At 45.7% G+C, this 56,433-nt stretch carries 55 protein-coding genes, 2 tRNA genes, 1 other RNA gene, 4 pseudogenes and 1 other annotated feature (1 of these 63 only partly in view); of the genes and pseudogenes, 9 read left to right on the top strand and 53 right to left on the bottom strand.

What is annotated here, in order from left to right:
* From purR to rsgA, 6 genes are all read right to left on the bottom strand, one after another.
* Positions 1 to 463: the 5' portion of a pur operon repressor gene (gene purR / locus A3GW_RS0103035; protein WP_018367849.1), read on the bottom strand. 356 nt of this gene lie to the left of the window's left edge; 463 of the gene's 819 nt are visible here — the first part of the coding sequence; the start codon lies at positions 461 to 463; the stop codon falls past the left edge of the window.
* Between the two features lie 98 nt (positions 464 to 561).
* Complete coding sequence (locus tag A3GW_RS0103030; RefSeq protein ID WP_018367848.1) at positions 562 to 1,500, bottom strand: 3'-5' exoribonuclease YhaM family protein; 939 nt, start codon at positions 1,498 to 1,500, stop codon at positions 562 to 564.
* Positions 1,490 to 2,764 carry a DNA recombination protein RmuC gene (locus A3GW_RS0103025; protein WP_018367847.1) on the bottom strand — a complete coding sequence of 425 codons (1,275 nt, stop codon included), beginning with the start codon at positions 2,762 to 2,764 and terminating at the stop codon, positions 1,490 to 1,492. The genes A3GW_RS0103030 and A3GW_RS0103025 overlap by 11 nt, the downstream gene beginning before the upstream one ends.
* Positions 2,764 to 3,399 (bottom strand): thiamine diphosphokinase, encoded by a 636-nt coding sequence (locus tag A3GW_RS0103020; protein ID WP_018367846.1) that lies wholly within the window; start codon positions 3,397 to 3,399, stop codon positions 2,764 to 2,766. The genes A3GW_RS0103025 and A3GW_RS0103020 overlap by 1 nt, the downstream gene beginning before the upstream one ends.
* Positions 3,392 to 4,051 carry a ribulose-phosphate 3-epimerase gene (gene rpe / locus A3GW_RS0103015; RefSeq protein WP_018367845.1) on the bottom strand — a complete coding sequence of 220 codons (660 nt, stop codon included), beginning with the start codon at positions 4,049 to 4,051 and terminating at the stop codon, positions 3,392 to 3,394. The genes A3GW_RS0103020 and rpe overlap by 8 nt, the downstream gene beginning before the upstream one ends.
* Before the next feature lie 64 nt (positions 4,052 to 4,115).
* Complete coding sequence (gene rsgA / locus A3GW_RS0103010; protein WP_018367844.1) at positions 4,116 to 4,988, bottom strand: ribosome small subunit-dependent GTPase A; 873 nt, start codon at positions 4,986 to 4,988, stop codon at positions 4,116 to 4,118.
* A 485-nt stretch (positions 4,989 to 5,473) separates the two neighbouring features.
* On the opposite strand from rsgA, the gene A3GW_RS0103005 reads away from it, so the two are divergent.
* Positions 5,474 to 5,555 (top strand) — tRNA-Leu (locus tag A3GW_RS0103005).
* Between the two features lie 243 nt (positions 5,556 to 5,798).
* On the top strand, positions 5,799 to 8,462 hold the full coding sequence (locus A3GW_RS0103000) for a glycoside hydrolase family 3 N-terminal domain-containing protein (RefSeq protein WP_018367843.1): 2,664 nt from the start codon (positions 5,799 to 5,801) through the stop codon (positions 8,460 to 8,462).
* Between the two features lie 496 nt (positions 8,463 to 8,958).
* Here the strand turns inward: A3GW_RS0103000 and A3GW_RS0102995 are convergent.
* The 13 genes and pseudogenes from A3GW_RS0102995 to rimP all read right to left on the bottom strand — a co-directional run.
* Positions 8,959 to 9,532 (bottom strand): annotated as a pseudogene (locus A3GW_RS0102995) (TaqI-like C-terminal specificity domain-containing protein); the annotation flags it as partial.
* A 198-nt stretch (positions 9,533 to 9,730) separates the two neighbouring features.
* Positions 9,731 to 10,252 (bottom strand): P-loop nucleotide/nucleoside kinase family protein, encoded by a 522-nt coding sequence (locus A3GW_RS0102990; RefSeq protein ID WP_018367842.1) that lies wholly within the window; start codon positions 10,250 to 10,252, stop codon positions 9,731 to 9,733.
* 124 nt (positions 10,253 to 10,376) lie between these two features.
* A pseudogene (locus tag A3GW_RS12190) lies at positions 10,377 to 10,569 on the bottom strand (DapH/DapD/GlmU-related protein); the annotation flags it as partial.
* Between the two features lie 14 nt (positions 10,570 to 10,583).
* A pseudogene (locus A3GW_RS11385) lies at positions 10,584 to 11,058 on the bottom strand (DUF7149 domain-containing protein); the annotation flags it as partial.
* 309 nt (positions 11,059 to 11,367) lie between these two features.
* Positions 11,368 to 11,733: a 50S ribosomal protein L7/L12 gene (gene rplL, locus A3GW_RS0102975; RefSeq protein WP_018367840.1), complete on the bottom strand. Its 366-nt coding sequence runs from the start codon at positions 11,731 to 11,733 to the stop codon at positions 11,368 to 11,370.
* Positions 11,734 to 11,797: 64 nt separating this feature from the next.
* Complete coding sequence (gene rplJ / locus A3GW_RS0102970) at positions 11,798 to 12,295, bottom strand: 50S ribosomal protein L10 (protein WP_018367839.1); 498 nt, start codon at positions 12,293 to 12,295, stop codon at positions 11,798 to 11,800.
* Positions 12,296 to 12,323: 28 nt separating this feature from the next.
* Positions 12,324 to 12,461: a sequence feature (ribosomal protein L10 leader region), on the bottom strand.
* Between the two features lie 395 nt (positions 12,462 to 12,856).
* Positions 12,857 to 13,195: a DUF6568 family protein gene (locus tag A3GW_RS0102965; RefSeq protein WP_018367838.1), complete on the bottom strand. Its 339-nt coding sequence runs from the start codon at positions 13,193 to 13,195 to the stop codon at positions 12,857 to 12,859.
* A 209-nt stretch (positions 13,196 to 13,404) separates the two neighbouring features.
* Positions 13,405 to 13,755 (bottom strand): 30S ribosome-binding factor RbfA, encoded by a 351-nt coding sequence (gene rbfA / locus A3GW_RS0102960; RefSeq protein WP_018367837.1) that lies wholly within the window; start codon positions 13,753 to 13,755, stop codon positions 13,405 to 13,407.
* A gap of 179 nt (positions 13,756 to 13,934) precedes the next feature.
* A complete protein-coding gene (gene infB / locus A3GW_RS0102955) occupies positions 13,935 to 16,817 on the bottom strand; it encodes a translation initiation factor IF-2 (RefSeq protein ID WP_018367836.1) in 2,883 nt (960 codons plus the stop codon).
* 19 nt (positions 16,818 to 16,836) lie between these two features.
* The gene (locus tag A3GW_RS0102950; protein ID WP_373659486.1) at positions 16,837 to 17,109 is read right to left on the bottom strand and encodes a YlxQ-related RNA-binding protein; all 273 of its coding nucleotides are present in this window, start codon (positions 17,107 to 17,109) and stop codon (positions 16,837 to 16,839) included.
* A 22-nt stretch (positions 17,110 to 17,131) separates the two neighbouring features.
* Complete coding sequence (gene rnpM, locus A3GW_RS0102945; protein WP_018367834.1) at positions 17,132 to 17,428, bottom strand: RNase P modulator RnpM; 297 nt, start codon at positions 17,426 to 17,428, stop codon at positions 17,132 to 17,134.
* 15 nt (positions 17,429 to 17,443) lie between these two features.
* Positions 17,444 to 18,607: a transcription termination factor NusA gene (gene nusA / locus A3GW_RS0102940; protein ID WP_018367833.1), complete on the bottom strand. Its 1,164-nt coding sequence runs from the start codon at positions 18,605 to 18,607 to the stop codon at positions 17,444 to 17,446.
* A gap of 49 nt (positions 18,608 to 18,656) precedes the next feature.
* Positions 18,657 to 19,133 (bottom strand): ribosome maturation factor RimP, encoded by a 477-nt coding sequence (gene rimP / locus A3GW_RS0102935; protein ID WP_026216558.1) that lies wholly within the window; start codon positions 19,131 to 19,133, stop codon positions 18,657 to 18,659.
* A 448-nt stretch (positions 19,134 to 19,581) separates the two neighbouring features.
* Between rimP and tyrS the strand changes: the two genes are divergently transcribed.
* On the top strand, positions 19,582 to 20,838 hold the full coding sequence (gene tyrS / locus A3GW_RS0102925) for a tyrosine--tRNA ligase (protein ID WP_018367830.1): 1,257 nt from the start codon (positions 19,582 to 19,584) through the stop codon (positions 20,836 to 20,838).
* 83 nt (positions 20,839 to 20,921) lie between these two features.
* On the opposite strand, the gene A3GW_RS0102920 is transcribed toward tyrS, so the two are convergent.
* The 26 genes and pseudogenes from A3GW_RS0102920 to A3GW_RS0102795 all read right to left on the bottom strand — a co-directional run bounded on the left by A3GW_RS0102920 (position 20,922) and on the right by A3GW_RS0102795 (position 43,884).
* Positions 20,922 to 21,254, bottom strand: coding sequence for a putative quinol monooxygenase (locus tag A3GW_RS0102920; protein ID WP_018367829.1), 333 nt, complete (start codon positions 21,252 to 21,254; stop codon positions 20,922 to 20,924).
* A complete protein-coding gene (locus A3GW_RS0102915) occupies positions 21,251 to 22,171 on the bottom strand; it encodes a 2-dehydropantoate 2-reductase (RefSeq protein WP_018367828.1) in 921 nt (306 codons plus the stop codon). The genes A3GW_RS0102920 and A3GW_RS0102915 overlap by 4 nt, the downstream gene beginning before the upstream one ends.
* Before the next feature lie 97 nt (positions 22,172 to 22,268).
* Complete coding sequence (locus A3GW_RS0102910; protein WP_018367827.1) at positions 22,269 to 22,769, bottom strand: beta-class carbonic anhydrase; 501 nt, start codon at positions 22,767 to 22,769, stop codon at positions 22,269 to 22,271.
* A 114-nt stretch (positions 22,770 to 22,883) separates the two neighbouring features.
* A complete protein-coding gene (locus A3GW_RS0102905) occupies positions 22,884 to 23,972 on the bottom strand; it encodes a PTS sugar transporter subunit IIC (RefSeq protein WP_018367826.1) in 1,089 nt (362 codons plus the stop codon).
* Between the two features lie 104 nt (positions 23,973 to 24,076).
* Positions 24,077 to 25,102 carry a branched-chain amino acid aminotransferase gene (locus A3GW_RS0102900; protein ID WP_018367825.1) on the bottom strand — a complete coding sequence of 342 codons (1,026 nt, stop codon included), beginning with the start codon at positions 25,100 to 25,102 and terminating at the stop codon, positions 24,077 to 24,079.
* 128 nt (positions 25,103 to 25,230) lie between these two features.
* Positions 25,231 to 26,046 (bottom strand): metal ABC transporter permease, encoded by an 816-nt coding sequence (locus tag A3GW_RS0102895; RefSeq protein ID WP_018367824.1) that lies wholly within the window; start codon positions 26,044 to 26,046, stop codon positions 25,231 to 25,233.
* Positions 26,036 to 26,740 (bottom strand): metal ABC transporter ATP-binding protein, encoded by a 705-nt coding sequence (locus tag A3GW_RS0102890; RefSeq protein WP_018367823.1) that lies wholly within the window; start codon positions 26,738 to 26,740, stop codon positions 26,036 to 26,038. Before A3GW_RS0102890 ends, A3GW_RS0102895 begins: the two co-directional genes overlap by 11 nt.
* The gene (locus tag A3GW_RS0102885) at positions 26,737 to 27,186 is read right to left on the bottom strand and encodes a zinc-dependent MarR family transcriptional regulator (RefSeq protein ID WP_018367822.1); all 450 of its coding nucleotides are present in this window, start codon (positions 27,184 to 27,186) and stop codon (positions 26,737 to 26,739) included. Before A3GW_RS0102885 ends, A3GW_RS0102890 begins: the two co-directional genes overlap by 4 nt.
* A gap of 657 nt (positions 27,187 to 27,843) precedes the next feature.
* Positions 27,844 to 28,617: a hypothetical protein gene (locus A3GW_RS0102880; RefSeq protein ID WP_018367821.1), complete on the bottom strand. Its 774-nt coding sequence runs from the start codon at positions 28,615 to 28,617 to the stop codon at positions 27,844 to 27,846.
* Position 28,618: 1 nt separating this feature from the next.
* Positions 28,619 to 29,494, bottom strand: coding sequence for an ABC transporter ATP-binding protein (locus A3GW_RS0102875; RefSeq protein ID WP_018367820.1), 876 nt, complete (start codon positions 29,492 to 29,494; stop codon positions 28,619 to 28,621).
* A 19-nt stretch (positions 29,495 to 29,513) separates the two neighbouring features.
* Positions 29,514 to 30,254, bottom strand: coding sequence for an ABC transporter permease (locus A3GW_RS0102870; RefSeq protein WP_018367819.1), 741 nt, complete (start codon positions 30,252 to 30,254; stop codon positions 29,514 to 29,516).
* A gap of 134 nt (positions 30,255 to 30,388) precedes the next feature.
* The gene (locus A3GW_RS0102865) at positions 30,389 to 31,732 is read right to left on the bottom strand and encodes a sensor histidine kinase (RefSeq protein WP_018367818.1); all 1,344 of its coding nucleotides are present in this window, start codon (positions 31,730 to 31,732) and stop codon (positions 30,389 to 30,391) included.
* Positions 31,725 to 32,465, bottom strand: a complete 741-nt coding sequence (locus A3GW_RS0102860; protein ID WP_018367817.1) for a response regulator transcription factor — start codon at positions 32,463 to 32,465, stop codon at positions 31,725 to 31,727. The genes A3GW_RS0102865 and A3GW_RS0102860 overlap by 8 nt, the downstream gene beginning before the upstream one ends.
* A gap of 155 nt (positions 32,466 to 32,620) precedes the next feature.
* Positions 32,621 to 33,472, bottom strand: a complete 852-nt coding sequence (gene ispE, locus A3GW_RS0102855; RefSeq protein ID WP_018367816.1) for a 4-(cytidine 5'-diphospho)-2-C-methyl-D-erythritol kinase — start codon at positions 33,470 to 33,472, stop codon at positions 32,621 to 32,623.
* A 75-nt stretch (positions 33,473 to 33,547) separates the two neighbouring features.
* Positions 33,548 to 33,865: a hypothetical protein gene (locus A3GW_RS10720; protein ID WP_149036255.1), complete on the bottom strand. Its 318-nt coding sequence runs from the start codon at positions 33,863 to 33,865 to the stop codon at positions 33,548 to 33,550.
* Positions 33,866 to 33,878: 13 nt separating this feature from the next.
* Positions 33,879 to 35,165 carry a DUF1576 domain-containing protein gene (locus A3GW_RS0102845; RefSeq protein ID WP_018367814.1) on the bottom strand — a complete coding sequence of 429 codons (1,287 nt, stop codon included), beginning with the start codon at positions 35,163 to 35,165 and terminating at the stop codon, positions 33,879 to 33,881.
* Between the two features lie 207 nt (positions 35,166 to 35,372).
* Positions 35,373 to 37,034, bottom strand: coding sequence for a signal recognition particle-docking protein FtsY (ftsY, locus tag A3GW_RS0102840; RefSeq protein WP_018367813.1), 1,662 nt, complete (start codon positions 37,032 to 37,034; stop codon positions 35,373 to 35,375).
* Entirely contained in the window at positions 37,021 to 37,875 is an 855-nt protein-coding gene (locus tag A3GW_RS11800; RefSeq protein WP_040798390.1) for a Cof-type HAD-IIB family hydrolase, read from the bottom strand. The genes ftsY and A3GW_RS11800 overlap by 14 nt, the downstream gene beginning before the upstream one ends.
* Positions 37,876 to 37,884: 9 nt before the next feature.
* Positions 37,885 to 38,658, bottom strand: a pseudogene (locus A3GW_RS12010) (HAD-IIB family hydrolase); the annotation flags it as partial.
* An 81-nt stretch (positions 38,659 to 38,739) separates the two neighbouring features.
* Complete coding sequence (locus A3GW_RS10715; RefSeq protein WP_018367811.1) at positions 38,740 to 39,927, bottom strand: Mbeg1-like protein; 1,188 nt, start codon at positions 39,925 to 39,927, stop codon at positions 38,740 to 38,742.
* Complete coding sequence (locus A3GW_RS0102825) at positions 39,920 to 40,678, bottom strand: alpha/beta fold hydrolase (RefSeq protein ID WP_018367810.1); 759 nt, start codon at positions 40,676 to 40,678, stop codon at positions 39,920 to 39,922. Before A3GW_RS0102825 ends, A3GW_RS10715 begins: the two co-directional genes overlap by 8 nt.
* Complete coding sequence (msrB, locus tag A3GW_RS0102820; RefSeq protein WP_018367809.1) at positions 40,675 to 41,118, bottom strand: peptide-methionine (R)-S-oxide reductase MsrB; 444 nt, start codon at positions 41,116 to 41,118, stop codon at positions 40,675 to 40,677. The genes A3GW_RS0102825 and msrB overlap by 4 nt, the downstream gene beginning before the upstream one ends.
* 185 nt (positions 41,119 to 41,303) lie before the next feature.
* A complete protein-coding gene (locus tag A3GW_RS0102815) occupies positions 41,304 to 42,563 on the bottom strand; it encodes a UDP-N-acetylglucosamine 1-carboxyvinyltransferase (RefSeq protein ID WP_018367808.1) in 1,260 nt (419 codons plus the stop codon).
* 325 nt (positions 42,564 to 42,888) lie between these two features.
* Positions 42,889 to 42,961 (bottom strand) — tRNA-Thr (locus A3GW_RS0102805).
* A gap of 63 nt (positions 42,962 to 43,024) precedes the next feature.
* Complete coding sequence (locus A3GW_RS0102800) at positions 43,025 to 43,423, bottom strand: DUF3021 domain-containing protein (RefSeq protein ID WP_018367806.1); 399 nt, start codon at positions 43,421 to 43,423, stop codon at positions 43,025 to 43,027.
* Positions 43,424 to 43,434: 11 nt separating this feature from the next.
* A complete protein-coding gene (locus A3GW_RS0102795) occupies positions 43,435 to 43,884 on the bottom strand; it encodes a LytTR family DNA-binding domain-containing protein (RefSeq protein ID WP_018367805.1) in 450 nt (149 codons plus the stop codon).
* 231 nt (positions 43,885 to 44,115) lie between these two features.
* Between A3GW_RS0102795 and gshAB the strand changes: the two genes are divergently transcribed.
* Positions 44,116 to 46,368 (top strand): bifunctional glutamate--cysteine ligase GshA/glutathione synthetase GshB, encoded by a 2,253-nt coding sequence (gshAB, locus tag A3GW_RS0102790; protein WP_018367804.1) that lies wholly within the window; start codon positions 44,116 to 44,118, stop codon positions 46,366 to 46,368.
* 121 nt (positions 46,369 to 46,489) lie between these two features.
* On the opposite strand, the gene A3GW_RS11640 is transcribed toward gshAB, so the two are convergent.
* Both A3GW_RS11640 and rpsO read right to left on the bottom strand, forming a co-directional pair.
* Positions 46,490 to 46,606, bottom strand: coding sequence for a putative metal homeostasis protein (locus A3GW_RS11640; RefSeq protein ID WP_018367803.1), 117 nt, complete (start codon positions 46,604 to 46,606; stop codon positions 46,490 to 46,492).
* A gap of 109 nt (positions 46,607 to 46,715) precedes the next feature.
* Entirely contained in the window at positions 46,716 to 46,985 is a 270-nt protein-coding gene (gene rpsO / locus A3GW_RS0102780) for a 30S ribosomal protein S15 (protein ID WP_018367802.1), read from the bottom strand.
* A 204-nt stretch (positions 46,986 to 47,189) separates the two neighbouring features.
* On the opposite strand from rpsO, the gene A3GW_RS0102775 reads away from it, so the two are divergent.
* Complete coding sequence (locus A3GW_RS0102775) at positions 47,190 to 47,669, top strand: cupin domain-containing protein (RefSeq protein ID WP_018367801.1); 480 nt, start codon at positions 47,190 to 47,192, stop codon at positions 47,667 to 47,669.
* A gap of 201 nt (positions 47,670 to 47,870) precedes the next feature.
* Positions 47,871 to 48,371, top strand: a complete 501-nt coding sequence (locus A3GW_RS10710; protein WP_051070792.1) for a hypothetical protein — start codon at positions 47,871 to 47,873, stop codon at positions 48,369 to 48,371.
* A 64-nt stretch (positions 48,372 to 48,435) separates the two neighbouring features.
* Here the strand turns inward: A3GW_RS10710 and A3GW_RS0102765 are convergent, their stop codons facing one another.
* The gene (locus A3GW_RS0102765; protein WP_018367798.1) at positions 48,436 to 49,743 is read right to left on the bottom strand and encodes a uracil-xanthine permease family protein; all 1,308 of its coding nucleotides are present in this window, start codon (positions 49,741 to 49,743) and stop codon (positions 48,436 to 48,438) included.
* A 193-nt stretch (positions 49,744 to 49,936) separates the two neighbouring features.
* Between A3GW_RS0102765 and def the strand changes: the two genes are divergently transcribed.
* Complete coding sequence (gene def, locus A3GW_RS0102760) at positions 49,937 to 50,548, top strand: peptide deformylase (protein WP_018367797.1); 612 nt, start codon at positions 49,937 to 49,939, stop codon at positions 50,546 to 50,548.
* 155 nt (positions 50,549 to 50,703) lie between these two features.
* On the opposite strand, the gene ffs is transcribed toward def, so the two are convergent.
* From ffs to A3GW_RS0102750, 3 genes are all read right to left on the bottom strand, one after another.
* Positions 50,704 to 50,799, bottom strand: an RNA gene (ffs, locus tag A3GW_RS11375) — signal recognition particle sRNA small type.
* A complete protein-coding gene (tadA, locus tag A3GW_RS0102755) occupies positions 50,797 to 51,309 on the bottom strand; it encodes a tRNA adenosine(34) deaminase TadA (protein ID WP_018367796.1) in 513 nt (170 codons plus the stop codon). The genes ffs and tadA overlap by 3 nt, the downstream gene beginning before the upstream one ends.
* A complete protein-coding gene (locus tag A3GW_RS0102750) occupies positions 51,306 to 52,085 on the bottom strand; it encodes an MBL fold metallo-hydrolase (protein WP_018367795.1) in 780 nt (259 codons plus the stop codon). The genes tadA and A3GW_RS0102750 overlap by 4 nt, the downstream gene beginning before the upstream one ends.
* A 141-nt stretch (positions 52,086 to 52,226) precedes the next feature.
* Between A3GW_RS0102750 and A3GW_RS0102745 the strand changes: the two genes are divergently transcribed.
* Entirely contained in the window at positions 52,227 to 52,829 is a 603-nt protein-coding gene (locus tag A3GW_RS0102745; protein WP_018367794.1) for a hypothetical protein, read from the top strand.
* Positions 52,830 to 53,148: 319 nt separating this feature from the next.
* Here the strand turns inward: A3GW_RS0102745 and A3GW_RS0102740 are convergent, their stop codons facing one another.
* Complete coding sequence (locus A3GW_RS0102740) at positions 53,149 to 53,787, bottom strand: uridine kinase family protein (protein WP_051070791.1); 639 nt, start codon at positions 53,785 to 53,787, stop codon at positions 53,149 to 53,151.
* A 66-nt stretch (positions 53,788 to 53,853) separates the two neighbouring features.
* Entirely contained in the window at positions 53,854 to 54,996 is a 1,143-nt protein-coding gene (gene tgt, locus A3GW_RS0102735; protein WP_026216554.1) for a tRNA guanosine(34) transglycosylase Tgt, read from the bottom strand.
* 385 nt (positions 54,997 to 55,381) lie between these two features.
* Here tgt and A3GW_RS0102730 point away from each other — a divergent pair, with 385 nt between their 5' ends.
* Positions 55,382 to 56,143: a DUF975 family protein gene (locus A3GW_RS0102730; RefSeq protein ID WP_018367791.1), complete on the top strand. Its 762-nt coding sequence runs from the start codon at positions 55,382 to 55,384 to the stop codon at positions 56,141 to 56,143.
* Positions 56,144 to 56,433: the final 290 nt, after the last annotated feature.

Here is a 56,433-nt window from a genome sequence, read left to right as displayed (position 1 = left end):
GCACATTAAGGACATTGGCCACAGCATTAGCTAAAGGCACCCCTTTGGTCGCAACCGTCATGACCGCATCAATCTTTTCTCCTTTGAAGCTATGAGCAATGATACGCCCGATATTTCTCAGGAGTTTTGGTGTGCTCAATAGATCAGATAGGTAGATGTAGCCTCCAGGAAGAATCCGATTGCTTTCTGACAAGCGCTCGCACAGCTCTAAAGCTGTTTGACGGGCTTCTTCTTCTGAAATCGTCGGTGTAAAAATGACACCCCCAGCCGCACCAGTAACGGTCTCCACCTCACCAATGCCACTGCTTTCAAAAGCTCTTTTAATGATGGAAATATCCTCAGAGATTGATGATTTTGCTGCTTCATATTTTTCAGCAAAAACATTCAGACCGGTTAATTTATAGGGGTTGTTAATCAAATAGTTGGAGATGACAACCATACGTTCACTGCGTTTTATTTTCATGTTATTAGCCACCTTTTCATGTTTTCCCCATTATATCATAATTCAAAAGAAAAGACGAACATTTTTGCTCAAATTGCCCGTCTCTCTTGGTATTCGTCTTAAAATCGTGGTTTGTAAAAGGATCGATTATCCATGGCAAAGATTTTTGCTGTCATTTCACCTGGTTCAATGCGATTGAGAGCTGTTGTCATCATCATCATCTCCGCATCGATATTATCAATCATATGGAGGATTTCTGCCTCCATAATCTTTGGACGAACAGGACTGCCATACTCCAACTGCCCATGGTGACTGAGCAGAACATGGCGGAGTACCGTCACATCTTCTTTAGTATCATCGATGTTTAGTTCAGTGATAATCTTGGTAATTTCTTCATTGACCAGGGCAATATGCCCAATCAAATTCCCCCTGATAGTATACTCCGTATTGTCAGGACCAGTTAACTCGATAACCTTAGCCAGATCATGGAGCATTACCCCAGCATAGAGCAAGCTCTTGTTGAGTGCAGGGTAAATATCCCCAATCGCCTCTGCCAAGCGAACCATGGTCGCTGTATGGTAGGCCAAACCTGCCTCAAAGGCATGGTGATTGGTCTTTGCAGCAGGGTAGGTAAAAAATTCTTTGTTGTACTTGCGGTATAGGGCACGAACGATGCGTTGCCAAGTCGCATTTTCAATTTTAAAGAGCATCTGCTCCAGATAATCACGAACATCCGCAGAGTCAACTGGTGATTTCTCCTTAAAGTCAGCAGGATCACTCGGCTCACCATCTTTTGGCAACCGCATGACGAGCTGATTGACCTGAGGCATCCCATTGTAAACTTCTCTGCGTCCTTTGACTTTTACCACACGTCCTGTGGTAAACGTTTCGATATTGTAGGGTTGGGCATCCCAGAGGTTGCCTGAAATTTCTCCAGTATCATCTTGAAAGGTCAAGGCAATATAATCTTTGCCTGCCCGCGTCTTTCTGACGTCAGCCGATTTGATGAGATAGAAACCAGTAAAAATCTCATCCTTTTTCATTTGATTAATCTTCATTATCTTCCTCATCTTCTAAAAGGGGCAAATCAAGTAGCGACTGGGTCTGACTGTCTTGATAGGCCTCAATGGTGGTCAGAGCACGCACGATAGCGTTGGTCCTGGTGGTCAAGACGCTGTCCAAGGTACGACTGGCGGTATTGAGCTGTTTTTGCGCCTTACTTAAAAGCCCAGAAAACTTCCCAAATTCGGTCTTGACATTGCCCAAGACCTTACTGATGTCATCCGCGTTTTTTTGGATATTGAGGGTCTTAAAACCAACTGATAGGGCGTTCAGTAGAGCCGATAAGGTCGATGGGCCAGCCACCAAAATCTGCTCCTCCCGTCGCAAGCGGTCAAAGAAATCAGCCTGCCTAACCACCTCGGCATAGAGACCTTCCGTCGGTAAAAAGAGAATCCCAAACTGGGTCGTTTCAGGCGGGTTCAGGTATTTTTTTTGAATATCCTTGGCAAAGCGTTTGACGCTGGCCAGCAGGGCTTTGCGGTGTTGGTCGATACCGTCACGGTCAGCCAGTTCATAGGCCTCTTCCAGACGGTAATAGTCTTCTAGCGGAAACTTGGCATCGATGGGCAGATAGACTGGAGTGTCTGATGCTTGGCCAGGGAGTTTAATCGCATATTCGACTCGCTCGCTAGAACCTGATACCGTTGCAAACTCACGTTCGTATTGGCTAGGGGTCAGCATATCCTCAATAATCTGAGCCAGTTGAATTTCTCCAAGAATCCCCCGTGTCTTGCTACCTGATAACACCTTGCTCAGGCTACCAACATCACGCGCCACTGTCTTCATTTCCCCCAGACCTTGATTGACACTCTCCAGCTGCTTGGATACCGTCTCAAAGGAGGTCTGCAAGCGTTGATTGAGGGTTTGATCGAGTTTTTCAGATACCGTTTGGCGCATATCTTCCAAGCGATGCTCATTAGAGGTCTGCAAATCTTTAATAGCAAGTGTCAGCTGGGTCTGCAGCTGCTCCAAGCGGTGATCCGTCTGATTGCGACTGGCTGTTAAATTATCGTATAAGGCTTCTCGTAGGTCACTAGATTGCTGATAAAGCCCATCTTGCAGGCGGAGCAACTGCTCCTGTTGGGCAAGGAGCTGATTTTTTCCTGCCATGTCAATTAGATAAGTCAGTTGGTCTGAGAGGTTATCGGCTTGGTTCTCTAAAGTTTTGATGAGTTGATCTTGCTGTTGCCGTTGCTGCCAGAGAACGATAATCAGCACCAACAACACCAAAACCACCATGACAAGGGTCAACAGAGCCATCACGCCCTCCTATCTCGGGATTGAATCACCACCGCATACCCTTCATCTAGGCTAAAGCGAACGGGCTGTCCCAAAAATTCATTGCTACTATAGACTTTCTTTTGGAAAAATGTGCTGCGCGTCATCTCGTATTTAGCTCCTTGAATGGTGAATTGTCCCTCGCCTGATGCCATAAAAGCAAGATAGGTCATCCCTTCTGCCTGTGTGACCTCATGGCTTCCAGCCGGGAAAAACTGGACACGGTTCAGGTCATCGACCAAAACCAGTTGCTGCATGTAGGGCGCAAGCTCTGGGTCGCTGGGCAAGAAGAGATTGGACAATTCATGGTCCAGTCGCCCACCAAAGGCACCAAAAATTGTCACTTCAGCTGTCGGGTATTGGGCAAAAATTAGTTTGAGGGCGAGTTCAGCATCCGTGTCGTTCTTTTCAGCCGGCGCTTGATGAAGTATCAGAGCATGATGTTTGATGGTCGCAAGCTCTTCTGCTGTCACCGAATCAAAATCCCCCACTGCCATATCCAGCGCCAGCCCATGTTCTAAAAGAAAGAGACAGGCTCGGTCAACACCGACATAGGCATCAAAGGTGCGTGGCACAAGAGTCGGCTGACCACCCAAGCAGAGGGCAATCCTAGGCATCTAGCACCTCACGCAGGCGAGCGACACCAGCTGTCAGGTCTTGCTTGAACAGGTAGGAACCCGCAACAAAGACGTTGGCGCCTGCTTCTTTGGCTAGGGCAATGGTCTGATCATCAATGCCTCCGTCCACCTCGATATCAAAGCTCAAGCCAAGGCGAGCACGCTCTTTTGCGATGCGAACGACTTTGGACATGGTTTCTGGAATAAAGGCTTGACCACCAAACCCTGGGTTAACCGTCATGATGAGCACCTGATCGACCAACTCTAGCACAGGAAAGAGGGCTTCAACTGGCGTGCCAGGGTTAATGACCACACCAGCCTTCATACCCGCTGCCTTGATTTTTTGCAGTGCACCATGAATGTGGGTAGTGCTCTCAGTGTGGATGGTCATAATATCTGTCCCTGCTTGGGCGCAGGCCTCCACATAGCGCTCTGGATTAACCACCATGAGGTGGACATCAAAGACCAGCTTGCTGTGTTTGCGCATACTGGCAACAACATCCGTCCCAAAACTAATATTGGGCACAAACTGACCGTCCATGAGGTCGATGTGGACATAGTCTGCACCGCTTTTCTCAATGCGCTGCAATTCACTGGCAAAATTGGCGTAGTCAGCAGCTAGGATGGATGGGGCAATTTTGTAAGAAGACATGGGTTACCTCTTTCTACATGGATATGGGAACAACGGGTTTAAAAAGGAGACAAGGATATGTCATTTATTTTTTCTTAGCAACTTTTTTGTAAGTTTCACGGCGGTTGTCAATTTCGCTGAGCAGTTGCAAGTAGTTATCATACCTAACCTGCCAGATGTCACCAGCTGCTACTGCCGGTTTCACGGCACAGGCTGGCTCATGGGTATGGGTACAGGTGCGAAACTTGCAAGACTGGCTGACCTTTGAGATGTCTGGAAAGGCCTGGTTGAGGTCTTCGCTAGTGGTCACTTGATAGTCGAGGGAGGAGAAACCTGGGGTATCCGCAATCTTGCCACCGAAGACATCATAAAAACTGACCGCTCGCGTAGTGTGGCGTCCTCGACCCAGACTACCTGAAATCTCACCTGTTTCGAGCTTCAAATCTGGGGCAATTTTATTGAGTAGAGTAGACTTGCCCACTCCAGTTTGTCCCATAAAGACCGTCACCTGATTAGTCAGAAGAGGCGCTAGCTCCTCGACACTATAGCAGACCTCATAACCTATCTTCTCATACTGCCTGCGAATCTCGTCCAGCTCTGCCATTTCCCCAACTAAATCCAGCTTGGTGATGTAAATGATGGGGTGAATCTGCTTGTGCTCCAAAAGCACCAAAAAGCGATCCAGCAGGTTAGGATTGAAGTCAGGCTCACGCGCCGACATGATAACGACCGCCTGATCAATGTTGACGATAGGTGGACGCACCAAAGCGTTATGACGATCCTCGATGGCTAGGATATAACCCTCTGACTGCTCCTCAGCAGAAAAGTCAACCCAATCGCCTACATAAGGCGTCTGTCCTGTCTTTCTAAAATTGCCACGCGCTCTAGTTTGATAAACCTGTCCGTCTGCCTCAACATAGTAAAAACCTGCCAAGGCCTTGATAATTCTTCCTCGCAAATGAACTCCTCTGTTTTTGTTTTTATTATACCATACTTTATCAAATGGCTCTACTATAGATAGTTACTGGAGCTGGGACAAAAGTCTCCAACTTAAACGTTGATAAGGTATTACTTGCAATACGCAGTGGTCGGAAGCAACTTTTACTGGCTTGGCCAGTTTTAGAGCTGCCACTGAACAGCTCATTATGTGCTTCAACGCCAATGAACCACTGCTGAATGCTTCAAGGTGCTTGAGCCTTGAAGGTGGGGAATCGTGAGTTGCAAAGCAACTCTCCTCCCTAATACGCTTATACTATCAGCTGTTACAGCCCTGCTCAACTTTGCGAGGGTGGAACAGCAACATCGACCTCTTTGGGTTATCGATTTTTGTCCCATTCCCTCGTTCACTCTGGAAAACTGCCACTGAACGACTAGGAAGGTTAAAAAAGTTCTGCCTAAGGCTTGATTTTTTTCATAAAATCAGCTAAGATAGTTATATCACCTGCGGAGGTGGTGGAACGGCAGACACGCATGCTTCAGGCGCATGTGCCCGTAGGGTGTGAGGGTTCAAATCCCTTCCTCCGCATTTCTTTAGACAATTACTGAGTTGAAGACAGAAACGTTTCAAGTGCTGTCCTTCAACTTTTTTCTTTTCCTTGAACTTTTTAGAAAAGAATTTTCTGTAAATGCTCTGCGGCATTATTTGAAAATACCTACCTGATTTGCCCCTGCTCAGCTTCAACTAAAAAGCACCAAAAAGTAAGCGTTGACATTTTTCTTTTCCTTAGGTATAATTGCTTTGAAAAGGCTTTCTTTAGGAGGTATAATCATGAAGCATCGTTACTTATATCTGGCTGGTATTACATTGGCTATGGCTAGTAGCAATCTATCCTCTGTCCAAGCAGATACCAGCGTAACTTACCCTGTCGCGAATTCAGCGGAGAGCAGTGCGACAACAACAGTTAATCAATCGGAGACACCTGCCGTTCAGAACAAGGAAAATGACACTTCATCAGCTGATAATTTAATTAGCCAAGATGTTAGTGATGAGGCAGAAGTAACAGATTTGGTTAATCATATGACTAATCGGCAAAAAATTAGCCAAATGCTAATGCCTGATTTCCGTAAATGGCAATCTGAAGGTTCTGATATTGCGACAGATTTAACCGCTGTTAATGCAGAAATTGCTGAAGTCATCGATAACTATGACTTTGGGGGGGTAATTCTCTTTGCGGAGAATGTTAAAGAAACGGAACAAACTCTCCAATTAACTCAGGCTATGCAAGCTGCGGCTATCAAAAATGAAGCTGACAACGGCAACATCCCTCTGTTAATTGCTATCGACCAAGAAGGAGGTATCGTTTACCGATTGGGCTCTGGGACAGCTCTACCTGGTAATATGGCCCTTGGAGCTACCCGTGACCCCGAACTTGCTAGACAAGCAGGTGAGATTATTGGGAGAGAACTTTCTGCTCTTGGAATAAACGTCGACTTTGCTCCTGTTCTAGACACAAACAACAATCCACAGAACCCTGTTATTGGTCTACGCTCTTTTTCTTCAGATCCAAATCTCGTTGCTACTCTCGGAATACCACTCATGAATGGTATTCAGTCTTACAATGTCGCTGTGGCTGCAAAACACTTCCCAGGACACGGGGACACTGCAGTTGATTCTCACACTGGATTGCCATTAGTTGATAAATCCATAGAAGAATTAAACGCCTTAGAGCTGGCACCGTTCAAAGCCTCAATGGAAGCTGGGGTTGACATGGTTATGACAGCCCATATCCAGTATCCGCAAATCGAAAAAGACACCTACGTGTCAAAAACTACCGGAGAAAAAATTCATATTCCTGCGACCTTGTCAGATGATATTTTAACTGGCATTGTCCGTAATCAGTATGGTTATGATGGTGTGATCGTGACAGATGCCATGAATATGGATGCTATATCAAAAAATTTTGGTGAGTCCGAAGCTGCAATTATGGCAATTAATGCAGGTGTCGATATTGTTCTGATGCCTACAATATTGCGCAGTAAAGCTGATTTAACCAAAATTGATCAAATTATCAGCGATATTGAAGCAGCGGTGATTAGAGGAGACATTACTCAAAGTGCTATAGATGCTTCCGTGCGGCGTATCCTAAAATTAAAAGCTAAGCGAGGTATTCTAGACTTTGACCTCACTGCTAGGACTTCTGAAGCAGCAAGAGCAGCAGTAGGATCGGACCTGAACAGAAGTCTGGAGAGAAAAATAGCAGCTAGTGCCGTCACAGTTGTAAAAAATGACGACACTGTGCTTCCATTTAAAGTTTCAGATGGTCATCATGTTTTACTTCTCGGAGCATATAATAATGAACTGCCTGGACTAACTCTTGGGATGAGACGCTTACAAGCGGATGGGGTAATTCCTAAAGAAGTCACTTTTGAATCGGTAAGATATGATGCTAAAAGTAGTGCTGACAGTCTTAAGGAAAGCTTGGAGAAAGCCACACATATTGTCGTTATTTCTGAAATTGGACGTGAATCTCACTTGGCCAGTGATCATTGGTTGACAAGAGTTCCTACTGAAGTCATTGATTATGCTAATAAATCAGGGAAACCTGCCGTCGTGATGAGCATCTCAAAACCTTACGATGTTGCTAACTACCCTTCAGCTAAAGCAATCGTCGCCGTTTATGGCAATAAAGGCATGGACCCGACGGAAGCCCTCCGCCCAGACAATGCTTTTGGACCTAATATTACCGCCGGTGTAGAAGTAATCTTTGACGGTCTAGAGCATAAAGGAACTCTACCTGTTGCTATACCTGTCGTTCAAAATGGTTTATTAAGTACCGACCAAATTGCTTATCCAATTGGATTCGGACTAACTTATGATGAACCTGCTAAAGGAATTTCACTAATTCTACCAAAAGCAGCCAAGACTAATGAAGCATTTCCTATCGGTATCCATCTAGGTGACCTAAAAGGCATTGAGAAAGGGCCATACCAATTACACATTCAATTCAACCAAAACGATATTGAGATTATAAGCCAGGATGATTTTTCTGTAGAAGGCGATACTATCGTCATCAACCGAAAAGCTAACGATCTCTCGGATATCTCTCTAATCGCAAAATCTAAACTAAATGGTAAAATTATCCCAATTATAGCCATTAATCTTGTCGATAAGCTGGGTCGAGTATTTGGACTAGGTTCTTCCGCCTTCCAAGACCACTCTGTACTTACCACTTCTGATGTCACAGTCGATCGCCCAATAAATCCAGCACATGACACGATGTCATCTGATAAAAACTTAGTTAAAAATCATAATAATTTTAGTCTCACACCAGTCGCTGCATCAGCTAGAGAAGAAATAAACCGTAATAAAGAAAATGCACAAGAAGTCTTGCCAAAAACAGGTGAGAAACAAACCCACTTCTTCACATTGACTGGATTTGCAAGCCTTCTATCATTTATGTTGCTGAAGAGAAAAAGAAAAATCGTTAATTGAGCTAGAGATTGCTTAACATTATGGTAATTTCATAAATAAAAAGGTAGCACTTGCCTAAATTCGATTTGGGTTGGTGCTGTCTTTTTTCTCAAGCTATTCGTATTAAGGAGCAATTAACTACACACTCAAGACTATTCACGAGAATCTACCCAAAAGTTTTGGACAAGGTAGTAGTTTAGGATGCTCATTAGATTTTTGATGACTTGTCATCTGTTGAGGTCGTTTTTGGATTAGTTATAGAGCAAAAAACTGCCCTTAAAAAGGACAGTTAGTCAAATCTATCATCTTGCTTCTTGCGTAACATCGAAGAATCTAGCAAAGTTAGCTAGGAGCATAGTTTCATCACAGACAGTCGTGCCAGCTCTGCCATGCCAAGCGTCTGCGTGAGCTTATCCTTAACCCCCTCTGACTTGCCAAAATGATTGGTCAGGTTGTTCTAGAGTTTCTTTGATTGACAAAGCAGGCCTCAGACACACGGAAAAAGACATCCTGCCTCCTATACTTCAAAATTTCTTACTATTTGTTTTTCCTCCTCAGTCAAATCAAACAAGTCCATAACCAGGTCATCCTATCACCAGATTAAGATGATTTACTTTTTCAATGCCAGGAGACTCTTTCTTCATCTCCTCCATCAGTTGCTCAACAGCTTGTGCTACTTCTTCTTGCTGCGTATCGGTAGCATCTGGAATTGGGAATGCTCCAAGTTCATTAACTTTGAACTGTGGGAAAAGACGACGTTGGAATTTATCAAATTTCATGAAAAACCAAGGAGAGAGCAAGCGAGAGTTCAAAATGCCCAAGAGGTAGAAAGGATCGACCTGAATATCTGTGATAATCATTGAGTTCAAATCATTGATAACATTACTATCAGTATAAACAGCTTCAACAGCATAGGAGAATATCCCGCCTTTACGCAAAAGTTGATAAGCCAATTCCATAAAAATAGTATAGGTATTGGTTTGGTATTCACTTACTTGATAAGTCCTTGAATAGTAGGCTTTCATCTCATCTGTAAAGGACTGATTACGAGCAAAGATATAAGGCGGATTCCCAATGACAAGGAAGTGACCAGATCCAACCGTTGGGTCTGTTGCCGTGTCTAATTTGATACAACATAGCGGAGCGGAATTTCTACCCCTTAACGATGCACCCGCACAGGTGCATTTTTGCACACCTCTCATAACGATGCCGTATGCACCGTTACGGAGTAAGGTATTCGGTTTTATCGCTGCCTGTGCGTACATTGCATTCTCCTCGTGGAACTGGATTTAACCTTGAAATAAAGTCTGAATTGTCGGATCGTAATCCGTATCAATGAGTGTGACTTGCTCACCGCTTCGTGCATATCCCTCAATGTAAATACGATTATCTTTTTTCAAACTGTCAATTTTACAGTCAGTATCATCCAACCTCGATTCTATTACAGACCCATATTTCTTTATCTCGTGGAAATGGGCATCAATATATGCGTCCGTCATCGCAAGGCAGATGAATTTAATAGAGAGCAAATATGTCTCATCAAAATCCTTTCTCCAATCAAACGGAATATAGCAGCCCTCCACAATCAGGTTTTGCTTATTCTCGATTGCGGTCTTTATCATTTCCCGGATAATCGGCCAAAGATAAGTTGTAAGATCATCGTCCTCCGGCGTGAGATTGGTATTCCCGCTGCGGAACAGTCCCATTTTCAGATGATCAATTGACAGATACGGGTAATGGTATTTTTCGAGCATCTTCTGTGCCAGAAGCGTTTTTCCGGTGTGTGATGCGCCTGTTATCAGTATGATCATAGTTTTGCCTTCAATTCCTCTCTAACCTTTTCCAAATCACTGCACGTTAAGATTGGAATAAGGCTATTGATTTCTCTGATACTTTTATCCCACCATTTGAAACGGAGCATCAGGTCAATCAATTCTTCATCAAATCGTTTTCTTATGACTTTTGCCGGATTTCCCACCACTATTGTATACGGAGCAACATTACTGCCGACAACACTATTGGCTCCGATGATAGCACCGTCCCCGATATTTACTCCTGGAAGGATTACTGCATTCTGCCCGATCCACACATCATTACCAATTACAGTATCACCCTTGAATGGCATATCCGATGCTATAGGCGCATTCCTTTTTCAATCGCTTTGTCAATTTCAGGTGCAATTACTTGTGAGTAGAGAAAATCAGTTCTATTGCTGGACAGTTGATTATTCCTAAATTTTGTTACCAGATCAACTAATTTTCCATTCTTAAAGAAATGTTTTTCAAACTCTTTAGCTTCTACTATAAACCAAGATAGACCGTTTGTGATGATACACTTCTTAACTTCAAGATTTTTTCAAAAAGTCGTTCATATAGATAATAAGCAATTATTTCTTGAAAAGCTTTAGCATTGATTCTATCCGTCGTCATCATCTCTGCTTTATTAGACAAACTTTTCTACTGGAAGTATTAATGAAATTATGGGGCATAATTCCTTCCAAAAATACTTTAAGAAGATTTTTTTGGTACTCCTCAGATTCATCTGCCTTATCATATAAATGAGTTAAATAGCTGATTAGTTTCTTTGCAAATACATCTTTCTCTTCATCAAGTTGCATAATTGCTTAAACAGAGCGATTCATACTCTCTTTTAATGTAATTCCCTTTATTGCCATGAAATAGACTCCTAAGCAGATTTATCTAAGAGCTGATAGTATTGATCTATTGTGTAAGCAATAGACTAAGGGTACCCTTAGCGATATTCATACATATTATACCATGAATTTTTACAAAAAATAAAACCCCACCAAGATTAAATCTTGATGGGGTTTTGGAGGGAATGAAATCATTCCCCTCTATTTTAATCGTTTTGAAAACACGTCAAAACTTGCTATGCTAGGGTTCCGCAATCAAATTGCGATACTCTATTATTTAAGCGTAACTGAAGCGCCTGCTTCTTCCAATTTAGCTTTAAGCTCTTCAGCTTCTGCTGCGTTAACACCTTCTTTAACAAGTGCAGGTGCTCCATCAACAAGCTCTTTAGCTTCTTTAAGACCAAGACCTGTGATTTCGCGAACAACTTTGATAACGCCAACTTTTTTGTCACCAGCAGATGTCAATTCAACGTCGAATGAATCTTTAGCTTCTTCAGCAGCACCACCAGCAGCTGCAACTGCAACTGGAGCAGCAGCAGTAACGCCAAACTCCTCTTCGATAGCTTTTACAAGGTCGTTAAGCTCAAGGATTGAAGCTTCTTTGATTTCAGCAATAATGTTTTCAATGTTCAATGCCATTGTAGATTCCTCCAAAATATGTTTTTAAATAGGTTGTGACAAGGTCACGATTAGGCTGCTAAGATTAAGCAGCGTCTTTGCTTTCTGCAACTGCTTTGACAGCAAGTGCAACGTTGCGAACTGGTGCTTGAAGTACTGAAAGGAGCATAGACAGCAATCCTTCGCGGTTTGGCAGGGTCGCAAGTGCAACGATTTCTTCTTTAGAAGCAACCGCACCTTCAATGACACCACCCTTGATTTCAAGAGCATCAGCTGTTTTCGCAAAATCATGAAGTGTTTTAGCTGGTGCAATCACATCTTCGTTAGAAAAAGCGATAGCTGTTGGACCAACGAAAACGTCAGCCAATCCTTCAAGACCAGCAGCTTCTGCAGCACGACGCAAGATAGAGTTTTTCACAACTTTATACTCAACGTCAGCGCCACGAAGATTACGACGAAGAACAGTATCCTGCTCAACAGTCAAACCACGCGCATCAACCACAACGATTGAGGCTGCAGCTTTCATCTTCTCAGCATAAACTTCAACGAGTTCTGCTTTTTTAGCAATATTTGCTTGACTCATTAGTGTTTTACCTCCGTTTTTATTTTTGGTTGGAAACGAAAAAATCGCATCCAAACCCAGACACGAAAGTACAAATACGTAGACGATTTTATCACGTTTTTGTGCCTCGGCAGGATGTTTATGAGTTAGACTCCCCTGCTGTCTTAGGTCAGTTTTATTCAAAACCTCTAATAGGTTATCACAATCTAAGGGTTCTGTCAAGGATTTAAGACAATTTTTTTATACTGTATAGATAGACCAGTTTAAGGATGATAAGCAGATAATGGCAGATGAGTGTTGAGAGAAATCCAGTTGCCAGCCTAATTCGACCAATACATCCCACAAGCATGCAATTACCAAACATAAAAAGACTAAAACAGCAGTCCCAGTCTCTTCATGTGATGTTCAAATAAGCCAGATAGAGCAGTTAGGAGCACGTCTTGTTTTGCCAGCTCTAGACTTGCAAAGCAACCGCTCAACAACCATCCTGACTGTTCAGTTAGGCAAGGCGAGAGTGAAAGAAATGGCGTTCTGACAAACTATGATTAGTCCCCACTCGCTCTTACTGTCATCAGTTATTATCTATGCCATAAAGGCTGTAATCTCTGCCACAGAGAGGGAAGAATCACAAACCACCTTAACGTCTTGCTGGGTGGCAACCAAGAGCCCTGGCACTGTTTTCACGCCATATTTAGCACGCAAGTCTTGCAAAGCAGCATCAGACACATTGCTGCTATCTACAAAGTAAATTGACGCGTTAGTGTCAGCTTGGGTCTGCGCCAATTTTGGTGCAAAACGTTGACAATATGGGCAAGTTGGACGCCCAATAAAGGCAATAACTTTCTCTTCTGTTTGAATCAGTTTTTCCAACTCTTGGGCTGTTACTGGTGTAAACTGTTTGACAGCTTGTTCAAATGACATGTCCTGTCCTCCTTAAAATGATACCACATTATAGCAAGATTTTCAGCCAAGTTCAATTATCTGCTACGCCAGAAAAGCCCAAAAGAGGCTGGGACAACAGTCCCAGCCTTCCTTTCTTGTTATTGTTAACAAAGTCAGACGCAGTGGTTGAGCGGAGGTGAGGGAAACTCGAATTCTACCGAATTACCGATTGAGTCCCACTCTCTTTGCTAATCCTGACGTTCCAAATCTCGTAACATTTGGTCAATTTTATTGCCATAAGCGATGGACTCGTCTTTGATGAAGGTCAAGTCAGGGATTTTATAGAGGGTCAGGGTTTTCCCTAGCTCACGCTTAATGGTCCCCTTAGCCTTTTCTAAGCCCTCTTGGGCTTTTTTATTATCCGATGCCAAATCTGACAAAATAGTATAGTAGACCTTGGCGGCGGATAAATCACCCAACATTTGGACATCGGTGATCGTCACGCCTTGGACACGTGGGTCACGGATGTGCCGCTGCAAAATCTCATTAACCTCACGTTTGACTTCCATACCAACACGGTCTGCACGATGGTTAGCCATAGGTGGCTCCTTTCTATCTCTCTTAATGATAAGATGACAGCTAGGACAAGCCTAGCTGGAACATCTTTAAACAGTGTCATTGTTCTGGTACTTATTATTTTTACACAACTGATTGTTCAATGGGCAACAAGCTCCAGCTTCAACTTTCTGATTTTTTAGCTCCCTAGAAGCAGGGCTTTTTAACGTTTAATCTCTTCCATGATGTAGGCTTCGATGGTGTCATCAATTTGCAGGTCATTATAGTTTTCGAGCATCAAACCACCTTCACGACCAACTCCCAGTTCTTTGACGTCATCTTTGAAGTGTTTGAGGCTAGCAAGAGCACCATCGTGAATCACGACACCGTCACGGATAACACGCGCCTTGGCATCACGTTGGATTTTACCACGAGTGACCATAAAGCCGCCGATGGTGCCGATTTTAGCCACCTTGAAGGTCTCACGAATCATGGCTTCACCAATGATTTTCTCTTCAAATTCTGGATCAAGCATACCCTTCATAGCATCTTCAACTTCCTCGATAACCTTGTAGATGATGCTGTGAAGACGGATTTCTACATCGTCGGTATCGGCCTGCACACGCGCTTGCGGAGTCGGACGAACGTTGAAACCGATAAGGATAGCGTTTGAGGCTTCCGCCAGGGTCACATCAGACTCGTTGATGGCACCAACAGCAGAGTGAACGACATTGACCTTAACACCTTCCACATCAATCTTCAAGAGGGAACTAGCAAGGGCTTCAACCGAACCTTGCACATCAGCCTTGATAATGACGTTAACAGATTTGACCTGACCAGCCTTGAGGGTATCAAAGAGGTTCTCTAGGCTGACACGTTGGGTATTTTGACGTTGTTTGAGCAGGGCACGTTTAGCACGCTCTTCACCAGCTGCGCGCGCCGCTTTTTCATCCTCATAAACCGCAAAATGGTCACCCGCCATCGGCGTTTCGTTGAGACCAGTGATGGACACTGGGGTAGATGGTAGAGCTGACTTGACACGACGTCCCAAATCATTGGTCATGGCACGGACACGACCAAAGGTATTGCCGACAACGATTGGGTCTTGGACGTTGAGTGTTCCCTGCTGTACCAAGAGGGTCGCCACAGCACCTTTTCCTTTATCCAGCTGGGCTTCAATAACCGTACCGATAGCACGGACCGTTGGGTCTGCCTTGAGTTCTTGGAATTCAGCCACCAAGAGCACCGTTTCTAAGAGGGTGTCGATATTCTTACCAAACTTAGCAGAGATTTCCACAAACTCAGAATCCCCGCCCCATGATGCCTGCATAACGCCATGCTCTGCTAACTCATTGATAACACGGCTCGGATTAGCATCAGGCTTATCAATTTTGTTGATTGCCACAATAATCGGTACGCCAGCTGCTTTAGAGTGGTTGATGGCTTCAACGGTTTGTGGCATTACCCCATCATCTGCTGCCACAATCAGGATAGTGATGTCGGTTACTGATGCTCCGCGCGCCCGCATGCTTGTGAAGGCTTCGTGTCCTGGCGTATCAAGGAAAGTGATTTTCTTGCCATTTTCCTCAATCTGATAAGCACCAATATGCTGGGTAATCCCCCCAGCTTCTCCAGTTGCCACACGAGAATTGCGCAGCGTATCAAGCAAGGTGGTCTTACCATGGTCAACGTGTCCCATGATGGTCACGACAGGTGCGCGCTCCACCATATTTTCAGGGTTGAGGTAGTCTTCATCCACAAAGAAACGTTCAATATCAGCATTGTCTACTTCAACCTTAGCCTTGGCTTCAATGCCGTAGTCCACCATAAGAAGTTCAATGGTGTCACCGTCCAGAGACTGGTTCTGGGTCGCCATCACGCCCATCATGAAAAGCTTTTTAACGATCTCCGCTGGCTCACGTTTGATGCGCTTAGCGATGTCAGCGACCGTCATGCCTTCGGTGTACTCAAATTCTTTTGGCAGTTCGTGGAACTTACGCTCTGTTACAGGTGCAGGAGCACCCTTGCCTTTTTTGTTTTTCTTACTGTTGTTCCAGTTAGAGTTTCGTTGATTTCTCACTTGGTTTTGATTCCAATTTTTCTTATTTTTTGTTGGTTTAGGGCCGTCTTCATTTGAAAAATCACGGGATTTTTCAGGACGAGAGGCTTTTTTACGACGATTGTCTGGAGCAGCCGAAGCGGTTTTTTCTGCCTGAGGAACTGGCTGGGCTTTTGGTGTTGACACACTTTGCTCGAGGCGTTCTTGAGCTGCTAATTCTTCTGCCATGCGTGCCTTACGAGCCTCTTCCAAAGCTAGTGCTTCGCGGCGTTTGGCTTCTTCTTGCTCGCGGAAGCGTTGCTCGCTATTGCGCGAATACTCAGCATTTTGCTCAGCCTTAAGGGCTGCTGCCCTTGCCTTAAAGTCAATCCGAGGCGCTGCAGCGTTGCGATTTGGCTGGCGGTTATCCTGCTTATGTCCTTGGTTGCGGTCATTGCGGCGGTTGTCCTGCTGACGACGATTGTCACGGTTTGGTGCACCTGCTTGCCCACGCTCCCGTTGATTACGGTCTTCACGCTTGTTGTCCCGACCTCGCTCTTGACGGTTACCTTTGCCTTGCCCACTATGCCGCTGCTGACCACCCTGTTGACGACGCTCTGCTTCAGCCTTTTGTCGTGCCTCACGTTCTGCCTTGAAGTTACGGCTCTGCGGGCGAGCTGGGGTCGGCTTACTCTCTGCTGCCTGCTCTACTTTTGGTTCGACTTTAGGCGTTATTGGCGCTTCTTGGGTCGCTTTCGGCGTAGATGGCTGAGCAACTACCGTTTTCTGGCTAGATGAGCGCTTGGTTTCTTCAGTATTTTCAACAGGTTTTGCTGCTGAAGTAGCTGGCGCTTTGTTATCAGTTGTCGAGCTTGCTTGATGTGGCTGAGCTGGCGTTGCCTTGGAGGCTCCCCCACCAAAACTTGCAATCAAGCGCTTGGCCTCACCTTCGTCCACACTGCTAGAATGACTTTTGACTGAAAGCCCCAATTCCTGAGCCTTGGCAACTAAATCTTTGTTACTGATACCCGTTTCACGGGCAATTTCATTAATTCTTTTTTTAGACAAATCGTGTCCTCCTCGTCCTTTAGTCCATAAGAGTCCTCATTTTCTTTGAAAATCCAGCATCACTAACTGCCACAACCTTTCTGGGTCTGCCGATAGCGCTGCTAAGGTCCAGCGTATCAAACACTGTTGAGACTTCTATATCGTAATATTTACATTTATCCGTCACGGTCTTGATCAGGTTCTGACTAGCATCCTTGGCCACAAAGACCAGTCTTGCTTGCTCGGTCTGGATAGCCTTGACGACCAATTCCTCGCCTGAGATAAGTTTTCCAGCACGCTGAGCCAAGCCCATGAGGTTTAAGAGTTGTTGCAACTTATTCAAGACCTAACTCTCTTCTTTTTACTTTGTGATCCACATAAGCAATCAGTTCATCGTAGAAGCTCTCTGGCACATCCATGGAAAAACTGCGGTTAAAAACCAGTTTTTTCTTGGCCAATTTAGCTTCCTCGTTGTCTAGCTTGATGTAGGCGCCGCGACCGTTCTGTTTGCCAGTAGGGTCAATAAAAATCTGACCGTCCTTGTTTTTGACAATACGCAACAGGTCGCGTTTGTCGATAATCTCGCCAGAAACCACTGATTTGCGTAGGGGAATTTTGCGTGTTTTTGCCATAACGCCTCCTGAGACCTAGCCTTCAGCAGTCACTTCTGTACTGCCTTCTGAAAGCTCTGTTGGCTCTGCTGAAGCAAACACCTCTTGCTCTGCTGCCATAGCCTCATACTCTGACGCAGACTTGATATCAATGCGGTAACCTGTCAAGTGAGCTGCCAAGCGAACGTTTTGCCCACGACGACCAATCGCCAAAGATAGCTTGCTGTCCGGAACGACGACAAGGGCGCGCTTGCTGTCTTTCTCATCAAAAATCACATAATCCACCTCAGCTGGTGCGATGGCATTGTAGATGTACTCGGCTGGGTCTTCAACCCACTGGATCACGTCAATGTTCTCTTCAACAGGAACAGAGAGCCCTGTCTTAGCATCGATTCGTTTCGGATGGAACTTGCTAATCACTTTTTGGATATTAGCCCCCTTACGACCAACGATCGTACCGATGGCATCAACATTAGGGTTGTGGCTACGAACCGCCACCTTGCTACGGTCACCAGCTTCACGAGACACACTCATGATCTCTACCGTGCCATCAAAGACTTCAGGAATTTCCTGTTCCATGATTCGCTTGATAAACTCAGGGTGGCTACGGCTAACAAAGACGTTAACCCCGCGCGGATTGTTTTCAACCTTATACACATAGACTTCGATGCGGTCGTGAGACTTGAAGGTCTCTCCTGGAATTTGGTCTTGGTGAGAAAGCTGAGCTTCGATGGTGCCTAGGTTGACATAGATGAAACGATTATCGAACCGCTCAACAGTTCCTGTCATGATTTCACCTTCGTGCTGTTTGTACTCGTTGTAGGTCACCTCACGGAATTGCTTGCGCATCTTTTCCATGATGGTTTGTTTAGCTGACTGAGCCGCCACGCGACCAAATTCCTTGACAGACTCCTCAAAACGAATCTTGTCTCCCAGCTCATAGGCAGAGCTGATAGCCAGAGCGTCTTTGAGGCTGATTTCTAGACGACTGTCAAAAACCTCGTCCACAACTTCACGGACAGTATAAACCTTGAAATCCCCTGTTTTTTCATTAAATTCAACAACAGCTGACTCGGCCTGACCGTACTTTCTACGATAGGCTGACTTGAGGGATTCCGTCACCGTCTCGATGATGTCTGCCTTATTGATGTGCTTTTCTTCTTCCAAAATACGGAAGGCTTCTAACATTTCTTTGCTCATGGTATGTCTCTCTCAAAAACAAGTTGTTTTCTTGAAAATAAATCCTTTCCTATAATTTTACAGCTAATCTGGCTTTGGCAACCAGTTGATAAGGGATGGTCACCGTTTTTCGTCTGGTCTTATCCAGATAGTCTAGGGTGAGCTCATCGTTGTCAAAGCTCTGCAATGTGCCTTCAAAAACCTTAACCTTGTCAATAGCCTGATAGAGACTGACGTTAATGTAGCGACCAACCGCTCCTGCCAAGGCTTCCTTGGTCTTGAGCGGACGCTCCAGACCAGGGCTTGAAATCTCCAGAAAATACTGGTCTGGAAAAGGGTCTGGTGCGATGGTATCTAGCAGGGGACTAATGACCTCTGTCAAATCCGCTGTATCATCGACCGTTATCCCGCCAGGCTTGTCGACCAAAATCGACAGGACATAATCGCCCCCCATCTTCTCGTACTCAATGTCCACCAGCTCATAGGGAGCAGCGATAACAGGTGCCACCACCGCTTCCACCAGTTCAATAATCGTTGCGATAAGAATCCCTCCTTTTCAACAAAGAGAAGACGAAGTTGTCACCCCGTCTCCTTTCTTCATCATTAATTTTCTATCATTATAGCATTTATTCATCAAGGATGCAAGAAAAAAGCCTAAAACGACACTATTTACTGGACTAGATACAGCTTTAGCCAATTAAACAGCAAAATCATGCCCGCCGAGCGCATGACAAAAACATCGCTTTCAGGTAATGATTTTTATGAAAAATTATATGTTTAATCATGACATGTTGTTATAAATGTCAGCGGAAAAGCAGATGAACCCATGCACCTAGGTAAATGTTGTGAAAATTTTTTGAAAAAATTTATGTCGCTAGAAAATAGTGACACGAAGTTTCTTCATGCGTTTGGCGTGAAAATCACAATTCTCATCTTGCAAACAGGACTGGAGTTTTGCTATAATGAAAAGACAATACAAAAAAGGAGAATAGCCCATGAATATCTTTGATGAACTCAAAGCCCGTGGCCTCGTCTTTCAGACGACAGACGAAGACGCCCTCAAAAAAGCCCTAACAGAAGGGACTGTGGCCTATTATTCGGGCTATGATCCGACAGCCGACAGCCTTCACCTCGGACACTTGGTGCCAATTTTGGTCTGTCGTCACCTGCAATTAGCGGGACACAAACCTTATCCGCTGGTTGGCGGAGCGACTGGCCTCATCGGTGACCCGTCCTTTAAGGATGCGGAGCGGAGCTTGCAAACCAAAGAGACCGTTGACGGTTGGGTGAAAAAAATCCAAGGACAGCTCGCACGCTTTCTTGATTTTGAAAACGGAGAGAATAAGGCTGTTATGACCAACAACTACGACTGGTTTGGCAGCATTAGCTTCATTGATTTTTTGCGTGATGTCGGCAAGTATTTTACCGTCAACTACATGATGGGCAAGGAATCCGTAAAAAAACGCATTGAAACAGGCATTTCCTACACCGAATTTGCCTACCAAATCATGCAGGGATATGATTTTTACGAGCTCAATCGCCTCTACGATGTGACCCTACAAATCGGCGGCTCCGACCAGTGGGGCAACATGACCGCAGGTACCGAATTGCTTCGCCGAAAGGGCGATAAAACAGGACACGTCATCACTGTTCCCCTCATCACCGATAGCACTGGCAAAAAATTTGGCAAGTCCGAGGGTAACGCCATCTGGTTGGACGCAGACAAGACCAGCCCTTACGAGATGTACCAGTTCTGGCTCAATGTTATGGATGCTGACGCTATCCGTTTCCTCAAGATTTTTACCTTCCTGTCTTTGGAGGAAATCGCTGAGCTGGAAAGCCAGTTTCTCGCAGCACCACATGAGCGCCTTGCCCAGAAAGTTCTAGCCAAAGAAGTCGTGACCTTAGTACACGGCGAAGAAGCCTACCAGCAGGCCCTCAAGATTACCGAGCAACTCTTTGCAGGCAACATCAAAGAACTCTCCGCTAAAGAACTCAAGCAAGGACTCAGCAACGTACCAAACTACACCGTTAAAGCCGATGACAGCCCCAACATCGTAGAACTGCTCGTCACCTCAGGTATTGTCAACTCAAAACGCCAAGCCCGTGAAGATGTCCAAAATGGTGCCATCTACCTCAACGGCGACCGCATCCAAGACCTCGATTACCAACTGGCTGATACAGACAAAATCGACGGCGAGCTGACCGTTATCCGCCGCGGCAAGAAAAAATATGCCGTTCTGACTTACTAAACAACCCTAATAAAAGCGCATAACACTTCCTGATGCTATGCGCTTTTTTAATGCCATTTGTCGGTTTTACCTAGCCTCTTGTGCTAATCACGAATAAAGTGTCGATCATGTGCTGAGAAATTCGCCTCATCAGAGATTAGTCGTTCCGCAGTCATCCGCAAGTTATATTTTTCGCGGAGAGCGATGATCTCTGCCATTTGAGGAGAAGCATGGTGGGCATCAAGGGCTTCTTGATCCGCCCAACTATCAACTAGAAGCACTGTTTCTGGATCGCTAAGGGAAGAAAAGTAGTCATAGCGCAGATTACCTGATCGCTGGCGAATAGTGGTCGCCAAACCAGACTGCTCCATAGCGGCTACAAATTCCAGAGCTCTGCCATTTTCACCACGATAAGTTAATAAAAAAGTTAGTGTCATCGTTGATTGATGTCCTCCTTTGCATGGACTAATTGGGTAATAGTTCGACAATAAGGCGCTGAGCTGCCGATTGTTTCAGCCACTTGTGCCACAAATCCATTGAGATAGTCAACTTCCGTCAGCCGCTTATTTTTCACCAAATCCTGATGCATGGAGGGATAATGATGCCCAACCTTAGTCGAGACGTCAATGATGTATTGATAGGTGTCTTCAAGATCAAACCTTAAGCCGTAGTGAGCGGCTACAGCGATGAATTCCGACAACACCTGCCTAACTAGCCCCATCGCAGAAGAGGAAGACAGCAGCTCATGTAAGTTCGCATCTAACAGAGCACTAGTGGCATTCATTGTGCCATTTATCATGGCTTTTTTCCAAATGGCATGTAAAACATCATTAGTATAGGTCGCGTTTAAACCAGCTTGATTGAGGACTTCAACCAGCTGCTCGCCTACCGTTCTCTCTGTATCCGCCAAGCACTGAATGGTCAAGGAACCTGACCCACGTAGCTCGACTTGACCAGGTCCTATCAAGCCTGCTGTCCAAACAGTCACTCCCATAATGATCTGCTCTTTTCTAACAAACTCTTGTAAGGTCTCAATATGACCAAGACCATTTAAAAGGCAGAGGAGTTTCGTTTGCTCACCGATAATCGGCTGAATATCGTCTAGCATTTGACGTAGCTGGGTTGACTTTGTCAGGACCAAGACCAAATCTGCTTCTCGCGTGGCTTGTGTTGGTCTCATGATTGGCAACTGAATCGTTTCATTCACATCACCTGTGATCATAAGTCCCTTATCTTTTATAGCTTCAATATGCTCTGACCAATTATCCAGGAGAATAACCTCATGACCAGCCTTGCTAAGAGCAACTCCAAAACGGCTACCGAGCGCACCCGCACCTGCAATATAAACTAACATACTTGTCCTCCTCACTCTAGTATAACATAGTAAAATCAAAAGAGCTACTCACCCTGTCAGGATAGACCGTGTCATTTTTTCAAAAAACTGCGGTGTTTTAGGGGTAAGAAACAGGATTCATCTTACCAGTATCCACATCATAAATCGCTCCTGAAATGATAATGTCATCCGGAATCAGAGGGCTAGCTTTTAATTTGGCAATGTCCTCCTTAACGCTCTTCACAATGTCGGAGAAGGGAAGAAAATCCATTTCCCCAACATCAACTCCTAATGTGTCATTGAGCTGTTTCGCAAAGCCTTCGTTTGTCAAACGTTCTGCTCCGCAATCTGTATGGTGCAGCACGACAATCTCTCGTGTTCCCATCAGTTGCTGAGAAATGGCCAACGAACGAATCATATCTTCGGTAACACGACCACCGGCATTACGCAGGATATGAGCATCACCTAGCGCCAAGCCCAGAGCTTGTGCCACATGAAGACGTGAATCCATACAAGTCAAGATAGCAACACGCATTCTGGGAGGCAGTGGCAGGTGAGCCGTGCCATGCAGGGCAACGTAAGCCTCGTTTGCTTTGAGGTACTGGTCAAAATACGACATACAAACCATCCTTTTTTGTTTGATTTTCAAACTATTATATCATAAATGAAATGACATTGACAAAAAACCTGCTCCAATTCTTGAGCAGGTTTCTTGCTTATTAACAAGGATAGCTTATTTTTCAAAGATGAAAATATCATCTGAGTAAAGCTTGAAAACGTTAAGGCAAAGGTAATGGCAAAGATATGCTACTGCAAATGGAATGACAAACCAGATGATAATCATCATCGCAATCCCTGTTGTCTCAAGTGAAGCCAGCGGTCCAATCAAACCAATGAAACCAAAGCCAGCGGTCGCTGGTGTCCCAATAACATTGAATAGAGGAACAGACAGAGCACTCACAGCAGCTGTCACCAGGATAGGGAGCAGCATGATTGGATTGGCAGCCACATTTGGCATCATCATCTTAGTCGCGCCAAGCAAAATGGCAGCTGGAACTCCTGCTTTATTCTTACGCGCAGTTGCAAGAGCAAGGTAGGTTGACGTTGCAGCGACACCAATGGCTGCAGCTCCTGCTGACAGGCCTGTTAAACCGATAGCCACTCCAATCCCAACGGTTGAAATTGGGGTCACGATAAGAACCGCAAAGGACATCGCAATCAGTACGCTCATCAGAACAGGTTGGAGGACGGTAAAGCTATTGATTGCTTGACCAATCAGTGTGGTCACCTGAGAGACGTAAGGCAACATCAACCAGCCCAGATAGCCAACACCAATTCCAACAATTATAGGAAGCAAAACAATAGTCAAAGAGCCTAGACGATCACCAATCCATTTTGCCAAAAGAACCGCTAGGGTTGCTGTGATCATCATATTGATAATGTCACCTAATCCGCGTAGCTGAAACAAACCAACTGCTTCTAAGGCTTTGCCTGATTCCTGAACGGTATCAAAGAAGCGCCACGTCCAGGCACCAGAACCTATATAGGCTGCACCACCAACTGCCACCTGCTGCATGCTGGTCAATTTAAAATTCTCAGCAATAAGAAACCCTGCCATAATCGGAAGAAAATACTGGAAGATCACCAAAATACGGTTAAGGTCTGTCAGCCATTCTACTGCAGGTAAATATTTAATCAGATTCGCCAGAATGGCATTTGGCAAGAGACTGACGATGATGGCGGTTGCTGTGCCTGAGAGAATTTTCGCAGCAAAGGATTTGAATGTCTCTGTCTGCATTGCAGTTGATTGTTGTGTTGTCATAAAAACTCCTTAAATCATGTTGTTCGAAATGTTTTTTTGTTTGAAATATTCTGACTTATTTAACTAAAATCTTGATTGACAACCGCAAAGGTTGCCAATCTGATTTAGTATTCAACCGTCTGAATCCAACCGTCTGGGGCTGGTATGTCTCCATACTGGATACCCGTCAGTTCGTCGTAAAGACGTTTTATCGTTGGACCAACTTCTGTTTCTGAGTAAAACACTTGTTTCTTATCACCGATGGTAATCGAACCAATTGGTGTGATGACCGCAGCAGTTCCACACGCCCCTGCCTCGACAAAATCAGCCAACTTGTCAATATAGACATCGCCTTCAACAGCCTTTAGCCCCAGTCGCTCTTCAGCTAAAGTCATCAAGGAGTATTTGGTAATACTTGGCAAGATAGAGTCCGATTTTGGCGTCATAAATGTCCCATCAGCGGTAATCCCAAAGAAATTAGCCGCTCCGACTTCTTCGATTTTTGTTTTCGTTGCCGGATCCAGATAAATGGCATCAGCGTAACCTTGTTGTTTGGCCAATTTTCCAGGATAGAGGCTGGCAGCGTAATTTCCAGCAACCTTAGCCGCACCTGTACCTCTGGGTGCTGCGCGGTCATAGTCACTAACCAAGAAGTGAGCTGGAGCTAAACCACCTTTGAAATAGGCTCCAACTGGCGTCACAAAAATAGAAAATAGGTACTCTGTCGCAGGTGCTACCCCCACAGTGTCTCCAATTCCCATCAAAAATGGACGAATATAGAGTGAAGCTCCTGTACCATAAGGTGGTACCCATTCAGCATTGGCTTTGACAACTTCATGAACAGCACGAATAAAGTCTTCTTCTGGGTAAGGCTCCATGAGTAAGCGTTCTGCAGAACGTTTCATGCGCTTAGCATTTTCATCGGGACGAAACAGCTGAATCTTGCCATCTTTCGTACGATAGGCTTTCAACCCTTCGAAACAAGTCTGACCGTAGTGAAACACGTTAGATGCCTCACTGATCGTTATCTGCTTGTCCGTTTCAATAGCACCCTCGCTCCACTTGCCGTCTTTATAATAAGCTCTAAATTTTTTACCCGTATCAATATAGCCAAATCCTAAAGTTGACCAATCTATCGTCTCTACAGTCATGATATCTCTCCTTTCGGGATAAGTTTTTACTATCATACCTAATTTTTTGAGGTTTGTCTAGCGTTTTTTCTGAAAATTTTAATTTTTTCTGAAAAATTTTCAAAAAAACAGCCTAAAACAGGCTGAAGTCAATGTGATTTGGCCACAAGATTAAGTAAACTGGTCACCAAAAACATACCGATAAAAATCATGGTAATCGTTGCGCTAGCAGGTGTCTCCCACCAATAGGACATGAAAATGCCTGACACCATGCCGACAAAGCCAATACCGATGCCGTAGATAATCACTGAACGAAAAGATTTACCCAAACGCATCGCAATTGAAGCCGGTAAAACCATGATGGTTGAAACCAAAAGCGCTCCTGCTGCTGGAATCATCAAAGCAATGGCCACTCCCGTCAAAATATTGAAGGCAATAGACATCAAGCGAACTGGCAATCCGTCAACGAAGGCCGTATCTTCATCAAAGGTCAGTAGGTACATGGGACGAATAAAGAGAAAGGTCAAGATTAGAACAGCCAGCGCAATCACAAACAAAGCAATGACTTGCTCTTGACTGATGGTAATAATTGACCCAAACAGGTATTGATCCAAACTAACTGCCGAAGTCCCTTGAGCCTTACTCATGATCATCAAGGACAGCGCCAAGCCTAAGGACATTAAAATCGCTGTCGAAATTTCCATATAGTGCTTGTAGACCGTTCTGAGGTATTCTAGGACAATAGCAGCTAAAGTTACCACTACAATCGTTGTCCAGGTTGGATTGATACCAAGCAATACCCCGACGGCAACGCCTGCCAAGGAAACGTGGCTCAGGGTATCGCTCATCAGACTTTGCCGTCTGAGAATAAGAAAAATTCCCAAAATCGGTGCAAAAATGCTAATGGCAACAACCGCTAGCAGGGCGCGTTGCATAAAGTCATAAGCCAAAACATCAGTGAACATGGCCGCCCTCCTTGTTATCATGGATATTAAAACACCGCCATGGTAGGTCTTGGTTGCGCACGAGATGAATGTTCCTGTCGGCGTAGCCCTTGACTTCGTCTGGGTCATGAGTGATCATCAGCACTGCTTTTCCATGTTCCTTGGCATTATGGTGCATGAGGTCATAAAAAGTCTGAGTCGTCCCTGCATCCATCCCTGTGGTTGGTTCATCAAGGACAAAAACATCTGGATCAGAGGCAAAGAGACGTGCAATAACAGCTCGCTGCTTTTGCCCACCGCTCAAGCTACCGATACGCTTGTCTCGATTCTCCCACATGCCGACAGATTCTAAACTTACCCTAATATGTTCCTCGTCATGGTCTGTCAATCGTGAAAACCAGCCTCGACGCGGGTAACGACCAGAGGTGACAAACTCATAGACCGTGCTGGGAAACCCTGCATTAAAGCTGGCAATTTGCTGTGGTAAATAACCGATACGGAGTTTTTGACCTGTAACGTTTGTTTTGGCAAGCGTCACCTGACCTGATTTTGGCGTTAAAATGCCCAAAGTCGCCTTAATCAGGGTTGATTTTGCGGCACCATTTTCACCTGTTAGGGTAACAAATTCACCGCTATCCAAGTGGTAAGACACTTCTTGTAAAACAGGTTCGGCATCATACTGAAAAGCTAGATTTTCAACGGTGATATACCTCATTGACCACCGTCCAATCCTTTAGATAATCCCTCCAAGAATCGCTCGATAACGTCCTGTTCATCTGCTGAAAAAGCCGACAATACCTCATCATACACCTGAACAGTATGGTCATGGTGGTGCTCATGTTCTACCGCAATAGGCGTCGCCAAATCAGTTAGTTCAAAGTAAGTCACACGGCCATCTGTCTGGTCTTTGATTGACTCTAGCATGCCCGCAGCAATCAGAGCCTTGACGGCCTTGGTCACCGCTGCTTGACTGACGCTAAGCTCTCTGGCTAGGTCAGAATTCGTTAGCCGTTCCTTTGCCAATAACATCAGGATATGTTCCTGTGTATTGGTCAATCTGACGTCACTTTGGCAGGACCCAATCAACAATTCATGCTGATTTTCTGCTGTCAATAAAACCTTGTTAATCAACTGGTCTAAACGCTGGGCTAGTCTTGTCATAAACCACCTCTTTCTTTCACTTTACTGGTTAATTTTAACACAATTCAAGAGTGGAGGCAAGTTTTTGGTTACTGGCTAGAGGTGGTTCAACAGCATGACACTAGATGTAAGGGCTAAGATAGCAAAAAAAGAAAATGAACTATAGGATAAAAATGCGAACAACTGTCACCAAACAATCCTCTCCTAAACAACCCACAAAATCTCAAATATTTCTCACATAAACTTAAAACTCATTACAACACTATCAACGTCAACAACGGTGACATCTCCAATGTCTCTCTCATGCGCTAGAATAAATACTTTGATGGCACCATCAAGAGCCCTACATCCCAAAGTTAGGAATAACAAAACATCACCTGTACAAAAACTATATCTAAGGAGAACTAAGCGGAACCCTATAAACATTAGAGGGAGTTGGTATCACATCAGCGACAACAGCACAAGATTCGAGTATTATCTCAGCATTAAACAGTTAGTAGAACGTCTTAGGAATGGAATGTTTTTCTGAAATTCTTTTTTCCGAATACGCTTAAGAATAAAGGGATTGGAAACAAGAGGTATAACTCTGATTGAATCAATAGCAATAACTAGTTTCCCATCCCAAAGACGGCATTAAACATTTTTTCCTGTATTTTTCTTTTTAGGCAACTACTTTCTCTAATATTCCATTCGCTCGAAGTACCTCACGGTTGTGTAGCCTAAAACCAAGCTGTAAATCAAGGTGACCAGGGTAGACAGACCAAAGATGACAAAGAAGTTTCCCCCTTCATAGAGGGCATCCCGATTGCCAAGGGGCGACAAGAAACCAAATCCAAAATTATTAATCACAATCAAAACAATCAGATAAACAAAGGAGGTTGCCATGGTCAGACCCAATCCCTTTTTCAAAGACAGAAAGGCTGCCAAGAAGACACAAACAATCATACTGAAACTTTCACCAAAGAAGGTTTGGAAGAAATTAATATTGGTAGCAGGATCCTGAGCCCAGAAATTCAAACTGGCGTAGTCCATGTGGCCGATACGAGCGTAGTAATAAATCAAGCTGGTCAAGAAAATCGCTCCAGAATAGAGAAAGATGATGCCAATTAGACTGACCACCTTGGCCCAGAAAATATCACTCCGCTTGATATCCTTGTAGAGAAAGAGGGTACGGGCATCTGCCTCCCCTCGAAAGACGGTATAGGTCAGGTAGAAAAGTGCTAGGATGGGCAAGACCAGTGAGTTGGCAAAGCCATGAATCATAGCTTCCATACCTGTGAACGAGAAGAGTTCATAGCCTTCTGCTACAGAGGGTTGATAAAAATTAGCTTCCTCAGGCAAGAAGGTCGAAATCAGGATAAAGGTCGGTGTCAGGATAGCCAGACCGATAACAATCTTGGTCTCTTTTCGTTTCCAAATGCTTTCAAATACGGGTTTTAGAATAGTTAGCATCTTATTCACCTCGGCTAAAGAGTTCTTTGAGTTGGTTTTCCTTGACCGTCAAGCGGTCAATCAGGTTCTGACTGGACAAGTGGGCCAGGACAGCATTTAGCTCTGTCGCAGTCGCCTTGGTTGAGATTTCAAGGATACTTCCGTCTAAGCGGACGGTGTCAGACAGGTAGGAAGACAAGGTTGCTCGGTCTGCACTGCTATTGACCTCAATCAAGACACTTGGAGCCCCCTGCCCCTCAAAGGCATCCGCCAACTCACCCTTGTCGATATAGACATAACGTTGACAGAGGGCTTCCAGCTCCCCCAACTGGTGGCTGGAAATCAGCATGGAAATGTTGCGTTCCTGAGACCACTCTTTGAGGATATCAATGAGCTTTTGCACACCGATAGGGTCCAAGCCCACAAAAGGCTCGTCCAAAATCAGAAAGTTGGGCTCAGCCACCATGGCGATAGCCAGGGCCGTCCGCTGCTTCATCCCAAAGGAGAAGCCCTTGGGCTTGCGGTTTCTCGCCTCCCAAAGCTCCAGGAGCTTGAGGGTCTTTTCGATATTGCCTAGGTACTGGGTCTTGCCGTGGAGCTTGAGGTAGAACTTGAGGTTGTCCATGACTGACATTTCTGGGTAGAAAACTGGGTCAATCATGATGCCAAAGTCCGTCAGGAGGTTGTCGGCAGTGTTGATGTCGACACCCTTGTAGCTGATAGACCCTTGAGTTGGTTTGAGGGATTTGGCCATCAGTTTCATGAGGGTGGACTTACCTGCCCCGTTCTTTCCGATCAGGCCAACAATCTCACCTTGCTTAATCTCAAGGCTCACGTCCTTGAGGGAGTAAAAGTCGTTTCCGGCAAATTTTTTCGATAGGTTTTGGATGGTTAGCATGTTTTCTCACTTTCTCTTCTTAAAATTCAATCGTGTCAAAGTTGCGGCGGGCGGACCCATAGGCCAGACCCAGGTAGATCGCTGTTAGGATAAGGCTAAAGCCAATAGCAGAGCCTAAAGGAAATTGTTGCGCTAGGGTTGTCGCATAAGAGTTAGGAAAGAGGTAGCGGATGCCCACCCACATGGGGGCGGTATTGCTAAAGAGGTTGAAGAAGATACCCAGCATGACCGCCACCATGGTCTTCTTCTTAATTGAGCAGGCAGCTAGGATGGTAATGAGCGTCAAGTTCGATCCGATTAGAACAAAGAGGTAGTGAAGGCTGGTCGCAGCTCCCTCCTGGGGCAGGAAACGAAAGCCCACCTGAGGTGCAATGGATATGAAGTAAGTCACCACTGTCACCAAGACCGTCGCTAGGAAGAAAATCCCATAAACCGCAAAGATACTGAGCAACTTGGCATTGAAAATCTTGGACCGCTTGATGTCCTTGTAAAGGAAGAGGATGCGGGAATCAATCTCATCCCGAAAAACAGAGGCGGTAATCAAGCCCAACATGATGCCTGGTAGGATAAACTGGTACTGGACCTCGATGACCGAGCTTAGGAAGCCTAGCAGGCTACTTGTCGCCTCCTGATCAACCTGGGCTGTGTCTGATATGCTGGTCAGTGCTGGCACCAAGAGGGGCAGAAAGCTAAAAGCTAAGAGAATGTTCACGTCCCGTCTCTTAAAGACAGACTGGAAAATGGCTGAGAAAAGTGTCATATCAGGACTCCTTGTCTTGTTTTCTTCTTGATGGTTTTAGTATACAAAAAAACCATTCCTGACAGGAGCTACTGTCACGAATGGTCGCTATGTTGTCATGAATGGTAGATTTCCCTCAATATTCAAACCAAGGCTCAGTCTCTGAAGGTCAGGATCTGACTGAAGCGGTGCTTGTAGCTGGTGGTTTGGAGGCTGACCTGGGGATACTTGGCCAGAATGGTACGGACATTGGCCAGACCGATCCCTCGACCATCTCCCTTGCTGGACTGACCGACCTTAAAAATATCCCTGGTTTCCACCCGTTCTTCCTGGGTCGTATTTTCGATAACCAGGATTTTTTGAGTCCCCTCTTGGAAATAGGCGACCAGCAAGCTGGGCTGGTCCGCCTCAAGAGTCGCCTCGATGGCATTATCCAAAAAGATGGACAGGATCTGGATGACTTCCAAGAGATCCATGGCTGGTTCTCCAATCGGGTCTTCCACTTCCACCGCCAGATCGATTCCCTGGGCCTGAGCAGCCAGGAGCTTGGCTGATAGGATGGCCTTCATGGCATCATTTTTAAGATTGGAAAGTTTGGCGATATCGTACTTGCCCTGGTAGAAGGGTTTGTCCGAATCCGCCATGACGGCCTGGTAAATCTGCTCCACCTGGTCCATATCCCTGTCGGCAATGGCTAGGTTGAGGCTGACCAGAACGTTGGAATAATCGTGTCGGAAGCTTCGCAATTCCCCATAAAGAGACTCGACATGCTGGCTGTAAGAGGCCAGGGCTGCCAGCTGACTGTCCTTGGCCGCCTGAAGTTCTTGAGCCAGCAGGTCCTTGGATTTGTAGTTGAGGTAGATGACCCCAGCCACAAAGAGGATGAGGTAGGCCAAAATCAGATCAACAGAAGCCTCAAAACCAGCTGATTGGTAAGTCAGAACCGCCTCCTGCTGCTGACCTGATAGAACCAAGAGGGGGTGGAGAATGACCGAATAGGTCAAGAGCCCTGCAATCAAAACCCCGAGCAAGCGGGTAAACTGACGGTGGTAAAACATCTGGCTGACCACCTTGAAATCAACTACCATGACCGCCATGAACAAAAGATAGAGGCCAAAAAGCAAGCCATAGGCCAGGGCTGTAAACCAGAAGCCTTCAGGATAAATCGGTGTTTCAATGAGCAGGAGGTACTTGGCCTGGTAGGCCCCCATGATCCGCAGGCAGAGCTCAACCAGGACAAAGGGGAGAAGACCGTAATAGAGAATCTGACTGGTTTTCCAGGAGGGCTTTAAAAGCAGGAAAATCCAGACCAGCAGATAGAGTGGCTCTAAGAGCAGACTTATCCGAGGACTAAGTAGGTAGATAGCTGACACACCCAGCAAGAGTAAGCCAATAGCCTGCCAGCTGACGGTTAGGTTACTGATCTTGCGAAAGACATAGACCTTAATCAACCAGTCCAGACAGAAGATTATCAGTGCAAAAAGAGGAAAATTAGCCATGTTGCTCCAACCTCTCAATCAAACCTTTGGTTTTCAAACGTGACACTAGGCAGCTATCGCCTGTTTCAAAATGCACGGTCTGGCTGGCCCGGTCCAGCTTGGTAACGTTGGCTGGATTGACCACAAAGGCCCGGTGACATTGGTAGAGGCGGTCGTCCAGCTTGGCGATTTCCGAGACCTTGCCGTAAAACTCCAGGGAACCCGTCTTGGTAGTGAGGATAACCTTATGGACGGTCGATGAGGTCTCAAAATAGAGGATATCCGCGAAAGGCACCTGGACATGGGCATAGTCATTCTTGATGACAAAGGCATCATCAGACACGGTTCGGCTGACATTGGCCTGGGCGTGTTCCAGGACAGATGCGATGGCCTCCTCATAGTCGGCCGCAGGCAGAGCCTTGTCAATAAAGTCCAGGGCAGACACCCGATAGCGGTAGGTCACCGGCATAAACTCAGAATGAGTGGTCACAAAAACAATTATGGCATGCGGGTCCCGCTGGCGGATTGCCCGTGCCACTTCCATCCCTTTTTGTTCCTCCCCACGAATCTCGATATCCAAAAAGAAGACCTGGTGGTTGCCTGTTTCCTTGATGGCTGCTAACAACTGGTCTGGTTTACCAAAGGTTTCAAAATGTCGGTACCGGATTTGGCCAGACTGAACACAGGCCGCCACAGCTCGTTCCAGTCGGCCTTGCTGAAAAAGGTCGTCTTCTAGACTAAAAATATTCAACATAAGCACTCCATTGTCAAGAAAGTCTTTTTATTTTATCATAAATAAACCCGATATACTAGACGGAGCAACAAACTGTCTTAAGTTTGTGTAGCGTTCGCTAGAGATAGTTCAGTAAACATTAAAAGAGGCTAGCGCCTCTTTACCAGATGAAAAAACTAGCTCAACGTCCTTACCTTGTAGACCTCTTTACAAAAGCCTTTCATAGCGTTGTAAACTCGGTCCGCTCGCTTAGCGGTCGGACATAGGGCAAAAACTGTCGGTCCAGAGCCTGACATCAAGGCGATGTCTGCTCCAGCAGCTAACATGCGGTCTTTTATGGTTTGGATAAAGGGACGCTTCATGATGGTAATGTCTTCCAGCGAATTTCCCATACAAGACAGCATGGCGTCATAATCACTCGTCAGCATAGCTTTTTTTAACCCTGCGATATCTACCCGTGTGATGCTATCAACGTCAATCTCCTTGAAAATCTTCCGTGTAGAAACTCCAAAGTCAGGTTTGACCAAGACTACCCAAGAGGACAGACTGGCAGATAAGGGTTCAACCACTTCTCCCTTACCTGCGATGTAAGCGCAGCCTGCCTCTAAACAATAAGGCACATCACTACCAATAGCAAACCCCAGCTCAATTAACTCTTGTTTACTAAGGTTTAATTGCCAGAGCTTATCAAGAGCGCGTAAGGTGGCTGCGGCATCGCTTGACCCGCCACCTAGACCTGCACAGATCGGGATGCGCTTTTCTAAGTCGATAGTAACGCCTTGTTTAATGCCGTAGCGGGATCTGATGAGCTCTGCAGCCTTTACCACATCGTTTTTGGCATTGTGGGGCATGCGGTGACTGTTTGATGTCATGACAACCTGATGATCTGATCGCTCTGTGACGGTCACATAGTCATTGAGGTCAACACTTAACATAATCATCTCCAGTTCATGATAACCGTCATCACATTTGCCGCAAATATCTAAGCCTAAATTTATCTTAGCCGGTGCTTTTTCAATGATTGTCATGGGTTTCTCTTTTCACCATCTCCTGTTTATGTTGCACGCAGAAACCTGAAATGCTAATCAGGTTATTTAGACGTGTCAATGTTCTTCAAACCGCCAAATCAAGAGCGACAAACGACCATTTTCAAACTGACCTTCCGCTCGGTCGATAGCCTTGCCTAAAAAGGTATAATCATGCTCATGGTTGTGGCAATTGCTTCCCAGCAAGGCATTGTAATACTCATCAACTTCCAGTTGACGTTCCGTATTGAGGTCTGAAACCAATTTCTTAAAACTCACAGGCTCGACTGTGGTCTCTGCTTCAAGGTAGAGCCTAAACACACCTTCTGTAAAACTAAATTCCATCTTGAAATCATTGAGGTCATTGTCTAAAAAGTAACTGACAATTTCTTTCATGATTCGTGTGCATTTATTTTTTTCCGTTAACATGTCCTTTATCCTTTAGCCAGAGTGTTTTATGGTCTTGCAGGGTATCAATCAAAGGCGCTAATACCGCAGCGACAAAACCTGTTGAAAATCCATTATTGTATAAACTCAGCCCTTGATGCAAAGCCAAAACCGTTGATGATAAATTGTAGTGAAGAAAACCAGCGACCAGCCCGTAAAACCAGCCATAAAATCCAGCAATCGGACTTAATCCTGTGCCAAAAAGAAAGGGGAGGGCAAAGCGTATCTCGTTTAAGGGCTGGTTGAGCAAGACACTGGCCAAAACGACCCCTAAGCCAACAGGCAGAGCGTTTAGAGGGTGTTTCCCAAAGGCACTAAACCCCAATATCGTCAAAAGTCCGCCTAAAATAGGACCATTGAGCCTGACACCGAAAACTAGCAGGCAACCTAAAAATAAGCTACTGGTCAGGCACATGTTAAGCAGTGTCGGGTAAAGTCCAAACTTTGTCACAAAATCATCTGGAACCCGCCCTGTACTTTTTATCAGAGCAGAATAGCCTGCGGCAGCTTTTAACAAATAGCGAAGCAAAAACACCAGTAAAAACCCAATAATCAATAGCCAATAACCTAGTATGTAGGTATGGTAACCATCGCTGATTAACACACGTGTTTCAACTGGTAACTGAAAATAGGGAAACAGCAAGACCAAAAACATGGTCATCAACCCTGTTGTAAAACCGTAGTTATATAAGGTCAACCCATGGTGAAATTTCAAAAACTCTTCAGCCAATGCAGGTGCCATAAAACCAAGTATCAGACCAACAGCCAAGGCAATACAAGCAGACTCAAAAGAGAGACCGTTTTGAAAGGCCAAGTAAGAGACGACGGGTGCCATCGAGGTTGCAAACAAACTAACGGTCGTATAGAGTTTAAAGGATTGTTTGGTAAATTTAGCATATAGCACCATCCCGCCAATCAGGGGAAGAACATTCAGTAGGTTGGTGCCAAAAAAAGCATGTCCTGCAAAAATGCCAACAGCACCAATCTGCAAACCATTGACATTGGAACGTTCATTACGGCTCATCAGATAATGCGCTAGGAAAAAATGCCCTGCGACATTGGCAAAAGTAGCCGAAAGTCCACCGACCGCAAAAAAATCAGTCATGAGTTGCGTTGGATTAGTTAAAATAGCCAATAATCCCTGCCACAGTTGACCGCTATCAGGCATGAGAAGAGCGTAAGCGAAGGTTAGAATCCCTAAAACGAGTATCGCACGCTTACGCTCAATGTGCTGCTTTTTTTCTGTCATAACCTCTCCTTTAATCACTTTCCTTTATTTTATCATAAAATAATCAGCTTGAAAACGATTGTCAACTCTGAAGCTTATCACAAGAACATCCTACAACAACGCAACTGCTACTCCAACATCCACTGGCCAAACAGGAAGAGGAAAGAGCGGTTTATCAACTGCTAAAAAGCAATGCTGACTCCCGCTCTTTTCATACGATGTTAATATCTACACCAAACCGTCTAGCAAACCGCGCATGAAATCTTCAGAGCGGAATTGACCGATGTCATCAATCTTTTCTCCAAAACCGATGAATTTGACAGGGATATCAAGTTCCTCACGAATAGCAAGAACAACCCCGCCCTTGGCAGTACCGTCCAGTTTGGTCAAAACTAAACCTGTCAGTGGTGTGATTTTTGAAAATTCCTTGGCTTGCACCAGAGCATTCTGCCCAGTTGAGGCATCGAGCGCCAGAAGGGTCTCATGTGGGGCATCTGGTAGGACACGTTTGATGATACGCCCGATTTTTTCCAGCTCAGCCATGAGGTGGTCCTTGTTTTGGAGCCGTCCCGCAGTATCAATCAGAAGGATGTCAACGGCTTCAGCGACAGCTTTTTCCATACCGTCAAAAACGACGGAGGCAGGGTCCGCCTTCTCAGGTCCAGTCACCACAGGTACGTCGACACGGCGACCCCATTCGACCAACTGGGCAACTGCACCAGCACGGAAGGTGTCCGCAGCGACCAGCATGACCGACTTGCCGGCCCGCTTGTATTGGTAGGCGAGCTTGCCGATTGAGGTGGTTTTGCCGACCCCATTGACCCCAACAAAGAGCATAACTGTCAGCCCCTTTTGGAAGTTGATGGCTTCCTGCTCAAAGCCGTCCTTTTCATAGATGTCCACCAGCTTTTCGATGATGACCCGACGGAGGTCGTCTGGCTTTTTGGCTTTTTCGAGTTTGGCTTCATAGCGGAGCTCCTCAGTCAGCTTGGTAGCGACGGTCACACCCACGTCAGACATGATGAGTAGCTCTTCCAAGTCCTCAAAAAACTCCTCGTCTACGGTGCGGAAATTCGCTAAGAAGGCATTGAGCCTCGCTCCAAAACCTGTTCTGGTTTTCTTGAGGGTACGGTGATACTTATCCTCGGTCGTTTCTGAGTGTGATTCAGGCTGAGCAAGCTCTACAATAGGTTCTTGAACCTGTCGCGTCTGCATGCTCTCCAAAACCAACTCTTCCCCCCGCTCAGCCGCAGCCTTAACAGCTGCTTTTTTAGCGTAATAATCCGCCATCACGCTTGAAAAATGCTGGCTGTTCTCGGTCAACTGAGCAGCCAAAGTAGCAGCGTCGGTTAGAGGAGATGTCAGCTGGTCAGCTGGTGCAGCCAGATTGTCAGCTTCATCGTCTACTTGACTTAAAACCACCTCATCAGCCAAGTTTGACTGGGTCATTTGCTCAGTGAGCTCATCAGTTTTAGAATCACTGACTGGCTCAACAGATACTAGTGCTGATCCAATTTCCTGTTCCATGTCCACAGGTAAGGCTTCTGCCTGACGTTCCAGACTGCCTTGTTCGAGGGATGTAGGATCCTGTCTTTCAGTCTGCACCACTGTTGGTTCAACAAGGGGAGCTAGAGCGGGCTGACTGGCCTGAAGAGTGTCGCGCTCAGCATCAGAACTAGCTATCCGCTCGTTAGCCAAGTCATCTTGCTCTGACAATACAAACTGGTCTGCCTGGGGCATTACAGTATTTTCCTCAGCAGTGTTGACAGTGGAAACATCAACGTTTGGTTCATCGAGCAGCTGACTATCCTCAGCTGTTGTCTCTTGTACAGGGTCTTGAAGCACCTGCTCTTCTTTTTTCTTACCAAATAGGCGATCAAACAAGCCCATCAGTCATCTCCTCCTTCACGATATAACGGTAAATAGCTTCTGCCACACCTGACTGGTCATTGGTTCTGGTCACAGACAGACGAGCAGCAGCTTTGGCAGCAGGCACCGCATTGCCCATAGCGACACCCCAGCCTGCCCAAGCTAACATGGTCAGGTCATTTTCCTCATCACCCATGGTCATAACCTGATGAGGGGCAAGACCAAGCATCTGACATAGGTCTGCCAAGCCCTGCGCCTTATGGACGCCTTTGGGCATGACTTCTAGGATAATCTCCCGAGACTTAAAGACCTCAAACTGCTGGCTCAGACTGGCTGGTAGCTGGGCAATTCGCTGGTCTAAGTAATCAGCTTCACAGACAATGACGATTTTATTGTAGACCTTGTCTTTTGGTAGATCGGCAAGGCTGTCCAGCTGGATAAAGTCCAACATGGGATTAGCGGTGTGGTAGAGCGATGCCTTGCCTTGACTGGGAATCGAATAAACCGTCCCATCACTAATGACATCAACAGGCAGGGCCAGTTGCGCCATCACTGCCTGCACCTGAGCAATCTCGTCCATGCTCATCGGGTGGTGAGCTACAACGGTCCCATCATTTCGCTGCACTAGCCCACCATTAAAGGTAATGCTGTACTGGTCCCATCCTTGCAGTCCCAGCTCTTCTTCTATCAGATTGCCAATAGCTTTGAGCGGACGCCCTGTCGTGATGACGATGTCGACGCCTTTTTCTTTGGCCAATTGCAGAGCGAGCTTGTTTTCTGGACTGACCTGCTTGTCCGTTGTGAACAAGGTGCCGTCCAGATCCAAAGCCAGCAGTTTAATGTCTGCGGCCGCTTGTTCCAGGTAGGTCAGCACAGCACCTGTCTCATGATGACCAATCACCTGACTAGCCCGTTCTTTAATGGCTGGAATGGCATTAGCAACCGCTATCGCCTGTCCAACTTGACTCATTAGTTCCAGATCATTCCCATTGTCCCCAAAGGCAGTCACCTGACTCACATCTAGCCCTAACTGTTGACAAAGTTTCATAAGACCAAGAGCTTTATTGCTCCCTTGCCGAATAATATCAACCGAATCATCTCCGACAGCCACGGCCACAAAACCAGTTTCTCGCTGATTAAAGGCAACAATCCCATCTAACAGAGTGTCCTTGGTAAACTGAGCAGTGAGTTTGTAGATGTTGTCATCAACAGCTAGTAGATCATCAACCTGTTGCAGGTTTTCATAGTAATGCGCCAAATCAGCAACATAAGTAGCAGCCGCTTGTTGGGTGGCATAAGACCCGCGTTGCCCAGACAGCAAGTACTTGTCCTCTGTCAGGTAGGGATTGTGCCTAAGGGCTTCAACAACTCTTGCAACCTCATCTGGAAGCATCGTATCTTCAAAAATTACCTGGTCTTGATAACGGACGAAAGCCCCATTTTCAGCAATCATAGCGATACGATTGGTCAATCCTGCAAAAAGCTTATCCAAGGCTAATAAACCGCGACCACTAGCCACTGCAAAGAGATAGCCCAAGCGGTCAAAATCATCTAGCAGAGCAACCAAACGCTTGCGGTCATAGCTGCCTTGGTCATTCAAAAAAGTACCGTCCATGTCGGACACAAAAAGTTTTTTTATCCGCATCATGCTTCTATTGTAACAAATTTTCAGCGATTTTGATAGCTAGAGAGCAACTCATCTAGACGAACAATCATTGAACTCCCTCTACGCATCATCAGCTGTTTCTAGGGACTTTGTAGACCTGCTCTGCCATTTTCCCAGAATATCCCCCCAATAAGCTGGACCTCGCTGCCGATCCGCCAAGGCGTGTTTACCATAGAGGCTCATCAGTTGGTTGACCGCTTTGATCATAAACTCACGGCGGGGTTTATCCAGATGGCGCAACGTGTTTAGCATAGCTCTGGCACGAACGGGATCAGGGGTTGATAGGTCGTTTAGGCTGGCAATGCCAGAGGTGAAAAACAAGTCAAAAAAGGTATCAAAAAAGAGTTTTAGTTCTTGATTTGAGTACTGATTAAGCCAATCATTAAAGGTTTTCTCTAGACTCAGGCTAAATTGGCTAAGTTGAGAGCTTCTCAAAAAAGCCGTCTCCGACACCTGCCAATGCGACATATCGTGTTGCAACAACCCCCTATTTTGGCTAATCACCGTTTCATAAGCCACATCTGAGCTTAGCATGATGCCAACGATAGCCTCTTCAGGCCGAAAAGCCTTGACCCTTGGTCGAATGGTCTGATAACCAGGAGAATTGAGGACAGACTGATGAAGTCCAGGAGCGTCGAAAACATAGACAGCACTGATCTTTGTTTGTAAGGTTGCTGGAACCAAACTGCTAGCATAGAGTGCTAGATTGCCACCTTTAGAGTGACCAGAGACCACCAATTTGCCTGAGAAATCCATCAAAAATTCTCTGAGGTAACTGAATGCCGCCTGCTGGGCAGGGATGGTTCGCATGTAGGACATATTGAAATCCTCTTTCCAGCCAATCAAACTATCATCTGTGCCACGAAAAATCAACTGGGTATGCCCAAGGCTGGGCAAGCACATGACCATGGCAGCGAATTGCCTGCCGTAGTCGGGATTAACATCGTTGACATAACAGCCTAACTCCAAGTCTTCAAACCGAGGACTGGTTAAGACCGCTCGTAGAAGCTCAATCCGTGCTGGTGTCACCAGGAAATCATAGACTGGCTGTTCCAACTCAGCAACCGCAAGTCTCCCCAGTAGGTTAGCCAGTCGATGATAGCTGTGATGGTCAAGCGTTTCTGGCAGATGTTCACCAAAGGTCAAATAACCCAGTTCATTGAGGCAGGCAATGTCCAATTCGTTGAGCGAGAGGTCGTCAAAGGATCGATGACCGTTTGCCAGCACATAGTCTTTGATATTAGCCATGAGTACCCTCCGCGAGACAAGACATAATCAACTCAGCAGTCTCAATCGGCCGCACCATGTAGAAATCATGATGGCTGTTTGGCAGCACCTGATAAGAGACATAAACTGGACAGTTAGCTAAATAGCGCTCTTTTTGCTCTAAAACATCTGACGGCTGGTCACTGATGATGACCGTCGTAGGTGTACTAAAATCTGCCTGTTGCAAGGGCTGATGGCACTGTCGGCGAGCTGTCAACAGCCCCAATACCGCCTCCTGGTTGAGCCGCAATCGATAGATCCCAGCCACCTCATCATAGAGGTAGGCCTCCTGCTCTGCTCGCTCAAGGTTGGCTGACCAACTCTCACTCCCCTCACGCGCCTGACTCAGATGCTCCGCCATGTCTCCAAAAACCTGCCCCTCCAAGTAGGCCTGAGCACCAGCCAATTCCTCCTCAAGTGGTAAAGACGAGAGGTCAATACAGGCCCCATCTAACAGGATTAGTTGGCTCACACGCCAAGGATAAGCGTAGGCATACGCTGCTGCGATGTCTGCTCCAAGAGAATAGCCGAGCAGGGTCACAGGTGTTTCTGGTAACTGTTGACTTAACCAGATTAGTAACGCTTCATTGCTTACCACCGACTGTTCGAGATTATCAGGGTGACCAGGAAGCGGCAGATAATTGACCCTTACCCCTCTATCTGCCAAGGCTGCCAGTAAGTCAGCTGCGTAGTAGCGGTTGCTTCCCAGCCCATCTAGGAAATAAACCGTCATACCTCCTCCTCAAACAAACTCAAATAGTCGCCGTAACCGAGCTCTGCCATTTGCTCATAGGGGATAAATTTCAGGGCTGCCGAGTTGATGCAGTAGCGCAAGCCCCCTCTGTCACGAGGACCGTCGTTAAAGACATGCCCTAGATGGGAATTGCTCTGACGACTGCGAATTTCAATCCGTCGCATGCCGTAGGAACTGTCATCGTGATGGGTCAGGTCACGGTTGTTAATCGGTTGGCTAAAAGCAGGCCAACCGCAGTGGGCGGGAAATTTGTCCAGCGATGAGAACAAGACCTCACCACCAACGATATCCACATAGATACCTTTTTCAAAAAAATTATCGTACTCCCCTGTGAAAGGACGCTCAGTTGCTGATTCTTGGGTCACTCGGTAAGCCAAGTCACCAATCCGCTGGCGCAGTTCTTCTTTTGTTTCTGTCATCGTATGACCTCCTTGACTAGATTTTACCACATTTTAAGGTTTGTCGCCAAAGCAACATAAAGGATAACATGAAAAATAGCATCAGAAACTCTGTCTGATGCTTGCTAGCTGTTTTAAATTTATCTGCTTTGAAAATAAGGTTTGAACAAGCTTTATGAAGACAATTAACTCAGAAATACTACCTGTTACTCGTCAACTAAGGTAATATCAGCACCGAGTGCCTGAAGCTTTTCAATGATATTAGAATACCCTCTGAGGATATGTTCAATATCTGTAATCACTGTTTGGCCATCAGCCATCAAAGCTGCGGTAATCAGGGCTAACCCAGCTCGCAGATCAGTCGCACGCACCTCCGCACCTGATAAGGGCTTGCCACCTGTATAAATAATCTGACCGCCAAGTGTTGAAATCTCCGCCCCCATGCGTGCTAATTCTGGGACATGGTTCACCCGCTTTTCATAAATCGTATCTTTGATTTTTCCGCGCCCTTGAGCTTTCAGTAATAGCGGGGTCAACGGTTGCTGCAAATCAGTTGCAAAACCAGGATAAGGCGATGTGCTGATATCCACTGCACGGAGAGCTTCTTGTTTCTCAACAAAAATAGCATCTTCTTTGACAACCATGCGTACGCCCATCTCTTCTAGTTTGGCGATAAAGCTTTCCAAGTGCTCATAAAGCACATTGGTCACGCAGATGCCCTCACCAACCGCAGCAGCCAGTGCGATGTAAGAACCAGCCTCAATGCGATCGGGAATCACTTGATGGCGTGTCCCACCGAGACGTTCAACACCGTCAATCGTAATAACAGCTGTGCCAGCTCCGCGGATACGCGCCCCCATGTTATTAAGCAAGATGGCCACATCAATAATCTCAGGTTCCCGTGCTGCATTTTCAATCACAGTCCGACCCTGAGCAAGACTAGCCGCTATCATGGTGTTGATGGTTGCCCCAACGCTGACTGTATCCATAAAGATATGCGCCCCTTGCAAGCGACGACCACCTGTAGAGAGAATCATATGGTCTCCCTCATAGGTCACTTGAGCACCCAAGGCTTCAAAAGCTTTTAGATGGAGGTCAATCGGTCTAGGACCTAAATCACAGCCACCCGGCAAACCGACCTTGGCATAGCCAAATCTCCCTAGCAAACTGCCATAAAAGTAATAAGAGGCCCGCAACTGACTAATCATCTCAGGTGGTATGGGCCGATTGACAAGACCTGATGGGTCTGCTGTCAAACTCTCCTGCTGGCGATTGACTTTAACACCCAGCAAACTAAGCATCTCAACCAAATTGGCCACATCGCTTAAATCTGGCACACCATCTAGGGTGATCGGCTCATCGGCTAAAATCATAGCAGGAATCAGGGCTACAACCGAATTTTTTGCTCCAGAAACAGGAATCTCACCCTTGAGCGGACGCCCTCCTGTAATAATAATTTTACGCATACAATTCATTCTTTCACTTTATCTCAAGATTTACCTGTACCATTCTATCACACTTCAAACCTTTTGACAAATATGGAGACGAGTTACCAATTGTCATTCAAACGTCCTAATATTCAGTCTATTGCATTTGAAAGAGGATAACTAAGGGGGAAACTTTGAGCTATGGCTATTTCACAAATAAAGTTACTCAATGACCTAAATGTCGACATGCAAAAGCCATCCAAAATACCAATTCTTTTTCAAAAGAAAATAAAAAAGCTGGAACAGACCCCTGACTACCTTGCAATCATGGATCTGTCCAACCCTCTGCTATATCTCTAAACAATGCCGATTATAGGGCTCGAACCTACGACCTACGCGTTACGAGTGCGTTGCTCTACCAACTGAGCTAAATCGGCTAACCTCTTTTATTTTACTACTTGTGAAAAAAATGTCAAGAGGTTTTTTATCTTTTATCTAGTTTACCGTCCTTGTCGCAAATGGTCATTAATTCGCTGGACTTTTTGCTTCTCAAGCGTGTAAATAATTCCCCAAATGACGAGGTAAATCACAACAAACTCTAAGAAAAACGACAGCAACATCGTCAGATTTGAGACATCAATCCAACCATTAAGACTCATCATCCCCAGAGCCAAAGCAAAAATTACCATAAAATGGATAAGTGTTTTGATTAAGGTCGGTCTACTATTATGGTTATCATCATAGATGAGAGCCGACAGTCCCATCAGTCCTGAGCCAAGCACCGTGACGAGAACCTGTTGCCAAGACTGATTGGGAATCTCCCAAAACCATAGGCTAAACATGTACCAAAACATGCCAATACCAACACCGTACATCCAACAATCAAGATATTTTTTCATGATTTTTCTCCTTATAATCCTAATTTTTTCTCAAGATATTTCAAATAGCGACGACTGACCGTTACTTTTGTCTTGCCAGTCAACACAGCAGTCATGTTCCCTGAAAACGAATGCTCCAGATACTGCAACTGCTTAATATTGATGAGCCCGTAGCGGGAAATCTGGAGCAAATCAGGGTGATGCACCCGCTCTTGAAAATGAATTAAGCGCTCCACCGTCCGATAACTCCCTTTTGTCGTCAGCACCTGCAGCTCTCCCCCATCCACTTCAACCGCGATCAGATCTGCCACTGAGACCAGCTGAACACGTTCAGCGGTCTTGATAGGAAAAAGCTCTGTGACCGACTGACCAAAGCCCTCTAGGTAGGCCATCACATCTTGTACTTCTTGGTCAAGCCTCGCTTTTCGGAGGATAACCTCCAACTCTGCCTGGCCATCACTGACTTCAAACGACCATTTCATGCGTATCCCTCCATTTTTTGATAGACGTCTTATCTACTCTTATTTTAGCAAAATCGCAGAGCTTTGTGACTGATTTTCTGCTCAGTGGTCAAATTTGCCTCTTGAGCGGTCACAAACAGCCGCTAGCGACCTGCAAGACGATTTTTCATAGCAAAAAGTTGAGTTTCCTCCCTAAAGTGTTTACAATAAAATCAGAACCTATCACATTTGAAAACGAAGGAAAACACACCGATGACCATGGATCAACTGCTCCAACAATTACCAGAAACAGCGCCTGTTTTACAAGCAACATTTGGCCTAGAACGCGAAAGTCTCCGTATTACGGATACAAGCCGTGTCGCCCAAACACCGCACCCTAGCCTATTAGGGTCCAGACAGTTCCATCCCTACATCCAGACCGACTATAGCGAAGCTCAGCTCGAATTGATTACACCCGTCGCGCAAACGACAGCAGAAGCGCGACGCTTCTTAGGTGCCATCACTGATGTTGCAGGACGCTCTATCGAACGAGACGAGTACCTCTGGCCTCTTTCCATGCCACCGCATATCAGTGAAGCTGACATTCAGATTGCTGCACTAGAGGACCAAACGGAGTACCAGTACCGGGTCGGTCTAGGCAAACGCTATGGCAAACTACTGCAATCCATGAGTGGCATACACTATAATGTTGAACTGGGGACGGACTTGACAGCGCAGCTCTTTGCCCTTAGCGGTTATGACAATCAAATTGCTTTTCGCAACGACCTCTACCTCAAATTAGCCCAAAATTTCCTGCGCTATCGCTGGTTTCTGATCTATCTGTACGGCGCTAGTCCTATAGCTGAGCGAGGATTTCTCAAGGACACGCTAAACAGTCCTGTCCGTTCTCTGAGAAATAGCTCACTCGGCTATGTCAACCACGAGGACATTCAGGTCTCTTTTGCTGATTTGACGACTTATGTGACGGATTTGGAGGCTTATGTTGCATCTGGACAACTCTCTGCCGAAAAAGAATTCTATGCCCCTGTTCGATTGCGTGGCAGCAAACACAACCGTGATTACCTCACAAAAGGGATTACTTACCTAGAATTTCGCTGCTTTGACCTCAATCCTTTTGACCCTCTAGGCATCAGTCAAGAGGCACTGGATACGGTACATCTTTTCATCCTAGCCCTTCTCTGGTTAGACCAGTCTACTTCAGTCGATAAAGACATCGCTGTTGCTAATGACTTAAATAATCGCATCGCACTGGCACACCCTCTGGAACCTTTGCCGGCTGAGGCTGACTATCACAGCATTCTAAGGGCAATGACCGAGGTGGTCACACATTTCCAACTGGATGATTATTACCACCAACTGATTCAGCAAGCTCAAGAAGCAATCAACAGCCCTCGCCTGACCCTATCAGGACAGCTAGTGTCTCACCTTGACGGCCTCTCTTTACAAGATTTCGGACAGCAACAGGGACAAACTTATAGGGCTTACTTCTGGTCCTCCCCTTATGCCCTCAAAGGCTATGAGTCAATGGAGCTATCTACCCAGTTGCTGTTATTTGATGCCATTCAAAAAGGACTTCATGTTGAAATTTTAGATGAAAACGACCAGTTTTTAAAACTTTGGCACAATGACCATGTCGAATACGTCAAAAATGGCAACATGACTTCTAAAGATAACTATATCGTTCCCCTAGCCATGGCCAATAAGACGGTCACCAAAAAAATCCTTGCAGATGCTGGCTTTCCTGTTCCTGCTGGTCAAGAATTTTCTAGTAAGTCAACTGCTCGTCGCTACTATGGGCAAATCGCAGAGCAAGCCATCGTCGTCAAACCAAAATCAACTAATTTTGGTCTGGGCATTAGTATTTTTCAGGACCCAGCCAGCCTAGACGACTATGACAAAGCACTCGATATTGCATTTGCAGAGGATAGTGATGTCCTTGTGGAAACTTTTATCCCAGGTACCGAGTACCGCTTCTTTGTCCTTGATGGCAAGTGCGAAGCAGTCCTTCTCCGAGTCGCCGCCAATGTCGTCGGAGATGGCACTCACACGATTGCACAGCTTATTGACCTTAAAAATCAAAATCCTCTAAGAGGCAGGGACCACCGCTCACCTCTAGAACTCATCACCCTAGGAGATATTGAGCGCCTGACCCTCCAACAACAGGGCTATACTCCGGATACCATCCTCCCTGAAGGCATCAAAGCTAACTTACGAGGAAATTCTAACATCTCAACCGGTGGTGACTCTATTGATGTTACCGAACAAATGCACGAGAGTTTTAAACAGTTGGCTGCTGACATGGCAACGGCGATTGGGGCCTGGGTCTGCGGGGTTGACTTGATTATCCCTGACCTCAGCAAAACAGCCAGTAAAGAAATACCAAATTGCACCTGTATCGAACTCAACTTCAATCCTTCCATGTATATGCACACCTACTGCCACGAAGGACCTGGTCAGCCTCTAACAGCTAAAATACTGGCAAACCTATTTCCCGAAATACACTAATGTAAAAATCCAGCAACAGTTGCTGGATTTTTATCGTTTTTAGGGGGTTTAAGGACAAAAATTGCGGTCAATCACTGTTAGTCGACTGACCAAAAAAGTTTATCAGGCGACATCTATCTGCTTATTTTTTGCCTTGTCGTTTATGCTCTTTGATGACTTTCAACGCACGTTTACGGGTTTTGATATTTGGACTTTTTAGCTTGCGATAGCAGCTGGCCAAATCAAGACGTTCTGCCATAGTGTTCCTCCTTTTTTTGACGTATTTCTAGTTTATCACAATTTAATTAATCAGTAAAGTATTTTGCAAAGTGCAAACCTGCCCAAAGGCAGGTTCTGTCCAATTCATCTTAACGACGAAGACCAAGTGATTGAATCAATTCGCGGTAACGGTTAACGTCTGTACGACGTAAGTAAGCCAAAAGGTTACGACGGTGACCGATTTTTTTCAACAACCCACGGTATGTAGCGTAGTCATGTTTGTGCTCTTTGATGTGGTTGTTCAAGTGGTTGATTTCCCAAGTCAAAACAGCAACTTGTACTTCAACTGAACCAGTGTCGCCTTCGTGGCGCGCATATTGAGCGATGATTTCATTTTTTTTCTCTTTTGAGATTGCCATTGTTTTTCTCCTTTTTTCTCCTCTATCCGAGTGCTGGGCTTGGCAGTCCCAGAACCAAGAAAGAGTTAGTTTCGTCCTTGGACTTCTTCATTTTATCAGCCTTTTTCACTTTTGTCAAATGGCAGAGCAAAATAACTGAATTGACCTTAAAAAACTAATAAATTATGGTAAAATAAACTAAAAGACACCCGACAAGGAGAAGCTATGACAACGATTGATGACTGGATTGAAGCCCTGGAACTTGTTCCTCATATTGAAGGCGGCTATTATCGGCAGATCTACAAATCAAAAGAATCTGCCAGGACAGATCGGGCACTTTACACCAGTATTTATTTCCTGTTAACGGCGGAAAGTCCGTCACATTTTCATCGCCTAACGGCAGATGAAATCTGGTATTTTCATGCTGGCGCACCTCTAACGATTCATATGATACACCCAGACGGAACCTACGAGGCAGTCAATTTAAGCGACAAGGTGCTAGATAATTGCCGCTTACAGTATTGTGTCCCAAAAGGCACTATCTTTGGTTCTATAGTAGAAGACGAGGGTGCCTTTGCGCTGGTCTCCTGCATGGTGGCTCCTGGTTTTGAGTATGAGGATTTTGAACTCTTTGACCGAGAGGACCTGTTAGTCAGTTACCCTGACCACGCTGACATCATCACCCGCTTAACTAAAGGAGACTGACAATGAAGAAAATCATCCTGACAGTACTGACCAGCTCACTTCTTGTACTCACGGCTTGTCAGTCAACACAAAAAACCAAGTGTTCCAACATCAGTCAGCTCATCAAAGCAGGCTAATAGTTCTAACTCCACATCAACCACCACCAGTTCAAGCTCCCAGACCGAAACATCAAGCCAAACGATAGCGGCATCCAGCTCTGCTATGGCAACACCAAAGCCCCAAGCTGAAAGCCAACCACCAGCACCGAGCAATGAAGAGCTTTATGCCACCACCCTCCACCTGGTGGCGACGGATAAGACAGCAGGGCTGGCAACACACTATGCTTTTGTTGATATTGATGGTAATGGGACAGCCGAGTTGCTGACGAGCCACTTCTTTAATGGACAGGTCTCACCAGCCGCCCTCTACTACCTGCAAAATGGGGTACCGATCTATCTTGCGCGGACTCATGTGGCAGGTGCAGGCGGTGGTCGAGAGGGTTTTGTCATCTACCAAGACGGCACTGTAGAATCCGTCTCTTGGCATTCGGCAAGCGGGCAAGGCACTGCTACCCTCTACCAGTTATCACCTGATAACAGCGGGCATTGGGTGATTGGGGAAGCGGACTTTGATATGCGAGCAAGCGGTGTAGCTGAACCTTATCAGTTTAACCAGGGTAGAGCAATTCTTGATATGGACAGTTTATCATGGACAGCCTTTTAAGCGCAGACAAAAAAGGCAAGCCTCACGCAAGACTTGCCCCTTCAACCAGCCTTAGGCTGGTTTTTTATTGCTTCTTAGGTAGAATAATATTAAGCAAGAGAGCCACCAAAGTGCCTGTTGAAATCCCTGAAGAGAAAATCATGCGAAAGGCTTCTGGCAGATTGTCCAAGATATTGGGACGTACCGTTACACCGATGCCTAAGGCAAAAGCAACTGAGATAATCAAGAGTTCTCGGTCACCCAACTCAACTTGTCCCAACGTTTTTAAGCCCTGGGCAGCCACTAAGCCAAACATGATAACCCCAACACCACCAAGCACAGGACTTGGCATGACTGAAATCAAAGCTGATAGTTTTGGAAATAGTCCAAGAACAGCCAAAATAGCTCCCGCAACAATCATGACGTGGCGACTGGCAACCTTGGTCAAGGTGATCAAGCCGACATTCTGAGAAAAGGCTGTGTTTGGTCCTGCTCCAAACACCCCTGAAATCATTGACCCAATGCCATCTGCCAAAACTCCAGACGAGATTTGCTCACTGCTCACTTTAGTCTGTGAGGCTTCACCAATCGCCATCACGACACCGACTGTACCGATACTTGACACGATATACGCTGGCACAAATGATAGGGTGGAAGCCAAGTCAAAGGTAAACCCATAGCGCAAGGGATTTGGTATTGCCAACCAAGACGCGGCTGAAACAGCTGATAAGTCAACCATTCCCAAAGGAATCGAGATGAGGTAGCCGAAAACCATGCCGACAAAAACTGCTGCTGTTTTCCACATGCCCTTGCCAAAGTGACTAAGAATCAGAGTGAACACCATGACCACAAAGGCAACCGCCAAATTCTTAACCGAGCCATAGTCCGCAGCGCCAAAACCTCCTGCAGCCCAATCAATGCTGACAGGTAACAAGGTCACACCGATTAACGAAACCACAATACCAATAATCAAAGGCGGGAAAAATCTCATCAACGGCTTAATAAAGCGGCTAAGAACAACCTCCGCAAGAGCTCCTGTGATAGTGGCTGCCACAATGCCCGCCACACCAAATTTAGCACCAACAGCAATGGATGGGTTAACAAAGGTAAAGTCAGTCCCCATCATATTGGCCACTCGAGAACCTAGAGGTCCAATCCCTTTGGATTGAAGAATCGTTGTCAACCCTGACGCAAAAACGGTAGCACTCACCATCAAGGCAGTCTCTTGAGCAGAAAAGTTCAAGGCGCTACCAATCACCAAAGGCACGGCAACGATACCTGCAAAAGCAGCCAAAATATGCTGCAAGGCCAATAAAATCGTTTCAGGCCAGGTCGGTCGATCATCGAGACCATAAAGCAAGGTAGTTGAATTTCTTGAAGAGTTTCTTGTCATTTTCGTTCTCTTTCTTTATTGATTAGAGCCTAATTTTAGCAAGAAAACAAGCCTTAATCAAGTTATTTCTTTAAAAAATATAAAAAAACAATTAAAAAGTTAACATTTGCTGTTTTTTAACCCCCTCTTCAAACTTTTCTTTGTTAGTCTTTTATGGTATAGTAATAGAAATGATTAGACAGGAAGTATCGCAATGACACCACAAGAAAACATTATTCGCGCCAGCCACTTGATTGACATGACTGATATTATCCGCGAAGGCAACCCTACCTTGAGGGCAACAGCCGAACCAGTTAGTCTCCCATTAAGTGATGAGGACATTATTTTGGGGGAGAAGATGTTGCAATTTCTTAAAAACTCTCAAGACCCGGTTATCAGTGAGAAAATGGGCTTGCGAGCTGGAGTTGGTCTAGCAGCGCCACAATTAGACATCTCTAAACGTATCATCGCAGCCCTCGTGCCAAATCCAGAAGATGCTGACGGCAACCCGCCTAAAGAAGCCTATGCCTTGGAAGTCATCATGTTCAACCCCAAAATCGTAGCCCACTCCGTTCAGAGAGCAGCCTTAGCAGACGGTGAAGGGTGCTTATCGGTTGATCGTCCCATTGAAGGTTATGTCCCACGACATGCCCGAGTAACCATCGATTACATTGATAAAAATGGGCAAAACCAACGTCTAAAACTCAGAGGATTTAACAGCATCGTCGTCCAACATGAAATTGACCACCTCAACGGCATCTTCTTCTACGACCGTATCAATAAGGCTAACCCATTTGAAGAGCCTGAGGACTTACTCTTGCTATAACAGTTGCCACCTTGGTAGCCATTCACTAAGATTTTTTCGTTAAGCTAGAATTAAGCTAACTTGTCTATACTATAGTCACTCCTAAAATTTTTTCTTTTTCATAACTCTCCTTGAAACGGGCAGGTCCAAAAACCTGCTCGTTTCTTTTGGGCTAAAAACAACAAAAAAAGAGCACAGGCTCTACCTCGCTTAGGGCTGCTGGATTCCTCCCCTGACCCGCTTCACGCAAGAACCTTGCTCCGATTCTATTATAGCATATTCTGAGTATTTGACAAGCTTTTTTCACTCTTCTTTCGTTCTCGTCCTTGACGAAAGAACTCCTGCATGATGGTTGCACACTCCTGCTCACAAACCCCGTGCTCGACCGTCACTCGATGATTGAGCCGCTCATCCGTCAAAATCTCATAGAGGCTACCTGCGGCACCAAACTTTGGGTTTTTCGCCCCATAGATAACCTGCGGGATACGGGCAAGCCCAATAGCTCCGCTACACATAACGCAAGGCTCGATGGTCACAAAGAGTGTACAGTCCAACAAACGCCAGTTTCCGACCGCCTGATTGGCCTCATTGATGGCCATGATTTCCGCATGCATGATGGCTTGGTTGAGTTCCTCGCGCGCATTGTGTCCTCGACCGATAACTTGACCATTCTTAACGATGACACAACCGATGGGAATTTCTGCCTTGGTGAGCGACTTTTCCGCTTCTAGGAGTGCCTCCCCCATAAAATAGGCTTTTTCCTCTGGACTGAAATCAATCATGTCAGATCTCCCAAATCCCAAACCTTATGAGGCTGGGCAAGTTCGACAGGAATCCTCTCTGCCCAGTGCTGGGCTTGTTGCCTGAGGGTTTCCAGATGGTTATCTGGTGAAATATGCGGCTCTGGAAACTGAGGCAGATGAGTCAGAATAAGTTTTTTCACGTTTGCTTCTTTGGCAATGAGACCTGCTTCCTTACTAGTCAGATGGGCAGGATGGTTTTCTTTGCCCTCATAAAAGTAAACATCAGCTAAAAAGAGGTCTGCTCCGCTAGCAAAGTCTGCTAAGCCATCAAAGTAACCTGTATCTCCTGTAAAGACCAGCACCTGTCCTGTTGCCTGCTCTGCTATTTTCATCGCATAACACGGAACAGGGTGAACGGTTTTCATCACCTTAATGGTGAATGAACCAATCGTGAAGGCTTGATTAGGGCCATAAGCAATCCCTTCGCTAACATCAGGAATGGTGAGTTTGGCAAACTCATGGGCGTCCTCGGTGTGACCATAGATAGGCAGAACACGAGGTGTCCACTGGTCTTTAGGGTAAAGCTGGCGATAATGGCGCAAGACGCCAAGATCCGCCACATGGTCTGGATGGTAGTGACTGATGATAACCGCATCAAGGTCAAGGGGAGACATGATTTTCTCCAGCTCGTTGAGGGCACGGCTACCGCAGTCGATAAGAAGGGTGAAGCCGTCCTCGCCTGTTAAGAGAAAGCTGGTTGTTCCTTGCTCTTGATAGGGGTAACCGCCCCAGCAACCCAGTGTCTGTAGTTTCATGATGAACTCCTTTGGTCTTTTCTTTATTATATCATAAAAACTCTTTCAGCTTTTTTGTAATCATTCAAGAAAAAGGAAAGCCCTGTTATTCTGCTGTCAATTACGCTATAATAGGCTTATCTTATCTTTTGGAGGATTATTATGTCACGTTACCTTTCAGGGCTGGTTTGGCTCATAATCACTACTCTTATCCCACTACTACTCTTAGTTTGTTATGCCTTGGGAGCAGGTGTTGCTGACTTGACACAGATTTTTGCTTTAACAACTGGCATATTTGCTTATGTTTGGCTTTTGGCAGCTCTATTTTTGGCAGGCAAGCCTAAATGGCTTGACGGTAGCAGCGCAGTGCTAGGGCAAGTTGCACTGGCTTTGGCAAGTTTGCCCCTATCCTTATCACATGCCCAGCTGAGTCCAGGTATCAGTTGGGGGAGTTTGTCCGGTCGTCTCGCGTTAATGCTCCTGCTGGCAATGGGTACCTATAGCCTGATGTTCTGGATTATACAGAACATGTCAAGTCCTTCCAAGGGGATGCCCTCTCGATTGATGCTCTGGTTCAATCGGTTAATTGCAGCAGCTGTTGGTCTTATCTTTGTCCATGTTCAGTTGATTGAGAGTGTCCGCCAGAATCTGCCATTTATGTTTGTCTTTTATCTGCTGACAATTACGGCATTCGGGAACTATCTCCTAAAACCTGCCCAACGTGATGAATCAACCATGCAACAAGCAAAGAAAGCATCACATTAAGAGTCTAGCAGTTAACTATTACACTATAAAATGACTTAGAGTAACGTTTGTTGATGACAATACTCTAAGTCATTTAGTCGTTTTAAGACAGTCTTCCCAGCCTCTTACCAGCTGAATAGCCCTGCCAATGGTGATTCTTTGACTGCTCAAACAGCCCCTTCAACTAATCGTTTGAGCAATGTGGAGGCGTAATTGTAGCACCACGACGGGTGACTAATCTTTGCCTCTCAAATCAGCACGACCATAACAGATAAACTGTAAAATGCTAGCACTTTACACAGACGAAGCCAAGCAATTAGAACAGTTAGGAGACATTGTTTTAAGACGGCTGTGTCACGTGCTTTACCACAAATCCATCCTCCGACTGGTCAACAAGAATATCTGCCTCTTCAAGCAGGTGCTGGTAGTAGGTCTCGTACTGCTGACGACGCGCCTGATGCGTTTGCAAAACAAATTCAGGAACTCGACCACGATGAGCCACATCCCGCGCCAAACGTCTAGCCAACTCTGTCTCGGGATCGGTATAGCAGGCGATAGACAGATCAAAGAGGGACTTGTCCAAAAAGGCAGAAGACATGCCCTCCACGATCAGAATCGGCTTGCTCCCAGTTAGGACCTGCTGCGGTGCCCAAGGAGAGCAGTCGATGGTCAGGATATCCATGCCCTTTTGTAGGGCTTGAATATCTCGCGTCAGGCTGGCTAATTCGTGAGAGACAGGCATAGAAGCGGTCACTTTCTGATGTGGTGCATCCGCAGGCCGAACCAGCTGTCGGAGCTGACCGTCAATGATATAGGCATCCGTTTCGATGAGGTTGACCTGCTCTGGGTCGAGGTAGGACAATAGCGCAGCTGCTAAGGTTGATTTGCCTGAAGCCCCGTGACCATAGATACGCACCGTATGCCGCTTGCCATCGCTGAGCTGCTCTGCGATGTTCTTAAAAAAATCTGATGACATCATAAGTTCCTCTCTATTTTTAATCGATAGCGTGTATAAACTCTGCTATGCCCCTAAAAATCTAAAAACCTAGAAATTCCGACCATTTGTGCCGTAGCCATAGCGCTCCATGAAGTCCTGACGGAATTCGAGCAGGTTGTCGTCCATGATGGCCTGACGGATCTTTTTCATCAAGTTAACCAAGAAATAAAGATTGTGGTAGCTGGTCAGGCGAATACCAAAGGTCTCGTCTGCCTTGAGCAGGTGGCGGATATAGGCACGAGTGTAATTTTGACACGTGTAGCAATCACAGTCGTGGTCAAGCGGTGTAAAGTCCTCAGCGAACTGGGCATTTTTGACCACCAGACGACCTTGGGAAGTCATACAGGTGCCGTTTCGGGCAATCCGTGTCGGCAAAACACAGTCAAACATATCCACCCCACGAATGACCCCATCAATCAAGCTGTCAGGCGCACCGACCCCCATGAGGTAACGCGGTTTGTTATCAGGAAGGAGCGGCACCGTAAAGTCCAGCACCGCATTCATCTCCTCGTGGGTCTCACCGACTGCTAGACCTCCGATGGAGTAGCCTGGGAAGTCCATGCTGACAAGGTCTGCAGCTGATTGGCGACGCAGGTCCTCAAAGCCCGCTCCTTGAACGATGCCAAAGAGCCCTTGGTCATGGGGACGACGGTGAGCTTTAAGCCCCCGCTCCGCCCAGCGACTGGTGCGTTCGATGGATTTTTTGACATAATCATAGGGCTGGTAAAACTGCGGACACTCGTCAAAACTCATCATGATGTCAGACCCAAGATTGTTCTGAATGGAAATGGCTTTTTCAGGCGACAGGAACATTTTTGAGCCGTTGAGGTGATTCTTGAAGGTCACGCCCTCTTCGGTGATGTTACGGCTGTCTGCGAGGGAATAGACTTGGAAGCCCCCACTATCGGTCAAAATCGCCTGATCCCAGTTCATGAACTTGTGAAGCCCCCCAGCCCGTGCAATCAGCTCATCACCCGGGCGAAGCCAGAGATGGTAGGTATTTGAGAGGATAATGCCTGACCCCATTTCCTTGAGCTCTTCAGGCGACTGGGTTTTAACCGTGGCTTGGGTGCCAACTGGCATAAACATAGGGGTCGGAAAGGTACCGTGCGGCGTGATAATTTCTCCGAGGCGGGCACCGGTGTGTTTTTCCGTCTTGATCAGACGGTATTTGATTGGGTAATCTGTCATAACTAAGATACCAAGTTCGACCAGAAAACGATAGAAAAACAGGAAACTGACAAGACTGGGACAAAAGTCTCCAACTTTCAAAGTTGACAAGGTATTACTTGCAATACGCAGTGGTTGAGTGGGCTCTAATACGCTGATGTCATCAGCTTTTATAGCCCTACTCAACTGTGCGGAGGTGGGACGACAAAATCGAACCCTTCGGGTTACCGATTTTTGTCCCACTCTCAGCAGTTTATCTTTTTTCCGAGTTTTCCGGACGGGTTCAATTCCTTTCTTTGTGCTGCCAGAAAAAACAGTTCTGGGCCTTAGTGTGCCAGCTGAGCTGACTTCTCCATTTTACCATAAATTATGCTATAATAGGAAGAACATAATAAAGGAGGACACTATGTCATCGTATGATATTCGCGAAAAAGCCCGTGAAACACTTAAACATCTCTCTACCAAATACCAGCTTTTTTGGTTACCTATTACCCTAAGCCTGTTTTTTATGTTTATCCAGCTCAGAGAAACAGCGACTGTTTACAGTGGTTATGCCCTAGCACAAACAGCCTATAGAGGCTCCTCTCTTTTCCCACAGTTAATCAGCTTTATTATCAGTTTAATGGGCTTAGCAACAACCTACACCATGGTTGAAGTGGTGAGACAAAAACGTGACGAGGTGAGCTATAAAGACAGCCTGAGAACCTTCTCAGGACGAATCTTCCTCCACTACCTCTTGCTCTATGTCGTTCGGCTCTTGCTGTTGTTGCCTTGGATCGTTCTTTGCATCGGTCCAGCAATCATTTTATTAGTCTATACGGGGCTAAATTCAGGACATATGAACTCGTTTTATGTTGCTCTCTCTTTTATTTGCTGGCTCATCGGGTTTGTCATGTTAATCATTAAGGCCTATGCCTACAGCCAAGCTGAACTGATTTTGCTTGACCGTATGGAAGACGGAAAAGATCTTGACCCCTTTGATATTTTTAAAGAAAGCAAGGAGCTGATGGTTGGCAAAAAATTTGACCTCTTTATTCTCCATCTCTCCTTTATCGGTTGGTATATCTTGACAGGGATTACTCTCGGATTGGCTCTTATCTATGTTTTGCCTTATATCACAACAGCTGATGCCATTTTTTATGACCAACTCAAAACGCCTGAACACTAAAGTAAACCCGCTCAATGGAGCGGGCTTTTTTCTACCATTTGTCAAGTCTATCAAGGTTTTAGAGAAAAAATAATTTTCATACAGTCATCAAAATAGGGAAGTGACCTTACTTTACACTAAAGATTTACATAAAAAGTGTATACAAAACCAACACCTTATTTTGTGATTTTTGAAATAAGGTGTTACAATAATATGGCATAAACAATTTTACTGATTTTGGGTTAAAGTGTAATCGTAAAGTTTGTTATGCATAATGAGGTAATACATTGTCCGAATGAGACGATGTATGG

The sequence above is a fragment of the Streptococcus entericus DSM 14446 genome, from assembly GCF_000380025.1.
Taxonomy (GTDB): Bacteria; Bacillota; Bacilli; order Lactobacillales; family Streptococcaceae; genus Streptococcus; species Streptococcus entericus.
This window is presented reverse-complemented; position numbering and strand designations above follow the sequence as displayed.

What these genes read in the sequence shown, in the direction of transcription:
- A3GW_RS0103030 (WP_018367848.1), bottom strand. Translation starts at nt 1,500, where the DNA reads ATGAAGATTAATCAAATGAAAAAGGATGAGATTTTTACTGGTTTCTAT.
- A3GW_RS0103025 (WP_018367847.1), bottom strand. Translation starts at nt 2,764, where the DNA reads ATGGCTCTGTTGACCCTTGTCATGGTGGTTTTGGTGTTGTTGGTGCTG.
- A3GW_RS0103020 (WP_018367846.1), bottom strand. Translation starts at nt 3,399, where the DNA reads ATGCCTAGGATTGCCCTCTGCTTGGGTGGTCAGCCGACTCTTGTGCCA.
- rpe (WP_018367845.1), bottom strand. Translation starts at nt 4,051, where the DNA reads ATGTCTTCTTACAAAATTGCCCCATCCATCCTAGCTGCTGACTACGCC.
- A3GW_RS0103000 (WP_018367843.1), top strand. Translation starts at nt 5,799, where the DNA reads ATGAAGCATCGTTACTTATATCTGGCTGGTATTACATTGGCTATGGCT.
- A3GW_RS0102990 (WP_018367842.1), bottom strand. Translation starts at nt 10,252, where the DNA reads ATGATCATACTGATAACAGGCGCATCACACACCGGAAAAACGCTTCTG.
- rplL (WP_018367840.1), bottom strand. Translation starts at nt 11,733, where the DNA reads ATGGCATTGAACATTGAAAACATTATTGCTGAAATCAAAGAAGCTTCA.
- rplJ (WP_018367839.1), bottom strand. Translation starts at nt 12,295, where the DNA reads ATGAGTCAAGCAAATATTGCTAAAAAAGCAGAACTCGTTGAAGTTTAT.
- A3GW_RS0102965 (WP_018367838.1), bottom strand. Translation starts at nt 13,195, where the DNA reads ATGTCATTTGAACAAGCTGTCAAACAGTTTACACCAGTAACAGCCCAA.
- rbfA (WP_018367837.1), bottom strand. Translation starts at nt 13,755, where the DNA reads ATGGCTAACCATCGTGCAGACCGTGTTGGTATGGAAGTCAAACGTGAG.
- A3GW_RS0102950 (WP_373659486.1), bottom strand. Translation starts at nt 17,109, where the DNA reads ATGGGCTTGGCTCAGCGTGCTGGAAAACTTATCTCAGGCGAGGAATTG.
- rnpM (WP_018367834.1), bottom strand. Translation starts at nt 17,428, where the DNA reads ATGGCAAAAACACGCAAAATTCCCCTACGCAAATCAGTGGTTTCTGGC.
- nusA (WP_018367833.1), bottom strand. Translation starts at nt 18,607, where the DNA reads ATGAGCAAAGAAATGTTAGAAGCCTTCCGTATTTTGGAAGAAGAAAAG.
- tyrS (WP_018367830.1), top strand. Translation starts at nt 19,582, where the DNA reads ATGAATATCTTTGATGAACTCAAAGCCCGTGGCCTCGTCTTTCAGACG.
- A3GW_RS0102920 (WP_018367829.1), bottom strand. Translation starts at nt 21,254, where the DNA reads ATGACACTAACTTTTTTATTAACTTATCGTGGTGAAAATGGCAGAGCT.
- A3GW_RS0102915 (WP_018367828.1), bottom strand. Translation starts at nt 22,171, where the DNA reads ATGTTAGTTTATATTGCAGGTGCGGGTGCGCTCGGTAGCCGTTTTGGA.
- A3GW_RS0102910 (WP_018367827.1), bottom strand. Translation starts at nt 22,769, where the DNA reads ATGTCGTATTTTGACCAGTACCTCAAAGCAAACGAGGCTTACGTTGCC.
- A3GW_RS0102905 (WP_018367826.1), bottom strand. Translation starts at nt 23,972, where the DNA reads ATGACAACACAACAATCAACTGCAATGCAGACAGAGACATTCAAATCC.
- A3GW_RS0102900 (WP_018367825.1), bottom strand. Translation starts at nt 25,102, where the DNA reads ATGACTGTAGAGACGATAGATTGGTCAACTTTAGGATTTGGCTATATT.
- A3GW_RS0102895 (WP_018367824.1), bottom strand. Translation starts at nt 26,046, where the DNA reads ATGTTCACTGATGTTTTGGCTTATGACTTTATGCAACGCGCCCTGCTA.
- A3GW_RS0102890 (WP_018367823.1), bottom strand. Translation starts at nt 26,740, where the DNA reads ATGAGGTATATCACCGTTGAAAATCTAGCTTTTCAGTATGATGCCGAA.
- A3GW_RS0102885 (WP_018367822.1), bottom strand. Translation starts at nt 27,186, where the DNA reads ATGACAAGACTAGCCCAGCGTTTAGACCAGTTGATTAACAAGGTTTTA.
- A3GW_RS0102880 (WP_018367821.1), bottom strand. Translation starts at nt 28,617, where the DNA reads ATGCTAACTATTCTAAAACCCGTATTTGAAAGCATTTGGAAACGAAAA.
- A3GW_RS0102875 (WP_018367820.1), bottom strand. Translation starts at nt 29,494, where the DNA reads ATGCTAACCATCCAAAACCTATCGAAAAAATTTGCCGGAAACGACTTT.
- A3GW_RS0102870 (WP_018367819.1), bottom strand. Translation starts at nt 30,254, where the DNA reads ATGACACTTTTCTCAGCCATTTTCCAGTCTGTCTTTAAGAGACGGGAC.
- A3GW_RS0102865 (WP_018367818.1), bottom strand. Translation starts at nt 31,732, where the DNA reads ATGGCTAATTTTCCTCTTTTTGCACTGATAATCTTCTGTCTGGACTGG.
- A3GW_RS0102860 (WP_018367817.1), bottom strand. Translation starts at nt 32,465, where the DNA reads ATGTTGAATATTTTTAGTCTAGAAGACGACCTTTTTCAGCAAGGCCGA.
- ispE (WP_018367816.1), bottom strand. Translation starts at nt 33,472, where the DNA reads ATGACAATCATTGAAAAAGCACCGGCTAAGATAAATTTAGGCTTAGAT.
- A3GW_RS10720 (WP_149036255.1), bottom strand. Translation starts at nt 33,865, where the DNA reads ATGAAAGAAATTGTCAGTTACTTTTTAGACAATGACCTCAATGATTTC.
- A3GW_RS0102845 (WP_018367814.1), bottom strand. Translation starts at nt 35,165, where the DNA reads ATGACAGAAAAAAAGCAGCACATTGAGCGTAAGCGTGCGATACTCGTT.
- ftsY (WP_018367813.1), bottom strand. Translation starts at nt 37,034, where the DNA reads ATGGGCTTGTTTGATCGCCTATTTGGTAAGAAAAAAGAAGAGCAGGTG.
- A3GW_RS10715 (WP_018367811.1), bottom strand. Translation starts at nt 39,927, where the DNA reads ATGGCTAATATCAAAGACTATGTGCTGGCAAACGGTCATCGATCCTTT.
- A3GW_RS0102825 (WP_018367810.1), bottom strand. Translation starts at nt 40,678, where the DNA reads ATGACGGTTTATTTCCTAGATGGGCTGGGAAGCAACCGCTACTACGCA.
- msrB (WP_018367809.1), bottom strand. Translation starts at nt 41,118, where the DNA reads ATGACAGAAACAAAAGAAGAACTGCGCCAGCGGATTGGTGACTTGGCT.
- A3GW_RS0102815 (WP_018367808.1), bottom strand. Translation starts at nt 42,563, where the DNA reads ATGCGTAAAATTATTATTACAGGAGGGCGTCCGCTCAAGGGTGAGATT.
- A3GW_RS0102800 (WP_018367806.1), bottom strand. Translation starts at nt 43,423, where the DNA reads ATGAAAAAATATCTTGATTGTTGGATGTACGGTGTTGGTATTGGCATG.
- A3GW_RS0102795 (WP_018367805.1), bottom strand. Translation starts at nt 43,884, where the DNA reads ATGAAATGGTCGTTTGAAGTCAGTGATGGCCAGGCAGAGTTGGAGGTT.
- gshAB (WP_018367804.1), top strand. Translation starts at nt 44,116, where the DNA reads ATGACCATGGATCAACTGCTCCAACAATTACCAGAAACAGCGCCTGTT.
- A3GW_RS11640 (WP_018367803.1), bottom strand. Translation starts at nt 46,606, where the DNA reads ATGGCAGAACGTCTTGATTTGGCCAGCTGCTATCGCAAGCTAAAAAGT.
- rpsO (WP_018367802.1), bottom strand. Translation starts at nt 46,985, where the DNA reads ATGGCAATCTCAAAAGAGAAAAAAAATGAAATCATCGCTCAATATGCG.
- A3GW_RS0102775 (WP_018367801.1), top strand. Translation starts at nt 47,190, where the DNA reads ATGACAACGATTGATGACTGGATTGAAGCCCTGGAACTTGTTCCTCAT.
- A3GW_RS10710 (WP_051070792.1), top strand. Translation starts at nt 47,871, where the DNA reads ATGGCAACACCAAAGCCCCAAGCTGAAAGCCAACCACCAGCACCGAGC.
- A3GW_RS0102765 (WP_018367798.1), bottom strand. Translation starts at nt 49,743, where the DNA reads ATGACAAGAAACTCTTCAAGAAATTCAACTACCTTGCTTTATGGTCTC.
- def (WP_018367797.1), top strand. Translation starts at nt 49,937, where the DNA reads ATGACACCACAAGAAAACATTATTCGCGCCAGCCACTTGATTGACATG.
- tadA (WP_018367796.1), bottom strand. Translation starts at nt 51,309, where the DNA reads ATGATTGATTTCAGTCCAGAGGAAAAAGCCTATTTTATGGGGGAGGCA.
- A3GW_RS0102750 (WP_018367795.1), bottom strand. Translation starts at nt 52,085, where the DNA reads ATGAAACTACAGACACTGGGTTGCTGGGGCGGTTACCCCTATCAAGAG.
- A3GW_RS0102745 (WP_018367794.1), top strand. Translation starts at nt 52,227, where the DNA reads ATGTCACGTTACCTTTCAGGGCTGGTTTGGCTCATAATCACTACTCTT.
- A3GW_RS0102740 (WP_051070791.1), bottom strand. Translation starts at nt 53,787, where the DNA reads ATGATGTCATCAGATTTTTTTAAGAACATCGCAGAGCAGCTCAGCGAT.
- tgt (WP_026216554.1), bottom strand. Translation starts at nt 54,996, where the DNA reads ATGACAGATTACCCAATCAAATACCGTCTGATCAAGACGGAAAAACAC.
- A3GW_RS0102730 (WP_018367791.1), top strand. Translation starts at nt 55,382, where the DNA reads ATGTCATCGTATGATATTCGCGAAAAAGCCCGTGAAACACTTAAACAT.